Raw genomic sequence first — 57,671 nt, forward strand, 5'->3', positions numbered from 1 at the left:
ACCGAATAAGGTGGCTGCAGAAACACGCTGCGCGCCACCAGGTGCCCCGATGCCGAATGCTGGCGGATAAAATCTGCCACAATCGACTCCGGGCTGGCGGCTTCCTGAACCTGCGGCGCAGTCACCCGCTCGACCGGCGGGTGAAACGCCTGTAGCCAGTGTCTCTTTTGGCTATCAACCTCGTCAGGAAGCGCCTCAACGGGTGCCTGAACGTTGCTCACGTTAGTCATCTCGCGTTCCTTACGCTGGCAACAGATCCTGCGCAGCCAAATCGGCTGCCACGTCTTCAAGTCCGAGTCGATTCAGGGTTTCACGCGTTGGGCAACCCAACTCGGGATCCCAGCCCATTTCCTGATAGAACATCGTCAGTGACTGGCGCATATCCTCCCTGTCCATCTTGTCGGTGCCTTCGGTGAAGACCGGAATTTTCGGATCTTTATCAAACACCCAGGAGCAGATGAGATCGTGTTCATTACGCATATCTTTGGTTTGCATCAGTTTGACCGTATAGGCACGATGCAGGGTAAAGATGCGTTCAGCGGCCAGGTCCAGACTCGCCTGCGTGGTTTCATCACCGGTGACTGCCTGGAAGAATTTCGCTTCCAGATCCAAATCTCCGCGATAGTTGCGGCTCTTAAGGGGTGAAACCGTCATCGGCCAAACCCAGTTACACAGCGTAACCGCGTTATGCAGGCAGACTTTCAGCAGCGTCCATTTGGCATATTTGATCTTGGCGGCATTGATTGGGGTATAGTTTTTGGTTTCGTCGTAGGCGTCCTGCGACCCAAATAACTCACCCGCCACTTCGCGCTGTAATTTCAGCGGCAAACCGGAACCGATGAAGTTGATATGGGTGTGCGCCATACAGTCACGGTTAAACATACAGTTGGTGATCGCCCCCACCTGCGCCGAGGCTTCGTTTGCATGGTGGACCGGAAAACCAAACGGCGACCACAGTTTATTTTTGGCATAACCCCAGTACTCTTCGCCCAAATCCCAGCGTTCAGCAATGGCATACGAACCGTCCGCAAGATGACTGAGTTCCCCCACGCGATGCGCCAGTCGATAGTAGAAATCTTTGATAAAGTTAGGATCGCCCGCCTCCAGTTGATCCCAACGGATCTCCGCGTACTCTTCGGCTGGCAGCACGCGTTTAAAGACGCCTTTCGAATAACAGTAGGTAAAGTCACGGTGCAGCTGGCCGTAGTTACACCAGATACCGTAATCGTCAAACAGGTTCAGTCCGATCAGGTTCCCTACGACTCGCCCATCGTCTTTATCGTCAAAATCTTTCGGGCCATTGGGGAAAATGGTGGTGTGAACAAAGTTCGCCACGCAGGTGTTGCCGCCGGTACTCGGCACGCCAAAATCCTTCACCCGCGGGACATTGAGCTGCGACATACAACGAATAGGGCATGAATGGCAGCCGCTCATTTTGACCGTGTATTTTTCTGCGGCTGGCCCCAGATCGAACACCGATTTATAGGTACGGAAACCCACTGTATTTTGGTTGCCTGGCGGGATTTCACCGGTTTCGATTGGCCCCCCTTCTGCCGCGCCCCAGAAAAGTCCCTTACGGGCTGTCCAGCGCGAGTTTGGCGAAGAGTATTCTGCCCAGGCCTGCGGGGTGCTTGGCACAACGTGGTTGTTGTTGGCGCCGATAAGCTCGGTCATCATGTAGTCATTGAGACGCTTCATCTCTTTACGATCGGCAATGTTGACGCCTTTGGTCCCTTCTACCGCAATGGCCTTCAGGTTTTTAGAACCCATCACCGCACCCGTACCTGCACCGCCGCTGTGGTTGCGGCTGTTGATCATGCAGGACAGTGGCACCAGATTCTCACCCGCCTGCCCAATAGCGGCAACGCAGGTTTCCGGGCTGGTAATCCGACAAATCTCTTCGGTTGTGGCGCGAGTCCCCTTGCCCCACAAGAAATCGGCTTTTTCGATGCTGACTTTATCGTCTTTGATGTTGATCCAGACCGGTGATGCGGACTTGCCTTCAATAATAATGGCGTCGTAACCGGCGAATTTCATTTGTGCAGCAAAGAAACCGCCCATATGGGCATCTACGACTAAGTTACCTTTGGTAAACGTCGATAAGGAGGTGATATTGACGCGGGAGCTACAGGGAGCGCCTGACCCCGTCAATGGTCCGGTGGCAAAAACCAGTTTATTCCCTTCATCAAAAGGCATGGTGCCTGGCGGGACTTCGTCGTACATAATTTTATAACCAAAGCCCATCCCACCGACAAATTTTTTAAATTTACTGGAATCTTCAAGGGTGATATTACCCGTGGTGAGATTGACCCGTAAAATATTACCTGTCCAACCATTAGCCATCATGTTTTCCTTTGCAAGAAGGTTTAATAGATATACCCGCCATTCTTCAGGCAGCTTTTTGATCTAAAACTGCAGTATTTTTGGCAATTAATGGCGCGAATCAGGTATGCCTGTTATCTATCAAACAGTAATATCTTTCCACTCGATAATTTTTAATGCCCCAGTCGGACAAGCATTGGCGCATTCTCCGCATAACACACATTTTGAGGATTTTTTCGTTTCGGTATTTACGGTCGCCATCATCCACGGGCAGGCTGTGGTACACGCGCTACAGCCAATACAGCGTTTGTGGTCCACCGCAATACAACCGTCTTCTTGTTTCCAGGTAATTGCACCAATTGGGCAGACCTTCATGCACTGCGGATCTTTACATTGTCGGCAGGTATCAGCGGTATAGTTTAAATCGCCATACAGCCCACCACCGGACCCGACGCCATCATCGCCAAAGAAGAAATTGCGATGGATTTTTATCCGGGAAAAGAAGGTCCCTACGGCACCATCGTTATAATTGGTACAGGATATTTCACAGCGGTGACAGCCTGTACAGCGGGCTCGCTGGGTCACCAGAACCCCTTTCGGCGTATTGATAAGCCCCACGGTCCCACTATCGACATCTTCCTGCTTACAACCAAATAGGGATAACAGCGCGGGGGCAATCGTTAATCCCGCCAGTCCTTTCCCTGATATCCGCAGGAATTCTAGTCGCGTTAAACCACAATCTAAAAATGGACGATCAACCTGGTTCATTTATTTCGCATCCTCTTCGCAAATGCTGTGGTAGCAACACATCCAGGCTAATTTAAACCAGCGCAGCTCAAGCCATATCGGGCGGTTAATGTTGCCAACAACACGTAAATTTTTGCCCTAACCTGATCGCGTAAATGACGGTGGTTAAACTGAATGGATCTAATCCTTTAGGGTTAGGTGCAGAAATAATGTGGTTATTCAGCATACATAGTCTTGATCGTCATCAATTAAAAAACGGAAGGGATATAATTAATGCGGAGTGAGATTTATTATCATTAAGAAATGGAGTGAAATAGCAGCCCATTTAAATTACAAATATTTGTGAACCCTCTCCCAAATATAATATTGCACGGCCACCGATATATAAATAAATACATATCGATTTATAGTTCTCTACAACCAATTATTAACGGAGATAAATTATATAGATTGATAGATTAACGTATCGAGAATAAGAGGACGGCAAAAAATTTCTGCGGTCCTCTTTTTATGAATTAACCGGCCAATGCTTTAATTACGGTCTCAATAGCCTGTTTTTCTAACTCACTGCGCTTCACGCGCTGGTTAGCAAGGGTGGTTCTCAGTACTCCCGCAATGACGATATGCTTAGGTTCTTGTCCCAGATCGCGCATTTCCAGCACTACTTTACCGACTACTCTGCACATTTCACGGTACAACTCGTCGTCTTTCGTCTGATTTCCCATTTTTGCCCGCTCGTCATTAACTCAAACCAACAGCATATATCACTCTGAGGATTTAGACAAAATTCAATGAAAATCAAATAAATGTCATCATTCTACTGAACTCTCTGAAGTCGATTAACGAGCTCAGCAAGACTTCCTGCCTGCATTTTTTCCATCACCCGCGCCCGGTGCACTTCAACCGTACGCACGGCAATATTCATGGCATCAGCAATTTCCCGATTCATTAACCCTTTTGCTACCAGATGCGCCAGTTCCCGTTCTTTTGGCGTAAGTTGTTGGTAGCATGAGATGATCTCTTGTCGCGAGAACGCCGCTGCCGAGACCTGCAAGGCATGTTCTAATGCCGCCTGAAGCGGCACGGCTGACACGGGTTTTTGCAAAAAATCGACCGCGCCACGTTTCATTTGCTCAACCGCCATCGGCACGTCGCCGTGCCCGGTGAGAAAGACCACCGCCAGCGTACTTGCTTTCTGACGCATGATTTCATGCACAGCGTGCCCATCCAGTACCGGCATACGCATATCCAGCAGTAGTACGCCCACCTGGTGCAAATTTGCCTCGGCGAGGAATTTCTCGCCTTGCTCCCAGCAAGACACTTCATATCCCAGACTTTCCAATAAAAACGCACAGGCCTGGGTAACGGCAATGTCGTCATCCAGCAGATGAATTATCGCCACTACGGCCTCCTTCCTGATTTGGCTTAAAATACAATGTCACTCTCGCCCCCGCTTTACCGTCCGGGGCCTGCTGATTTTTGATCTCAATATCTCCGTTTGCGTAGCGCACCAGTCGCTGACAAATTGCCAGTCCTAGTCCCATACCTTCTTTACGGGTGGTCATAAACGGCTGAAACGCCTGATACAACTGAGCCTCGTCAATGCCTCCGGCATTATCCTGCACCTGAATACGCACGCCACCATCCTTGTGCAGGGCGCTAAACCATACCGTAGTAGCACCTGCCTGGGCGGCATTGAGTACCAGATTAGCCAGCACCTGCTCAAGAAGAACGCTTGGCAGCATCAACGTTAACGCCTTGCTAACCTGCGTGTGCAGCGTTACTGCCGGGAATTGCTGGGGCATGCGCAGTAATTGCCAGACGTGATGGATAGCATCGTGAACGTTGATGGCTTGCCAGTCATCGGAGAGTACCGGATTGCCCTGTGCCTGGCTGACCCACTGTCGGAGATTGCGCAGCGTATCGGCTCCTCGTTGTGCCTGGGCGTCTATGTGCTCAAGCGCGGGCAGCAACGGATGCTGCTCATCCTGACCACGCAGGCGAATTAGACAGCCTTGGGCATAATGACGGATAGCAGACAACGGCTGATTGAGTTCATGGGCAAAACCGGAGGTCATCTCCCCCAGCACGCTCATTTGGCGGGCAGTCTCCAGCGCCTGTTCCTGTTTGTGCAACAACACGTTGTTCCGCTCCAGCTGCCTGCCACGTCGGCGAACCAACAGCATCACCCAGATGTAATTGAGCGTAAGCAACAGCAATACGATGACCACGCCCCCCATCGCCAGTCGGTGTTGAATAAACCAGCTTTTGACATCCAGCCACAGCTGACGCTGCTGCGGATGCTGTCGGACGTCGCGCAGCAACGCTTCTACTTCACGGGTCGAGGCGGGCGCACCCCAGCGAAACGTCGCGTTTTGCGGTGCATTGAACAGTACCCGCGTGACGCGATCGGCCAGCTCGTCACTCACTGCAGGTAGTGCGGCAAATGACCAGTCCGGATAGAGCGGCGTACTGGTTAAACAGGGAATTGAAGTCGGATGATTCAACACGGTCATAAAATCGGTTTTACGGATGAGGCCTTCTTCATCCATTTTTTCCAGCAGGCACACCGGCACGATCACCGCCTGCACGGCTTTTTCACGTAATAAATAGAGTAAGGCATCGGCGGGAAATCCGGTAAACGTCAGACGTAAATCACGTTCAGGGCGCAGACCGGCATCACTGAGCGCTTTATATCCCAGCAAATAGCCGCCAAACGCCTGAGCATCAATGGCGCCAACCGTTTTGCCGATCAGATCGTGTGCGGAGGTTAACCCACTGTCGCGCCTGACGAGAATGGCGCTGCCAATCACGTTACTGGTGGCTTTCCCACCACGGGTGGATCGTAACGACGCCAGCCAGCGTAGCGCTGAGCGGCTGTTAAGCTGGACAAACTGCGCCGGATTGGTGACCACAAAGTGTACCGTTCCACGATTCACCGCCTCCTGCATCTGCCGCAGGTCCAGCGGTTGAATATGAAACTGCTCACCGGGGATTTGCTGATTCAACAAGGTTTCCAGCGGCTGCCAGTGATTACGTGTAGAAACCTCCCCGCGCATCGCCAAAACGCCAATGTTCCATGTCTGCGCCCTGACCGCGCCGCTTAGCATCCACAGCGACGCCAGTACCGTCAGACATCTTACTACGTTGCGTCCCACTCAATTATCCCTGTCAATTATGTTGTTTTAGATCAACAACAAGCCGGGTATGTGGTTAACCACAATAGAGTATACCCCGTCACGATTTTTACACTGTAAATCATTGAGATTCTTTATTCATCACACGCAAATCAACGGCGTGACCAATGTTTCGTTGTTGCATCGTGACGGGAGAAAATATGGACAGCAGTAAACGGCAGTTTCTCCAGCAACTGGGCGTCCTGACCGCTGGCGCATCACTGGTTCCGCTGGCTCAGGCGCAATTTCCCTTTTCGCCAGAACGCCACGAAGGCTCACAACAGCATCGCTATGCCATGCTGGTTGACCTGCGACGCTGTATCGGCTGCCAGGCCTGTACCGTCAGTTGCGCCATTGAAAACCAGACGCCACAGGGCGAATTTCGTACCCTCGTCAACCAGTATCAAGTACAGATTGAAGGCCAGCAAAGCGTTACCAACGTCCTGCTGCCGCGACTGTGCAACCATTGTGATAATCCCCCTTGCGTGCCCGTTTGCCCGGTACAAGCCACTTTCCAACGCGAAGACGGCATTGTGGTGGTCGACAACACACGCTGCGTGGGCTGCGCCTATTGCGTGCAGGCCTGCCCTTATGATGCGCGATTCATCAACCATGAAACGCAAACCGCCGATAAATGTACCTTTTGCGTTCACCGCCTCGAAGCGGGGCTGCTCCCGGCCTGTGTGGAATCCTGCGTCGGCGGCGCGCGCATCATTGGCGATATTAAAGATCCGCACAGCCGCATTTCACAAATGCTGCATGAACACCATGACGCCATCAAAGTCCTGAAGCCGGAAAGCGGTACGTCTCCTCACGTGTTCTATCTGGGACTGGATGAGGCGTTTGTCACCCCATTGATGGGACGAGCTCAACCCGCTCTCTGGCAGGAGGTTTAAATGAACCATTCACTGATTATCGACGAGGTTCTGGCCCATCCCCAGGACGTAAGCTGGTTACCCTGGGCCGTACAATATTTCTTTTTCATCGGCATTGCCGCCTGCGCCGCGCTGTTCGCATGCGTTCTCCACTGGCGCAAAAAAGAAACGGCAGACCTGGAGAATCTGACGCTGCTAATCGCCCTGACCTGCGCGATTACCGCGCCGCTGGCGCTGACCGCTGATCTACACCAAACCGCCCGCGTCTGGCACTTCTATGCGTATCCGACGCCATGGTCCTGGATGCCGTGGGGCGCGCTGTTTTTACCGCTGTTTACCGGTTTTTTAGGTCTGTGGTTTCTGGCGCAGCATGTGAAACGGCTAACGCTAAAAAGTTACAGCGTCACAAAATGGTTAGCACTTGGTAGCGCGCTGTCCGCCATCGGATTGCTGGTTTACACCGGCCGTGAAGTGTCGGTGGTACAGGCGCGTCCCATTTGGTTCAGTTACGCCTTTCCGGTTGCGATGTTCCTCAGCGCGCTGCAAACATTTCTTGCCCTGCTTATTGCCACGACAAATAGCAAGGACGCACTACCGCGTAAGCTAGCGTGGGGGCAAATGGTCACGTTGATCGCGCTGGCTATCGTGGTGGCGATCTGGGCGAGTGGGAATACGCTTTCCGGTTCGGCTATCCGTCAGTGGCTGGATGTTGCCTCTTCAGCACAACACTACGCTATCGGTTGGGTTGCGCTATGGCTTGTTTCGCTTGCTCTTTGCGGGTTGGTTGTACGTTACCCCTTATCGCTACCGCTGCGCATATTACTCGCTTTTAGCGCTATGGCGCTGTGCTGGCTAATGCGCTGGACGTTACTCATCCAGGTGCAGACCGTACCGAAATTTAACGCGCAGTTTAATCCCTATACCCTGCCCGGCGGCACCGATGGCTGGCTGGCTATTGTGGGTACCTTCGGCCTGTGGATAGCACTGATTATTATTGTTCGTGAAGCCCTGAACGCGATCGCAAGGAGAATGCAACATGGCTAATTTAACCCGTCGTCAGTGGCTTAAAGTCGGCCTTGCCGTAGGTGGCATGGTGACTTTTGGCCTGAGTTATCGGGATGTGGCAAAGCGCGCGATAGACGGTTTGTTGGACGGAACCTCGGGCAAAATTACCCGTGACCGCATTTTTGCCAACGCGCTCATCCCCGAAGCCAACGCCCGGCCTCACTGGCAGCAAAACCCGCAGCAGGTGATCTCGATGACGCAGTGCTTTGGTTGCTGGACGCAGTGTGGTGTACGGGTTCGCGTTGACACTGAGCAAGGCAAAGTGCTGCGCATTGCGGGCAACCCTTATCATCCGTTGTCGCACGAGCACCATATAGACGCCTCTGTCCCCTTTGCCACGGCAATGGAACAGTTGACCGGGGAGTCAGGTCTTGACGCACGTTCTACCGCCTGCGCCCGTGGCGCAACCTTACTCGAAGGTCTGTACAGCCCGCTACGTATTCTGGAGCCTATGAAGCGCGTCGGTAAACGCGGTGAAGGAAAATGGCAGCGCATCAGCTTCGAACAGCTGATCAAAGAGGTGGTGGAAGGTGGCGATTTGTTTGGTGAAGGCCACGTTGATGGTCTGAGAGCTATCCACGATCCCACTACACCGCTTGATGCGAAACATCCCGGCTTTGGCCCAAAATCCAATCAACTGCTGGTCACCAATACCAGCGATGAAGGACGTGATACCTTTTTACGTCGCTTCGCACTGAACAGTTTCGGCAGTAAAAACTTCGGCGCTCATGGCGCTTACTGCGGTCTGGCCTATCGGGCCGGTTCAGGTGCGTTAATGGGCGATCTGGATAAAAATACCCACGTAAAACCCGACTGGGATAACGTCGAATTCGCACTGTTTATGGGCACCTCTCCGGCGCAATCCGGCAACCCGTTTAAGCGCCAGGCCCGCCAGCTGGCCAGCGCCCGTTTACGTGACGACTTCCGCTATGTTGTGGTGGCGCCAGCCCTGCCATTAACCACGGTGCTGGCTGACGATCGCGGCCACTGGCAGCCCGTACGACCGGGAAGCGACTCCGCGCTGGCTATGGGGATGATAAGCTGGATTATCGATAAACAACGCTATAACGCTGATTATCTCGCCATTCCCGGCGTGCAGGCCATGCAGCAGGCAGGAGAAAAAAGCTGGACTAATGCAACGCATCTGGTGATTACCGATGAAATTCCAACGCTTGCCGGACAACACCTGACCCTCGCCCATCTGAGTGCAAACGCAGCCCAGGAGCCGGTGGTCGTCAACGAGGCCGGTGAGATTGTCGCCGCCAGCAGTTGCCCGCGCGCTCAGCTGTTTGTTACCCGTGAAGTGACGCTGGCCGACGGGCAGACAGTAACGGTAAAAAGCAGCTTCCAGTGTCTGCGTGAGTCCGCAGAGAAACTGTCGCTAACGCAGTACAGCCAGCAGTGTGGGGTGTCAGAAGCAGACATTGCCGTTCTGGCCGACGCATTCACCCGCCACGGGCGTAAAGCGGCGGTGATCACGCACGGCGGAATGATGGCAGGCAATGGATTTTATAACGCCTGGTCGGTGATGATGCTCAATGCGCTTATTGGTAACCTCAGCCTTGAAGGCGGCGTGTTCGTCGGCGGCGGCAAATTTAATGGTGCCACCGACGGTCCGCGCTACAACATGGACAGCTTCGCCGGGAAGGTAAAACCGAAAGGGTTAAGCATCGCGCGCAGTAAAACCGCTTATGAGTCTTCGGAAGAGTACCGCAATAAGGTGGCTGCCGGGCAATCGCCCTTCCCGGCTAAAGCGCCGTGGTATCCGTTTGTCGCCGGTCAGCTTACCGAACTCCTCGTCTCGGCGCTTGAAGGTTACCCTTATCCGCTGAAAGCCTGGATCTCCAACATGACCAACCCGTTTTACGGCATTGCGGGGTTACGCGGCGTGGCGGAAGAAAAGCTCAAGGATCCTGCTCGTCTGCCGCTGTTTATTGCCATTGACGCCTTTATGAACGAAACCACGGCGCTGGCAGATTACATCGTGCCGGATACCCACAACTTCGAAAGCTGGGGATTCAGCGCTCCGTGGGCGGGCGTGGCCAGCAAAGCCACCACCGCGCGTTGGCCAGTTGTCAGATCGGCGACCAGCCTCACGGCTGACGGTCAACCGGCCTCGATGGAGTCTTTCTGTATCGCAGTGGCAAAGCGCATCGGGCTACCTGGATTCGGCGACAATGCAATTACCGATCCGCAAGGTAATCACTATCCGTTGAACCGTGCGGAAGATTACTACCTGCGTCTCGCGGCCAATATTGCGTTTATGGGCAAAGCTCCGGTTGCTGAAGCACAGCCGGAAGACATAGCGCTGACCGGGGTCCAGCGGATCATGCCTGTGATGACCCAAACGTTGAAAACCGATGAAATCAGCCGAGTGGCGTTTATCTACTCCCGCGGCGGGCGCTTTGCGCCGGACAACAGCGGGCGAGTTGATAACCGCGTCGGCAATGCCTGGGAAAAACCGCTCCAAATCTGGAATGCGAACGTCGCCGCGCACCGCCATGCGATTACTGGCGAGCGCTACAGCGGCTGCCCGGCCTGGTATCCATCACGTCTGTCAGATGGACGTGCGGTCGAGGAGTTGTTCCCGGAACAAGAGTGGCCGTTGAAGCTGATTTCCTTCAAATCCAATACCATGTCCAGCGCCACGGCGGTGATCCCACGCCTTCATCATCTGAAGCCGGTTAATCTGGTGGCGCTCAATCCACAGGATGGTCAGCGGTATGGTTTAGCACACGGCGATATCGTGCGTATCACCACCCCTGGTGGTCAGGCGCAAGCGCAGATAAGCCTGCTGCATGGCGTCATGCCGGGTGTCATCGCCATTGAACATGGTTACGGACATAAAGAAATGGGCGCGGCACAGCATACCCTCGACGGTGAGCCGATGGCGTTTGATGAGCAGATTAAGTCGGGGATTAATCTCAACGAATTGGGTTTTGCGGACCCAACCCGACAGGTAGCCAATACCTGGCTTGACTGGGTGTCGGGTGCGTCGGTGCGTCAGGGGTTGCCAGCGAGAATTGAGCGAGTGTAGCTCTGGTGCCGCATGGCATCGCGAACGCGTTTTACCCGGCCTACAGGACATCGTAGGCCGGATAAAGCACTGCCGCCACCCGGCAAAAAGCAGATTAGTTGTTTACTGGGATCACCGCACCTTTATATTTAGTACGGATCCAGTCCTGGATCTCTTTTGAATGCAGGACATCAACCAACGCTACGATATCCTTTTTCTTCTCGTCGCCACGATGCACGGTAATGATGTTGGCATACGGGTTGTTTTCACCACTTTCAACGGCAATAGGATCTTTCACTGGATCCAGCCCGGCATCGATGGCGTAGTTGGCGTTAATCACCACCGCATCGCCTTCGTCGTTGTTATACATCTGCGGTAACAGCGCGGCTTCCACGTTTGGCAGGAACTTCAGCTTTTTCGGGTTTTCGACGATATCGCTAATGCGCGCGGTTACTTTATCCACGCCCGGCTTCAGCTTGATCACACCCTCTTTTTCGAAAATCGACAGAATACGACCTTCCTCAGATACCGCATCACGCATGATGACTTTGCCGCCTTCCGGCAGATCTTTAAGTGATTTCACTTTTTTCGAATAGATACCAATCGGCTCAATGTGAATCGCTCCGGCGCTAACGAAGTCATACGTTTTATCGCCTGCATGGTCTTTAATCACGCTGTTCAGGTACGGAATATGCTGGAAGTAGTTGGCATCAATCTCACGGCCAGCCAGCGCAGTGTTCGGCAGAATGTAATCCTGGAACGGTTTAATCTCCAGATCGATCCCCTGCTTCGCCAGAATCGGTTTGGCCTGTTCAAGGATCTCCGCATGCGGCACGTTAGACGCGCCAACGGTCAGAGTATCAGCCCAGGAGGCAAAGCTCAGGGCGCTTAAGGTTGCTGCGGCGAGTAACGTCAGTGATTTTTTCATGATAATGGTTTCCGTATTTTATTAGCGTTTATCTAACAGAGAGGTGATCACATCGCCGCAAAGCTGGATGATGAAGACAATGAGCAAAATCGTCACCGTCGCCACCAGCGTGACGTCGCTGTGGTTGCGCTGGAATCCTTCCAGATAGGCCAAATTCCCTAAACCACCGGCACCAATTACCCCTGCCATCGCGCTGTAGCTAACCAACGCAATTAGCGTCACGGTGATCCCGGACACCAGAGCAGGAGAGGATTCCGGCAGTAAAACTCGAAAAATAAGCGTGCTCAGCCGTGCGCCCATCGAACGCGTCGCTTCAATAACGCCTTTATCCACTTCACGCAGAGCGATTTCGACCAGACGCGCATAAAACGGCGCGGCCCCCACGATCAGCGCAGGCAACGCGGCATTGGCGCCGAGAATGGTGCCTACCATCGCTTTGGTAAACGGGATCAGCAGCACGATCAAAATGATGAATGGGATCGAACGAAAGATATTCACCACCAGTGAAATAGCACTATATACCGCACGATTAGGGAACAATCCGCCGCGCGCTGTCAGGAACAATGCCAGGCCAAGCGCGATGCCCAGAATAAAGGTCGCCGCCCCCGAAAGAGCTGTCATATACAGCGTTTCCTGGGTTGCCGCTAACAGTTGATCCCACTTCAGATGGGGAAACAGTTCTTCAGCCATGTTGAATCACCTCGCCTTCAATGTCGCTCTGGCGCAGGTCGGCCAAAATATTGTTCAATTGTTCCTCAGAGGCCACCACGTGCACCCAGAGTTGACCAAACACGCCGTGTGCGGTTTGCGTCATTTTGCCGTGCAAGATGTTGAACGGCAGGCCATAGCGCAGGGTCAATTCCCCAACCACAGGCCGATGGGTACGTTGCCCGGTAAAGGTTAATTTGATAACCACCCCACCCAACTCGCTTGCCAGCTGCGGATTAAACTCGTCTTCTTCGGTGTACTGGCTCACCTGACGAACAAACTGTCGGGTAATAGGCTGCTGAGGATGGGTAAAGACGCTGAGCACATCACCTTCCTCAACGACCTTGCCGTTTTCCATTACCGCGACGCGATCGCAGATTTTGCGTACCACGTGCATTTCATGAGTGATCAGCACAATGGTCAATTTGAAGCGACGGTTTATATCGAGGAGTAAATCGAGGATCTGATCGGTAGTTTGCGGATCCAGCGCCGAGGTGGCTTCGTCACACAGCAGGACATCTGGATTGTTCGCCAGCGCACGAGCAATTCCTACACGCTGTTTTTGCCCACCGCTGAGCTGGGAAGGATACGCATTTTCACGACCACTCAGCCCAACCAGCGTAATCAGTTCAGCAACCCGCGTTTTGATGGACGCTTTGGACGCACCGGCGATTTGCATAGAGAACGCAATGTTTTCGCTAACGGTCCGCGACCACAACAAATTGAAGTGTTGAAACACCATGCTGATTTTCAGTCGCGCCTGGCGTAACGATTCCCCACTGGCGGCCGAGATATCGTGGCCGTTAATCGTCACGCTGCCGGAAGTTGGTTTTTCGAGACCATTGAGCAAACGAATTAAGGTGCTTTTACCTGCCCCGCTGTAACCAATAATGCCGTAAATCTGCCCCTGTTCAACCGTCAGGTTGACGTTATCGACAGCGGTGATGGCAAGCCTGCCTGGCGTAAACACTTTCGAAATATTTTTCAGGACAATCATGTCGTTTAGGTATCCGCTGCTACTTATTGTTCTTCTGCTAGCGCTTTTAGCTGTTTAGCAGTATGGATGTCCAAACGAGTGTAATCAGTGGAATTGGCTTTTAAAATGAATTAAAACGCATTTGATATAACTTTTAGAAATATAGTGCTGCATCGACGTCAACAGCATAAAACGTAGTCATCGAGATGTTAAATGCTGTTTGTTGCGCAACAAATCGCAACGCCGGATAACCTCTTTATCCATACCGATGAACAAATTAATGAATAATTTTTGTAAAACTTCACAGAAGTGTTTTGAAACGCTGTTTCCATTTTCCTTTTTGATAATTTTCAGCGTATAATGCGCGCCAATTGTCTCTTGAATGGTTTCAGCACATTGACCTGTAAAACTCAACGACTACAGAACTCACCATCCCGTTGGGCTGAAACACAAGCACACATTCCTCTGCACGCTTTTTCGATGTCACCTATCCTTAGAGCGAGGCATCACAACTTTCGTAACTCAGGTTTAGCTTCCCATCCGTGCGCGATGGGAGCCAGATTTCCATATCCTTCTCAACTTAAAGACTAAGACTGTCATGAAAAAGACGAAAATTGTTTGCACCATCGGTCCGAAAACCGAATCCGAAGAGATGTTAACCAAAATGCTGGACGCGGGCATGAACGTCATGCGTCTGAACTTCTCCCACGGCGACTACGCAGAACACGGTCAGCGCATCAAGAATTTGCGCAACGTTATGAGCAAAACCGGCAAGAAAGCCGCAATCCTGCTCGACACCAAAGGTCCGGAAATCCGTACCATCAAACTGGAAGGCGGTAACGACGTTTCCCTGAAAGCGGGCCAGACCTTCACCTTCACCACCGACAAATCTGTCGTAGGCAACAACGAAATCGTTGCTGTAACTTACGAAGGCTTCACTAAAGATCTGTCTGTCGGCAACACCGTTCTGGTTGACGATGGTCTGATCGGCATGGAAGTTACCGCCATCGAAGGTAACAAAGTTATCTGTAAAGTGCTGAACAACGGCGACCTGGGCGAAAACAAAGGCGTTAACCTGCCGGGCGTTTCCATCGCGCTGCCAGCACTGGCTGAAAAAGACAAACAAGACCTGATCTTCGGTTGCGAGCAAGGCGTTGACTTCGTTGCAGCGTCCTTTATCCGTAAGCGTTCTGACGTCGTTGAAATCCGTGAGCACCTGAAAGCGCACGGCGGCGAAAACATCCAGATCATCTCCAAAATCGAAAACCAGGAAGGCCTGAACAACTTCGACGAAATCCTCGAAGCGTCTGACGGCATCATGGTTGCGCGTGGCGATATGGGCGTTGAGATCCCGGTTGAAGAAGTTATCTTCGCGCAGAAGATGATCATCGAAAAATGTATCCGTGCACGTAAAGTCGTTATCACTGCGACCCAGATGCTGGACTCCATGATCAAAAACCCGCGTCCGACCCGCGCTGAAGCCGGTGACGTAGCGAACGCCATCCTCGACGGTACCGACGCAGTAATGCTGTCTGGCGAGTCTGCAAAAGGTAAATACCCTCTGGAAGCCGTTACCATCATGGCGACCATCTGTGAGCGTACTGACCGTGTGATGACCAGCCGTCTGGACTTCAACAACGACAGCCGCAAACTGCGCATCACCGAAGCCGTTTGCCGTGGCGCGGTTGAAACTGCTGAAAAACTGGACGCGCCGCTGATCGTCGTCGCAACCCAGGGTGGTAAATCCGCTCGCGCAGTACGTAAATACTTCCCGGATGCCACCATCCTGGCGCTGACCACCAACGAAACTACCGCGCGTCAGCTGGTGCTGAGCAAAGGCGTTGTTGCACAGGTGGTTAAAGAAATCAGCTCTACCGATGATTTCTATCGTCTGGGTAAAGAAGTCGCTCTGGAAAGCGGTCTGGCTCAGAAAGGTGACGTTGTGGTTATGGTTTCTGGTGCACTGGTTCCGAGCGGCACCACCAACACCGCATCCGTTCACGTGCTGTAATAATTCCATCGCGAATTAATTTGCTTAAAAAAGCGCCCTGGTGGCGCTTTTTTTATTTTATCGATAGCCACAATTAATAAAAAATCAAATCGGATTTCACTATCTAATCCGTGATTATCTAAGATGAATCCGATGGAAGCTTTCTGTTTTCACTCGGGTTTTTAGCCGTTTTTGCACAATTCGATGCTTCTTTGAGCGAACGATCAAAAATAAGTGCATTCCCATCAAAAAAATATTCTCAACATAAAAAAGTTTGTGTAATACTTGTAACGCTACATGGAGATTAACTCAATCTAGAGGGTATTAATAATGAATCGTACTAAACTGGTACTGGGCGCGGTAATCCTGGGTTCTACTCTGCTGGCAGGTTGCTCCAGCAACGCTAAAATCGATCAGCTGTCTTCTGACGTTCAGACTCTGAACGCTAAAGTTGACCAGCTGAGCAACGACGTGAACGCAATGCGTTCCGACGTTCAGGCTGCTAAAGATGACGCAGCTCGCGCTAACCAGCGTCTGGACAACGCAGCTACTAAATACCGCAAGTAATAGTATCTGTGTAATAAAAATGGCGCACATTGTGCGCCATTTTTTTTGCTCTGAATTCCCCTTCCCTGTTATTGCGTAGCGCGCACCTCAGCATCTCCTCCCGGCACGCCATTTTGCGCAGACTTCACTTCTGGCCCATTGCTCGCGACCGATGCTTGCCCGGCAGTGACGGTGACCGGATAACCTGCGCGACGATACAACGCCCTTTCCACCAGACTGTTATCCACCGCTTTATTGTCTTTAAACTGGGTAAAACCGGCTGGCAGCACATACGGCATGGTCTGGACGTTTTGTTCCTCTTCCGGCGACAGCGGTCGATGCACTTCGACATACCTCATGCCGTTCGGCTCAATCGAATATTTTATCGGCTCATTAATCACCCTCACCGGCGTGCCTGTGCGGACCTGAGCAAACAGTGCTTTAATGTCCGGCGCGTTCATGCGAATACAACCAGAACTCACACGCAGGCCCACGCTGTCCGGCGCGCTGGTGCCATGGATCAGATACTCACCGTTTCCATGCGCCAGACGCAGTGCAAAGCGTCCTAACGGGTTATTTGGCCCGGCAGGTACAACAGGCGGTAATGTGATGCCGCGCTCCAGAGAGCGTTTACGGATGCCTGGTGTAGGGGTCCAGGTAGGATTCGGGATTTTCTGCCCAACCCGGGTTTCCATTACCGGCGTTTCCAGCCCCTGCAAACCGATACCAATTGGGAATACCTGAACAATATTCTCTCCTGGCGGGAAGTAATACAGACGCAGTTCCGCCAGATTCACAATAATGCCTTCGCGTGGTGCATCCGGCAGCAGTAATTGTGAGGGAATAGTAATCAGGGTTCCGGGTTTAGGTACGGGGGCAATAGTGTTGTTGGCTTCAAGGATCAGCATGGCAGCGGTATCAAACTTACGGGCTATCGCCTGTAGGTTTTTATCGCCTTCCTGCACGGTGTAGGTTTGGTTTTGCCCAACAAGGCGGCTGTTCGCCTGGGGCAAAGGATAATCGACCGCCCATGCGGCCTGAATAGCGCTGTAAGCGCCGATTAGCATTAACGTAATAACAGACGCGCGTTTCATACTCACTCACCCCCCTGGCGTTCTTGCCGGACGGCGGCGAGCGCCCAATCCGGCTTACGAGTCACTGCGTTGCCTTACACGAACGCTTTCAAGTCGGTCTGAAAGTTAACGTGTTTTATCAGTTTAGCTAAGAGTTGCGGCTTTGGCGCGAATAGCCCGAATCATCGCCTCCAGCCCTTGTGAACGAGACGGCGTGAGGTGCTGTGCGAGCGCCATTTTTTCAAACCACGGACGCACATCAAAATTCACAATATCCTGGGCCGTCATGCGATCATACAAAATGAACACCACGGCAATAAGTCCTTTCACAATTGCCGCATCACTGTCGCCCTGTAATTCAATAATCCCTTCGCCATTCTGGTTCATAACAATCCATACCTGACTTTGACATCCCTGGATGCTATTTTCCGGGCAGCGTAAGTCGTCGTTTAATTCCGGCAAACGCTGACCCAGCTCAATAATGTACAGGTATTTCTCTTCCCAATTAGCGCAACGCAGAAAATTACGCAACAACTTTTCTTTATCCGGTAGCGCAGCCATAACGCCTCCCTGTTAGCCCAGTAAGTGATGAATACGCTTGAGGCCCGTTACCAGGCGATCCACTTCTTCATGGGTGTTGTACATTGCAATCGACGCCCGGCACATAGCAGGAACGTTATAGTAGGCCATCAGCGGCATAGCGCAGTGATGCCCCGTCCGCACGGCTATTCCATAGTTATCAAGAAAACTGCCGACGTCAAAGGCGTGATGTTTACCAAGGTTAAATGCAATCACACCCAGGCGGTTATCCGGTCCGTAGAGTGTCAAATCCGGCACATCCGCCAGTTGCTCCAACGCATAGCGCATCATGAACTGTTCATATTCGCTGATTTCAGTAAGCCCCAGTGCTGAAACATACTCAATAGCCGCGCCGAGTCCGATAATACCTCCGGTATTTGGCGTTCCGGCTTCAAAACGCCAGGGGGCTTTAGCCCACGTTGTTCCCTGACTCAAACTCACCGTCGCAATCATTGAACCACCGCCTTCCCAGGGTGGCATCTCCTGCAACAGCGACTCTCTGGCATACAGAACGCCAATACCGGTTGGTCCATAAAGTTTATGCCCGGAGAAAACATAAAAATCGCAATCCAGTGCCTGGACATCCACCTGATGATGCATCACCGCCTGTGCGCCATCCACCAACACTTTTGCGCCGTATTGATGCGCCAGCTCAATCATTTCCGATAACGGGTTCTCGGTACCCAACACGTTAGAAACGTGGGTAATCGCCAGCAGTTGCGTACGATCGTCAAACAGCGTCGGCAGCGTCTCCAGCTGCAACGTACCATCGGCATTGAGCGGAATAACGCGCAGCTCTGCCCCTACGCGGGCACACAGCATCTGCCAGGGCACAATATTGGCGTGGTGCTCCATTTCGCTGATGATAATGTTATCGCCCGCTCGCACATTGCTGCTGCCCCAGCTGTTCGCCACCAGATTGATGCCTTCCGTCGTACCACGAACAAACACCAGCTCTTCCGCTGAGCGGGCGTTAATAAACAACGAGGCAAGCTTGCGCACATTTTCCATTTTTTCCGTGGCCTGGGCGCTCAGCGTATGAATACCTCGGTGGACCGCCGCATAGCCGTGACGATAAAACTCGGCCTCGGCATCAATCACCTGATTGGGTTTTTGCGCGCTGGCAGCGCTGTCCAGATACGCCAACGGTAAACCGTTCACTTCACGCGTCAGGACCGGAAAGTCTGCCCGTACTTTTTCAATGGGAAATGTCATGCTGCGCCTCCCGGCAAGCGTTGGGCGATCCGCGCCAGTACCTGTTGTTTCAGCGTTTCATCGCCCAGGGCTTCTGTCAGCTCAGCGGCAAACGCATAGAGAATCATGTGTTGAGCATCCTGCTGGCCGATCCCTCGCGAACGCAGATAGAACATCTGTTCGTCGTCGATCCGTCCTACCGTCGCCCCGTGGCTGCATTTCACATCGTCGGCGTAAATTTCGAGCTGTGGCTTGGTATCAACCTCCGCCAGCTTTCCGAGCAACAAATTATTGTTGGTCATCTGACCGTCGGTTTTGATGGCGTGCTGGGCGACGTTGATCAGACCATTGAAGACCGCTCGTCCCTTATCGCTGACAATCGTTTTATGCAGCTGGCGACTGTTGCAATACCCTTTGTTGTGCTCAAGCCAGGTCCGTGTATCACAGACTTCATTTTTCACCGGCATCGCCAGACTGTTCAGCCGAAGCGTGGTGTTTTCACCGTTAAGCTGCGTACTGGTGTTATGGCGCAATACCGCATCACCAAGCAAGAAACTGTGGCTAACGGCAGTAGCATCCGCGCCCAATTGAATGTCATTATGCGCGAAGTGGTGACTAAACGGATTTTCGAACGCCAGTTTGATATGGCGCAAATGGGCGTTTGCCGCGACGTTCATCGTTAAGCGTGCGCCGGTGAAATGGCGACGCTCGCTGAGGCTGGCATAGTGTTCAATGACGGTGGCTTCTGCGCCTTCCGCTAGCTCCAGATGGTGGCGATAGTGCGCCGTATTCACCTCATCGCCCGCCAGCCCCTGGGTTATGTGCAGCAGCAGCAGCGGTTTCGCGGGGCGCTGGTTACGCTTCACCTGAATGTGCGTTACGCTACGGGACAGGCTTTCGGTAAGGTGCAAAAACACTTCCGGTTGGATAGCCGCTGGCAGCACCTGGCGCGCATCGTCAATGGTAATGTCAAAACCGCTACCGTCTGTACTGTCGCTGAGCGTCGGAGAGAATTGCCCGTCAACAAACACCAGTCGTACAGCATCAATTGTCGGCGACAACGCTGCACATTGGGCTGACGTTATCTCAGCGACATGACTGACAAACTGGCTGTTGGTTAATCCCTCCAGCGGCGTGTATTTCCAGTCCTCATGTTTACGCGTTGGCAGCCCCAGACGCAGCATCTGTTGCAAGTGCTGCTGCGCATGGTGTGAGCGTGTCTCCCCTTGCGTCTCAAACAGATGATGCCACTGTTGCAGCACGTTACTGCTGTTCGCTAAGCCAGCCATAACCTTGCTCCTCCAGTTGTTTGACCAGCGTAAAATCACCGGACTTCACAATTCGCCCCTGGTAGAGAACGTGAACAAAATCGGGTTTGATATAGTCCAGGATGCGCTGATAGTGAGTGACGATAATGAATGAGCGTTTCCCGTCACGCAGCGAGTTCACGCCATCCGCAACGATTTTCAGCGCATCAATATCCAGCCCGGAGTCTGACTCATCAAGAATGCACAACTGAGGCTCCAGCACGGCCATTTGCAGAATGTCATTACGTTTTTTCTCACCGCCGGAGAAACCGACGTTTACCGAGCGCGTGAGCAAATCCTCCGGCATCTTCAGCAGCGCTATTTTCTCTTCCATCAGATCCTGGAAGTCGAATCGATCCAGCGACTCTTCGCCACGGTAACTCCGCACCGCATTCAGCGCCGTTTGCAGGAAAAACTGGTTACTGACGCCAGGGATTTCCACCGGATACTGGAATGCCATAAAGATCCCTTCACCGGCCCGGTCTTCCGGCGACAGTTCCAGTAAATCCTTGCCGTTGAACTCTACCGTTCCGCCAGTGACGTCGTAGTCTTCCCGTCCAGCGAGAGTTGCGGAAAGCGTACTTTTCCCCGAACCGTTTGGTCCCATAATGGCGTGAACTTCTCCGGGTCGAACCTCAAGGCTCAACCCACGCAGGATCGCCTTATCTTCCACACTGACCTGTAAATCTTTGATGCTTAACATGTGCTTTCCTTAAAATTTAACCGACGCTGTGCTCAAGACTTATGGCGAGAAGTTTTTGCGCTTCCACAGCAAACTCCAGCGGCAGTTCAGAGAACACGTCTTTACAGAAACCATTCACGATCATCGAAATGGCATCCTCTTCACTGATGCCGCGCTGCAGGCAGTAAAACAACTGGTCTTCACCAATACGCGACGTGGTGGCTTCATGTTCAAGCTGGGCGCTATTGTTACGACACTCCACATACGGGAAGGTGTGTGCCCCACAATCCGCACCGATCAACATCGAGTCGCATTGGGTATAGTTGCGGGCGTTAGTAGCGGTCGGCATGATTTTCACTAAGCCGCGATAACTGTTCTGGCTGTGTCCGGCGGAGATCCCTTTCGAGATAATGGTCGATTTGGTGTTTTTGCCAATGTGGATCATTTTGGTGCCGGTATCGGCCTGCTGATGTCCACTGGTCAGCGCGACGGAGTAGAATTCGCCGATCGAGTTGTCGCCACGCAAAATGCAGCTTGGGTATTTCCAGGTAATGGCCGAGCCGGTTTCCGACTGCGTCCACGACATTTTGCTGTTTTCGCCTTCGCAGAGTGCGCGCTTGGTGACGAAATTCAAAATACCGCCCGTATTGCCATCGCCGGGAAACCAGTTTTGCACCGTGGAGTATTTCACTTCGGCATCTTTGTGAATGATGACTTCCACCACCGCCGCGTGTAGTTGGTAACTGTCGCGCACCGGGGCTGAACAGCCTTCGATATAGCTGACGTAGCTGCCCTCATCCGCAACCAGAATGGTGCGTTCAAACTGCCCGGTTTTTTCCGCATTGATACGGAAATAGGTCGACAGCTCCATTGGGCAACGTACGCCTTTCGGTACATAAATAAACGTGCCGTCAGATGCCACCGCCGCATTCAGCGCGGCAAAGAAATTGTCATTGCCGGGGACAACCGTGCCCAGGTACTGTTTTACCAGCTCAGGATGATCGTGAATGGCCTCACCGAACGAACAGAAAATAATGCCCTGCTCCGCCAGTTTGTCGCGATAGGTGGTCGCTACCGATACCGAGTCGAAAATAGCATCAACCGCCACTTCTTTGCCTTCACGTACCGGCACGCCAAGCTGTTCGAATGCGTCCTCAACCTCTTTGCTTAAAAATGCATTCGCGCCCGTTTGCTGTACCGCTCCCGGTTCGGACGCACAGGTTTCATCGCAGTTACCGCAGGAAGGTGCGGAGTAATAGCTATACTCCTGATAATTCAGTTTGTCGTAATGCGCTTTAAGCCAGTGTGGTTCTTCCATGGTCAGCCACGCTTTAAAGGCATTCAGGCGAAATTCCAGCATCCAGTCGGGTTCATTTCGTTTTGCCGAAATCGCGCGCACGACATCTTCATTGATCCCTTTTGCCAGCTCATCAGTTTGCAGTTGGGTGAAGAAGCCCTCTTTGTAATTAAGGTGCCCGCCAGCCCAGGTGTTGACATCGTCAGTTGCTTCAGTATTACGAGACATAGTACCGCCTATACCCCAAAACTTTCGCCACAGCCGCATTCGTTCTGGGCTTTCGGGTTATGAAATTTAAATAACTGGTTTAATCCTTCGCGAACGAAATCGACTTCTGTACCGTCAATGAACGGCATCGCCTGCAACGGCACATAAAGTCTGGCGCCCTCCGTTTCAAACAGCAGATCGTCTTTTTCGGGTTGGCGGACGGTATCCAGCACGTAGCCGAATCCCGCGCACCCTGTTTGCTTCACACCTAGACGCACACCCAACATGTCAGGTTGCTTTGCCACCAGTTCACGGATATGCGCCGCAGCCGCTGGCGTTAACGTCAGCCCACGCCAGGCAAAATCGTCCGGGTTAAATGTTCCTGAATGCAATTCCATAGAGTTACCTCGAGTCACTAGCTTTTAAGCTATAACACCATGTTAGTGATAATGATTATCACTTCAACCCCTCAACAGCAGGGGCATTCGGGTTAATCGCCCTTTCTGACTACTTTTACTAAGCATAGACCCTGCAGCGAGGGTTTACAGGGATGGATTATTTTGTTCAATGCATTGATTAATAATGGATTATGAAAATCCAATCGTTCAGTCAGGTCAAATGACAAAAGATGTATAGAAAATGTCTATTTAAAGGATAGGTGGGGATGAAGGTAGGGAAAAACAATTCAAATAATAAACAAACAACAAAAAACCCTTAAGTCTGCTTGCTGGCAGGCTTAAGGGTTCCGGCCCCATCCGGCGCTTATCTCCGGCACTCATATTGGCTTAGCTCTTGAAGGGGCGATAAGAAGAATCTCATACACCGATTAGTTTTTTTTAACACTAATTGCGGTTTGACTATTTTATAAACGCGTTCAATCACATATTTAACGCTGTGCCTCACTGAGCGTGTCCAGCAGCAGGCGTAGCCCTGCGGGTTGATGTTCACGTGAAAGGTATAAACCATAAATCGGCAGGCATTTAGGTTGAAGTTCTGGCAGTAATCGAATTAGCTTTCCCTGCTCCAGCCCTTCCTGCGCCTCCAGCTCTGGCACCAACGCGATCCCCATTCCGGCCACCGCCGACTCGCAGAGCAGCGAAGAGATCCCTGCACTCAAATTCCCTTTAATTGCAACGGAGACAGACTGCCCCTGAGGATCCAAAAAGTGCCAGGATTGTCCGGCAAAACCGCTGTAGTACAGGCAATTGTGCCGTGTGAGATCGTCGATTGTCTCAGGTGTGCCATGTTGATGCAGATAATCTGCAGACGCGCAAAGCACCGATTTACAGTCGCCCAACCGACGGGCAATAGTCCCTGGCTCTGGATTATCTGTTATGCGGATCGCCACATCGATGCGTTCCCCCACAAGGCTTACCGGTTGATTATTGATCTCCACCTCAATACGTAATTGCGGATATTGCGCCATAAACGTCGGCAGAACCGGAGCAAGAATATGCATCGCGGTAAAATGGGCGCAGGCTACACGTAGCGTGCCGGAGGGAATTTGCGCGGCACTGGCGGCACCAATATCCAGCGAAAGTTGCGCCAGAGAACGTGTTTTCACTAATGCCTCTTCACCCGCTGGCGTGATCGTCAAGCGACGCGATGAGCGATGGATAAGCCTTGCGCCTGCCCATTTTTCCATCTCGTCGAGATAACGACTGACCATCGGACGGGAAAGCCCCAACGCACGCGCGGCTGCGCTCAGGCTACCCAAATCACAGATATGGTTGAATACCGTTGCCGCCATCACTCTGTCCATTGTTCCCATCCGATCGTTTTATGAAACTCAGCATGTCCTAATGAGGGAATTCTAACAGATCCGAATATCCTTAAAATACGGGAACTATCAAAAGACAATTTCCTGCACAAGGTTACCTGGTATGAAAGTTAAAACTCTGGCTCTGCTGTTACCTCTGTTTGCGTCTTCAGCTTTCGCCGCGCCGCTACAGCTGGACGTCTATAATCCACAGGATAAGGCTATTTTCCCGGTTTCTTCGACGCTGGTGTCTGGCCCAAAAGAGGCGATTTTGTTTGACGCCCAGTTCAGTACCAAAGATGGCGAACAACTGGTGCAAATGATTCGAGCCAGCGGTAAAACGCTGAAGGCTATTGTGATCACCTCCGGTGATCCGGATTTCTATTTTGGTTTGCAGCCCATCGTTGAGGCCTTCCCACAGGTAAAAGTCCTGGCAACGCCGCAGGTGGTAGACCATATCCGCGCCACCAAAGAGGCCAAGCTGCAGTTCTGGGGCCCGCAAATGAAGGACGGCGCACCAACATCGCTCACCGTTCCGCAGGCGACTACGCAAACGCAGTTCACGGTTGATGACGAAACGCTGGAACTGCGTCACGCCAACGATTATGCAGCGTATATCTGGATCCCGGCGAATCGAGCCATTATTGGCGGCACAGGCGTGGCTTCAGGTATTCACGTCTGGACGGCGGATACACAGTCTGAACAACAACGTAGTGCATGGCGTAGCGTACTGAGCGAAATGCAGAGCTTACAGCCCACTCAGGTGGTACCGGGTCATTACATTGGCGACCGCCCAACCGGTGATAAAGCTATTCGCTTCACCCAGGACTATTTGCAGTCGTTTGAGCAGGCGCTAGGGGCGAAAAAAGGATCGGGTTATGTGATTAAAACCATGACGGCAGCATGGCCAGGCCTTGCAGACGTAAGCTCGCTGGAACTAAGTGCAAAAGTTAACAGCGGCGAGATGAAGTGGTAATGAAGATTTAAAGCAAAAAATAACCCCGAACGCGTGTCGGGGTTTCGTTACGATAAGCATACCGGAATCAATGAACGCCCATGCGCCAGGCAAAATAGATCTCTTCTTTCAGTTCAGTGGAAGAGAGCGCCAACAGATCTGCAAACTCCAGCTCAAGCTGTTTCAGCCTTTTCAGGTACTGAGCCGGTGAAAGATCGGTTTTATCACGACGTAAAAATTCTATTGCCAGTTGGGCAGGGTCTAATTGGGTAGACATATCATCCTCGCTTGTGTTCAAAACCTGCACAGTATAACACCATTCCCTGTGCAGATAATGACCAAAAGCAATATGCATCACAAAATTGCGGTCGTCAGACGCGACGTGCAGCACAATCGACCCTGCTCATCGAAGATTTCTATTTGCCACACCTGGTGACGAGAACCTGTATGTAACGCGCGACATACGCCCCTGACGAGCCCTTCCCGTGCAGAACGGATATGGTTGGCGTTGATCTCCAGGCCCACCACTTTCTGCTCACCCTGAGTACACAAGTAGCCAGCTACCGAACCAATGCTTTCCGCCAGCACCACGGATGCGCCGCCGTGTAACAACCCAAAGGGTTGTTTGGTGCGATGGTCCACCGGCATCGTAGCTTCCAGCGTATCGTCGCCAATGTGCACAAAACGAATATCGAGCAACCCAACCATATTTCCTTCACCCATGGCATTGAGCGCCTCGAGTGTGACTTCACGTTTCCAGATCATCCTATAATCTCCAGCAGTGCCTGTAATGGGTGGCGAACGCCCGTACCTTCAACGCGTTTAACCTGGCTGCGACAGGAGTACCCTGTAGCCAGACAACGGTTACGTGGCAATCGTTGCATTGCCTGGTGCCATGATAACTCATAGATACCCAATGAGTTTTGGTGATTCTTCACTTCGTGACCGTAAGTGCCAGCCATACCACAGCACCCCACGCTGACGTTCTCCAACTTTGCGCCAAAGCGAGCAAAAATAGTCGCCCACTGTGCAGACGCGCCCGGCAAAGCCGTCACTTCGGTACAGTGGCCAAAGAAGTACCACGGTTCACCGCCAACAGCGACTGACTGCTGTGTTTCCACAGCTTTAGATAACCATTCGTTGGCCAGCAGCACATGGAAATCACCCCGCTGTTCTCCCAGCACCAGCTTGTATTCATCGCGATAACAAAGCACCAGCGCCGGATCAACACCCACCATCGGAATATTCAGCTTCGCTACCCGGTTAAGAAACTCGGATGTCTTTTTCGCCGTTTTGGCAAAACGGTTTAAAAAGCCTTTAATGTGCTGCGCCTTGCCGTTTGGCGAAAACGGCAGCAGTACCGGCTGCATACCCAGTTTTTCTACCAGACGTATAAAATCAGCCACCACCTGCGCATCGTAATAGCTGGTGAACGGATCCTGTACCACCAGCACCGTGCGGGCTTTTTGCTCGAGGCTGAGTAATTCGAGCTGTTCAAGCGTCATGTTGGCAGAACGATGCCCCACCAGTTGGCGTTGCAGCGACGGCGCAGACAATAGCGGTAAATCAACCATTCCAATGTGCTTTTTAGCCAGATTTCGCACCAGCGGCTGATTGATGAAGAAGTTAAACGTTTTAGGCGCCCGCGCCATTAGCGGTGCATAGCTCTCAACGGTCGCCACCATATGATCGCGCAACGGGCGCAGATAACGCGTGTGGTACAGTTGCAGGAAGCGTGAGCGGAACTCCGGCACATCAATTTTAATCGGACACTGTGTGGAACAGGCTTTACACGCCAGGCAACCTGACATCGCCTCTTTTACTTCGTGCGAGAAATCGTATTCACCCTTGCGTGCATGCCAGCTGTTGCGGGTACGGGTAATCAGCGTGCGTAAACTGGCGCGTTTTTCCGGTAGTTCTTTTTCCAGTTGCACAGGATCGATCCCGCGATCGGCCAACAGACGCAGCCATTCACGTACCAGCGTAGCTCGCCCTTTCGGAGAATGGATACGGTTAAGGCTGATTTTCATCGACGGACACATGGGGCTTTTCGCATCGAAGTTAAAGCATAACCCGTTGCCATTACACTCCATTGCCCCACGCCACTCCTGGCGTACGGCCAGCGGGATTTGACGGTCATACGTTCCGCGTTTCACCGCGTCCACTTTCATCATCGGCGCATCAACGTCTTCCGGTGGACAGATTTTGCCGGGGTTGAGCCGGTTTTGCGGATCAAACACCGATTTCACTTTGCGCAGTTCACGATACAGTTCATCACCGAAAAACGCCGGACTGTATTCCGCACGAAAACCTTTCCCGTGCTCACCCCACAACAAACCGCCATATTTTGCCGTCAGCGCGACGACATCATCAGAAATGCGTTTCATCAGCACTTCCTGCTGCGGGTCGCACATATCTAAAGCCGGCCTGACGTGCAGCACGCCAGCATCCACGTGGCCGAACATGCCGTAACTCAGACCATGGCTGTCGAGCAGCGCGCGAAACTCGGCAATATAGTCAGCCAGATGCTCCGGAGGAACGCAGGTATCCTCGGCGAACGGAATTGGCTTCGCAGAACCTTTTGCATTGCCCAGGAGACCGACAGCCTTTTTGCGCATGGCGTAAATTCGTTCGACGCCCGCCAGTTCAGTACATAGCTGCCAGCCAATAACGCCCGCTTCCTGACGAGCGATTAACCCATCCAGGCGTTCGCAGAGTGCGCTGATCTGCGAATTAATCAAGGTTTCATCGTCACCGGCAAACTCGACAATATTCAGGCCCAGCATCTCTTTATCCGCTACATCGGTAATCAGTTCGCTTACCGAGTGCCAGACGATGTCTTCACGCGCCAGATTGAGTACTTTGGAGTCGACGGTTTCTACCGACAATGCGCGCGCTTCCACCATCACCGGCGCGTTACGCAACGCCGAATCAAACGAATCGTACTTAACGTTAACCAACTGTCTGACTTTGGGCAGTGGCGTGATATCAAGGCGGGCTTCGGTGATAAACGCCAGCGTACCTTCAGAGCCGGTAAGAATGCGGGTTAAATCAAATTCGGTCATCTCATCGTTAAAGACGTGCCGCAGATCGTAACCCGTCAGGAAGCGATTAAGTTTCGGGAATTTATCCATGATCAGCTGTCGGTTATCACGACAACGCTCATAAACGGTCTTATAGATACGGCCAATCGTGGTATTGCTTTTACCCAGCATTTCGGCAAGCTCGACCGGCATGGGCTGGGTATCCAGAATATCACCGCCCATCAGCACCGCACGGATGCCCAACACATGATCGGAAGTTTTACCGTAAACCAACGATCCTTGCCCGGACGCATCGGTGTTGATCATCCCGCCGAGCGTTGCCCGGTTACTGGTGGATAATTCCGGGGCAAAGAAATAGCCATATGGCTTCAGAAACTGGTTGAGCTGGTCTTTTATCACCCCGGCTTCTACCCGCACCCAACCTTCTTGCGGGTTGATTTCAATAATCCGGCTCATATAGCGGGACATATCAACAATAATGCCCTGGTTCAGCGCCTGACCGTTGGTCCCGGTGCCGCCGCCGCGCGGGGTAAAAATCAACGACGAGAATAGCGGTTCTGCCGCCAGACGGGCGATTAGCGCCACATCTGCGGTTGAACGAGGGAAAACGACAGCATCAGGAAGCAGCTGATAAATACTGTTATCCGTCGACATTGTCAGACGATCGGCATAGCTCGTTGCCGTATCACCCGTGAATCCTTGCTGCTCCAGCGCCTGCAAAAAATTGAGCACCAGCTGAACGACACCTGGCGCCTGAGAAATTTGTGGAATCATTATAGTGACCCTTTCCTGCGGTCTGTGTTGTGAATTTAATCGTTTGCGTGTTGCTTTGTTTGTTGTATCACATTTTTTTCTAATACGCTCAGCAGATTTACAGGCAGAATCCGCCTGTTCAAAACCGCTGAAATTGCTCATCATTATAGAGTGTGATTAACGTGTTCACGTCGCGTCAACGTTCTGGCGCAAAGACAAAGGTGAAAAGTATTTATGGTAAATTTCCGTCAGCCCAGGGATATTGCACAAGTGCTGCTATCGGTGCTGTTTTTAGCCATCCTGATTGTGGCCTGTCTCTGGATTGTTCAGCCCTTTATCCTCGGTTTTGCCTGGGCAGGCACGATTGTCATTGCGACATGGCCTATCCTGCTACGCTTACAAAAATTGCTCTGGGGACGTCGTTCACTTGCCGTACTGGTGATGACACTGTTGTTAGTGCTGTTGTTCATCATCCCTATCGCGCTGCTGGTTAACAGTATCGTCGATGGCAGCGGGCCGCTGATCCATGCCGTAACCGCAGGTGATATGACACTACCGGATCTGGCATGGTTGAACAGCATTCCACTGGTGGGTGCCAAGATGTATGGCGCATGGCACAGTTTACTGGATATGGGCGGTTCGGCCATTATGGCCAAAGTTCGTCCTTATATCGGTACCACCACCACCTGGTTTGTCGGTCAGGCCGCGCATATCGGCCGCTTTATGATGCACTGTGGTCTGATGCTGCTGTTCAGCGCCCTGTTGTACTGGCGCGGTGAACAGGTCGCATTAGGTATTCGTCACTTCGCTTGCCGTCTTGCCTCAAAACGTGGCGATGCTGCCATTCTGCTGGCCGCGCAAGCCATTCGCGCCGTCGCATTGGGCGTTGTGGTCACCGCTCTGGTGCAGGCAGTGCTCGGGGGAATTGGTCTTGCGGTAACAGGCGTGCCTTACGCCACGCTGCTGGCGGTATTGATGATCCTGTCTTGTCTGGTGCAACTGGGGCCGTTGCCGGTGCTGATTCCGGCCATTATATGGCTGTACTGGACGGGTGATTCAACCTGGGGCACGGTTCTGCTGGTCTGGAGCGGCGTAGTCGGAACGCTGGATAACGTAATTCGACCAATGCTGATTCGTATGGGTGCCGATTTGCCACTGATCCTGATTCTCTCCGGGGTCATCGGCGGACTGATTGCCTTCGGCATGATTGGTCTGTTTATCGGTCCAGTAGTGCTGGCCGTTTCCTGGCGTCTGTTCTCCGCCTGGGTAAACGAAGCCCCTGCGCCAGGTACCAATCCGGATGAAATCCTCGAAGAAATTGCTGAAATCGAACGCAATAAGTAATCCAACACCAGGCGGCAGCGCCGCCTGATTGTTTAACAATACTAATCAATCCCTCCCTCTTACGGGATTAGACCCAATCTCGTCTTTCTTAAAATAATCATTTGTGTCGCAAATTCTTTACAGTTTTTAAACTATTGAGATGAATCTGATCGACGTAAAAAATCACTATGCCTACTATTAGCCCATGGCTTTAGATCAACACATTGATTTATAAGCATGGAAATCCCCTGAGTGAAACAACGAATTGCTGTGTGTAGTCTTTGCCCAACTCCCACGTTGGGCTTTTTTTTGTCCTTCGCGCGCCACTCCACCAACCTTAACGCACCAACACATTATCTTCCCCGTCAAGGAACAAATAATATTGCACAAAATACTGTGACTCTCTTCAAGCAGAAATATCCACAGCAATGTTATTACTATTCCACCGTCTTTTATGAAGTGACCAAATAATGAACGCATTAGAACTACAGGCGATCCGCCATATTTTTGCTATGACGGTGGAAGAAAGCGCCAGGTATATCGCGCGCGATAACAATGTTGCCGCCTGGCAGCAATGGGAAAAGGGTGAAAGAGAAATTCCAGAAGACATCATCCACATTTGTTCAGAAATGAAAGCAAGGAGGAAGTTAAGAATTAATGCAATTATCGACAAAATAAATAATCGTATCGGTAATAACACCATGCGTTTTTTCCCCGATCTGAACGCTTTTCAGGCGGTTTATCACCACGATGGTTTTCTCGACTGGAAAATCTATCAGTCGGCTGCTGTTGAACTCTATGCTCACGATCTCGAGCGTATGTGTTAAGAGATTGCAACGCCATACCTATTTAGCCTCTTCGCTGAGTAACACATTATGAAAAACACCTATTTCTCCACTGCGATAGGGCTGTACCTAAATTACCTGGTGCACGGCATGGGGGTCATTCTGATGAGCCTCAATATGTCTTCGCTGGAACAACAGTGGCAAACCAATGCTGCGGGCGTCTCGATTGTTATTTCCTCACTCGGTATCGGCCGCTTAAGCGTTTTATTAGTGGCAGGGATGCTTTCCGATCGCTACGGTCGCAGACCATTTATTATCCTTGGTATGACCTGCTACATGATTTTCTTTATTGGCATCATCAATACTCACAGTATTTTTCTTGCCTATGCTTTTGGTTTTTTAGCAGGAATGGCAAACAGTTTTCTCGATGCCGGAACCTATCCCAGCCTGATGGAGGCATTCCCCCGTTCCCCCAGCACAGCCAATATTTTGATAAAAGCCTTCGTCTCCAGCGGTCAGTTCCTGCTGCCGATGATCATCAGCCTGCTGGTGTGGAGCGAACTTTGGTTTGGCTGGTCCTTCCTGCTGGCGGCTGCCGTTATGATACTCAACGGCGTGTTTTTGTTTCGCTGTCGGTTTCCGCCACATCCCGGGCCTCATACCGTCATCCGGTCACAACCTGCTGAACGAGAAACCGCACAACCTGAACATCGTTGCTCCCTGCTCGACCTTGCCAGTTACACCCTATACGGCTACATCGCAATGGCAACATTTTACCTGGTAAGCCAGTGGCTGGCGCAATACGGACAGTTTGTCGCAGGAATGTCCTATACGTTATCTATCAAACTGTTAAGCATTTATACCTGCGGCTCTCTACTGTGCGTGCTGATCACCGCCCCGCTGGCGCGAAAAGCAGAACGCGCGACATCGATGCTGATGCTGTATACGTTTATCTCATTTGCCGCACTGTTGATGGTTTGTCTGCATCCGACACCCTACGTGGTCATTATCTTTGCGTTTGTCATCGGTTTTTCTTCCGCTGGGGGCGTTGTGCAAATCGGTTTAACGCTCATGGCCGCACGCTTTCCGCATGCGAAGGGCAAAGCGACCGGGATTTACTACAGCGCGGGCAGCATTGCGACCTTCACCATTCCATTGATAACAGCAAAACTCTCAGAAACCAGTATTGCTCACATCATGTGGTTTGATACTGGTATAGCCGCTGTTGGGTTCCTGTTGGCGTTGTTTATTGGTTATCGCAGCTACATCGCGTCAAAGCATCAGCTAAAAATGATACAAGCCGTAGAATAGCGTGGATGCAATATTGTTCCCCCCTTCTGCAAAATAATTGGCATATGTTTTAAAACATCAACAAAACACCGGCTGGCAGAGTTCAATTTCACAGTGTGTTATGCAATATACCTGGTAACTTAAACGCCATGCTATGTAGGCTCTGTGGCTGCTGCCCGGTATATTAATTACAAGGTCGCCGCAATTTAAACAATATCGACGAGCACAGAACAATTTTAAAATCCGCAAGGAGTTGTGAAAATGTCTCAAAGCAAGACCTTTAATACGCCATTTCTTTTGGCGATAACCTGTATTTATTTAAGTTATTTCCTACACGGCATTAGCGTCATTACACTGGCGCAAAATATGACCTCTCTTGCAGAAAAGTTTTCCACCGACAATGCAGGAATTGCCTATTTAATTTCAGGCATTGGTCTGGGGCGACTAGTGAGCATCTTATTCTTTGGCGTGCTCTCAGATAAATTTGGTCGTCGGGCTATCATTCTGTTAGGGGCTATTCTTTATATACTGTTCTTCTTCGGTATTCCCGCCAGTCCTAATCTGATGATTGCCTTTATTCTGGCCGTTTGCGTTGGCGTGGCAAACTCGGCACTGGATACCGGTGGGTACCCGGCGTTAATGGAATGCTTCCCTAAAGCCTCTGGCTCAGCCGTTATCTTGGTGAAAGCTATGGTCTCGTTTGGGCAGATGATCTACCCCATCGTCGTCAGCACCATGCTGCTCAACCATATCTGGTACGGTTATGCGGTCATTATCCCGGGAGCGTTGTTTGTAGTCATTACCCTGATGCTGCTAAAAAGTCGTTTCCCCAGCCAGATGGTGGATGCCGGCATCGCGAAAGATCTGCCACAGATGAACAGTAAACCATTGGTCTGGCTGGAAGGTGTGGCATCCGTCATGTTTGGTGTTGCTGCCTTTTCGACTTTTTACGTCATCGTGGTCTGGATGCCGAAATATGCGATGGCCTTTGCTGGCATGGCAGAATCCGACGCTCTGAAAACAATCTCTTACTACAGTATGGGTTCGTTGGTCTGCGTATTTATCTTTGCCGCACTGTTGAAAAAATGGGTACGACCTATTTGGGCAAACGTATTTAACGCCGGACTGGCAACCATCACCGCAGCCGTCATTTATTTATACCCATCTCCGCTGGTATGTAACGCCGGTTCATTTCTCATTGGATTCTCTGCCGCTGGCGGTATTTTACAGCTCGGTGTCTCGGTGATGTCAGAGTTCTTTCCCAAGAGCAAAGCCAAAGTCACCAGTATTTATATGATGATGGGTGGCGTAGCCAACTTTATTATCCCATTAATCACCGGATACCTCTCTAACATTGGTCTGCAATACATTATTTTGCTGGACCTTGCATTTGCTCTGTTGGCTTTTATCACCGCCATCATCGTCTTTATTCGTTACTACCGCGTATTTGATATCCCCAAAAATGATGTGCGGTTGGGCGAGCGTTATTTTCAATAAATTGTTTAGAAGGAGTATTAAATGGACGTAACTGCAAAATATGAACTGATTGGTTTGATGGCCTACCCTATCAGACACAGTCTGTCGCCTGAAATGCAAAATAAGGCATTAGAAAAAGCGGGATTGCCATTCACTTACATGGCATTTGAAGTTGATAACTCAACGTTTGCTAATGCCATTGCCGGTCTGAAGGCCTTAAAGATGCGGGGTACCGGGGTCTCAATGCCCAACAAGCAGCTGGCATGTGAGTATGTTGATGAATTAACGCCTGCAGCCAAGCTGGTCGGCGCAATTAACACTATCGTCAATGATGATGGTTACCTGCGTGGTTACAATACCGATGGCACGGGCCATATTCGTGCAATTAAGGAAAGTGGTTTCGATATCAAAGGTAAAACCATGGTACTGTTGGGCGCAGGCGGTGCGTCGACGGCCATTGGTGCACAGGCAGCGATTGAAGGCATCAAAGAAATTAAACTCTTTAACCGCCAGGATGAGTTTTTTGCCAAAGCGCAGGAGTTTGCCAAACGCGTCAATGAAAACACCGACTGCGTGGTCACCGTTATCGATCTCGCCGATCGCCAGGCTTTTGCTGACGCACTTGCCAGCGCAGATATTTTGACCAACGGCACTAAAGTCGGCATGAAGCCGCTGGAAAATGAATCTCTCGTGACCGACGCTTCCCTGCTGCGTCCGGAACTGCTGGTAACCGAATGCGTCTACAACCCGCATATGACCAAATTATTGCAGCAGGCACAAAGTGCTGGTTGCAAAACAATTGATGGTTACGGCATGTTGTTGTGGCAAGGGGCTGAACAGTTCAAGCTCTGGACCGGGAAAGATTTCCCACTGGAGTATGTGAAACAGGTTATGGGTTTTGCCGCCTGACAGGCAAGCATTTGTACAATAGTTAAAGGGTAATCAATGAAAACCGTAACCGTAAAAAACCTCGTTATTGGCGAGGGTGCGCCGAAGATCATTGTCTCGCTGATGGGTAAAGACATCGCAACGGTAAAAAGCGAAGCGCTGGCCTATCGCAAAGCGGATTTCGACATTCTGGAATGGCGCGTAGACCATTTCACTGATGTCTCTTCCATTGAGGCTGTGTTGGAAGCTGCGCGCACCATCCGCGATGTGATGGCTGACAAACCACTGCTTTTCACCTTCCGTAGCGCCAAAGAAGGCGGTGAACAGGCTCTGTCTGTCGAGCACTATATTGCACTTAACCGCGCGGCGGTAGACAGCGGCCTGGTGGATATGATCGATCTGGAACTGTTTACCGGTGACGAACTGGTCAAAGCGACCGTCGAGCATGCGCACGCGAAAAATGTCTTTGTGATTATGTCTAATCACGATTTTCATAAGACACCAGCCGCGGAAGAGATTGTCCAGCGCCTGCGTAAAATGCAGGAACTTGGTGCAGATATCCCGAAGATTGCCTTGATGCCGCAAAATAAAACGGATGTTCTGACGCTGCTTAGTGCCACGCTGGAAATGCAAGAACGCTATGCCGATCGCCCGATAATCACCATGTCGATGGCTAAAACAGGGGTGATTTCACGTCTGTCTGGTGAGGTTTTCGGTTCAGCGGCAACCTTTGGGGCAGTAAAAAAAGCCTCCGCACCAGGACAAATTTCGGTCACCGACCTGCGTACTGTATTGACAATATTGCATCAGGCTTAATTACAGATATATCCATATAAATATCAGTAATGCCCTACCCCAGATATTCGTCTAACCACGGATATCTGGCCGGTAATTAAGCGTTATTATATAACTCACAATATTATTGTCGAATATAGCGACAGGTAGTCGCACGCATATAATCTGGAGTTCACATGAAATTTTCAAGGCCAAATCGTATAGATGGTCGGGTACCCGTATTATCCGCTGCAGATGCAGTCAATTATATTCCTGATGAAGCAACTCTTTGTGTATTAGGTGCAGGCGGGGGTATTCTCGAAGCAACAACATTAATTAACGCACTGGCTGAAAAATATAAAAATTCTCAGTCACCACGAAATTTAGCGTTGATTAGTCCTACAGGTCTTGGTGACCGGGCCGACCGGGGAATTAGTCCACTGGCACAGGAAGGTTTAGTCAAATGGGCATTATGCGGCCACTGGGGACAATCACCGCGAATCTCCGATCTGGCTGAACAAAATAAAATTTCCGCCTATAACTATCCTCAGGGCGTATTAACCCAAACCCTGCGTGCATCGGCGGCTCACCAGCCAGGGATCCTTAGTGATATCGGCATCGGTACATTTGTTGACCCTCGCCAACAGGGCGGTAAGCTGAATGAAGTGACCACCGAAGATCTGATCAAATTGGTGGAAATTGATAACAAAGAGTACCTGTATTACAAAGCCATTGCGCCAAACATCGCCTTTATTCGCGCCACCACTTGCGACAGTGAAGGCTACGCCACCTTTGAAGATGAAGTGATGTATCTTGATGCACTGGTGATTGCCCAGGCCGTACACAATAACGGTGGCATCGTTATGATGCAGGTGCAAAAGATGGTGAAGAAAGCCACGTTGCATCCGAAATCGGTGCGTATTCCCGGCTATCTGGTCGATATTGTGGTCATCGACCCCGACCAAACGCAACTGTATGGTGGCGCTCCGGTTAACCGCTTTATCTCTGGCGATTTTGTTCTCGATGACAGCCAACAGACTGCCCTGCCGCTCAATCAGCGTAAACTGGTGGCCAGACGCGCCCTGTTTGAAATGCGCAAAGGTGCGGTCGGCAACGTTGGCGTAGGCATTGCCGATGGCATTGGTCTCGTCGCTCGCGAAGAAGGCTGTGCTGATGATTTTATTCTGACAGTCGAAACGGGTCCGATTGGCGGCATCACCTCTCAAGGTATTGCTTTCGGCGCCAACGTCAACACCCGCGCCATTCTGGATATGACCTCCCAGTTTGACTTCTATCACGGTGGTGGGCTGGATGTGTGCTATTTAAGTTTTGCCGAAGTCGATCGCCACGGCAACGTTGGCGTACACAAATTCAATGGCAAGATCATGGGTACCGGCGGTTTTATCGATATTAGCGCCACCTCCAAAAAAATTATTTTCTGCGGCACGTTAACTGCCGGAAGTCTGAAAACGGAAGTTGCCGATGGCAAGTTAAATATCGTGCAGGAAGGTCGGGTGAAAAAATTCGTCAACGAATTACCTGAAGTGACTTTCAGTGGAAAAATTGCTCTCGAACGTGGACTTGATGTGCGTTACATCACTGAGCGCGCTGTATTTACGTTAAAAGCAGATGGTCTTCATTTAATCGAAATTGCACCGGGAGTCTCTTTACAGGAAGACATCCTGGACAAGATGGATTTCACGCCAATCATTTCGCCAAATCTGAAGCTGATGGACGAAAGATTATTTATCGATGCCTCGATGGGTTTTGTGTTACCCGACGCCGCCAATTAAAAGGAGTACCATGATGGACTTTTCTTTAACTGAAGAACAAGAACTGCTACTTGCCAGTATTCGAGAACTGATTACCAGCAATTTCCCGGAAGAATATTTCCGTACCTGCGATCAAACGGCGACCTACCCGAAAGAGTTTATGCGTGCCCTGGCGGACAACGGTATTTCGATGCTGGGCGTTCCGGAAGAGTTTGGTGGCATCCCGGCGGATTACGTCACACAGATGCTGGCGCTGATGGAAGTTTCAAAATGCGGCGCACCCGCTTTTTTGATCACTAACGGTCAGTGTATTCACAGTATGCGACGTTTTGGATCCGCCGAACAGCTGCGTAAGACCGCAGAAAGCACCATGGAAACGGGCGATCCAGCGTATGCGCTGGCATTAACCGAACCGGGAGCTGGCTCCGACAACAACAGCGCGACCACCAGCTACACTCGCAAAAATGGTAAGGTCTATCTCAACGGGCAAAAAACCTTTATCACCGGCGCGAAAGAGTATCCATATATGCTGGTACTGGCCCGCGATCCGGAGCCAAAAGATCCGAAAAAAGCTTTTACGCTATGGTGGGTCGATTCGAAGAAACCCGGCATTAAGGTTAATCCGCTGCATAAAATCGGCTGGCATATGCTCAGCACCTGCGAAGTCTATCTTGATGACGTCGAAGTGGACGAAAGCGATATGGTCGGAGAGGAAGGCATGGGTTTCCTCAACGTCATGTACAACTTCGAAATGGAACGTTTGATCAACGCTGCACGCAGTAGCGGTTTTGCTGAATGCGCCTTCGAAGATGCCGCCCGTTACGCCAACCAGCGCATCGCATTCGGTAAGCCAATTGGTCACAATCAGATGATCCAGGAAAAACTGGCGCTGATGGCGATTAAAATCGATAACATGCGCAATATGGTGTTAAAAGTCGCCTGGCAGGCCGATCAGGAACAGTCTCTGCGCACCAGTGCAGCGCTGGCAAAACTGTATTGTGCACGTACTGCAATGGAAGTGATTGATGACGCCATTCAGATTATGGGTGGACTGGGTTACACCGACGAAGCACGCGTTTCCCGCTTCTGGCGTGATGTCCGCTGTGAACGCATTGGCGGTGGTACAGATGAAATCATGATTTACGTCGCGGGTCGCCAAATCCTGAAAGATTATCAGAATAAGTAAGCAGTAATGCTTGCCGGATAGCGCAAATGCGTTATCCGGCACGTGCCAGGTGAATCATATTTCTGGCATCAAACATTCTTGTTCTACAAGGTTATTTTTAAACTGCTTACGATAATCGCTGGGAGTACAACCCACATGCCGCTGAAAGAGTTTGGCAAAGTGATCGACATTTTCATACCCTACCCGCCATGAAATTTCTGCCAACGAGGACTCCGTATTCGTCAGGGCAAATTTTGCCTCTGTCATTCGCCGCTGAATCACATAATTAATCGGCGAAATACGATATTCCTTAGTAAACTCGTGACAGATATAGCTCACGCTGGCTCGAAATTTCTTAGACAACTGTTCCAGCGTAATTTTCTCTCGGAAGTTGTTATTTAAATAAACCAACACATCTTTAATTAAGATATCTTTTTTAATATATCCCTGCTCAGAACGATAAGCATTTTTAAAGTTTTCGTAATATAAAACGGTTAATGCATAAGCAAAGGCGTCATAAGCGGAAGACGTCAGGTTATTCTTGCTCTGCGGGATCATAACACTCAGTTCATTAAAGATACTTTTAATAACCTCTTTGCCCTGGCTAACGCTAATAACCGGACACGAGTGCATCTGCAAGAGTTGGTTCTCCTGCCAGTCGTTAAAACGAAAGCCGTAGAGCGCACAGGTGTAAGTGGTTGCAGGTGCGCTGCTATCGGAAGCAACCGCATGTAACCGCCCTTGTTCTATCACTACGATGTCACCCGCATGTGCGACATACAGCGAAGAGTCGATAATTAGCCTTGCGACACCCTTTTTTACATAGATAAGCTCTGTTTCATTGTCATGAACATGATGGCCCGACTCCCAGTTAGGATCATCACTGATGACGAATCGCGAAAATCTCGGGGTTTTTCCCTGTTCAAAAAGGGTCTCCATGGCATTATCAAAACAGCGTTGATACATGACAACCTCCACCGAAAGGCAGTAATTTTGCGGATAGTTAATATTGAAAAGTAAAAACGATGATGATGTTATACAACGTTATTCTATCCAGGCGAAACAAAATTATTTGCGTCGTCTGCAAGATGACACCTCCAACTTCAGCACGCTGCTCGCGCAAATTTTTTTTATTTTAAAATAACAGGAAAGTATAAATGTTATTAAGTCAGCAATAATAATTTACACACCAGAAACAAAGTGCGTGCAGAAACGGATAAAAATATGATCCATTTCTCAAAAAAACGTCTCGATTTTATTTCCATATTTATCACTTTAACACCCGACGTCGTCTTTACGTTCATAAATTCAGCATTCCTAAAGTCCTTTTTTTTGCAAGATTGTTGGGAATGAAAACAGATTGCCCCGTCGAAAACAGTCCCCCTCTGCCGCACACTATTTTCAGTCAATTTTCCCTACTGTTGATGATGTCACTCCCCGTCATCATCCACACGAGAATCACTGGAGATGCCATGAAACTAATAACCTGCTTTAAGTTGGTGCCTGAAGAACAGGACATTGTTGTTACCCCAGAACGTTCGCTTAACTTTGACCGGGCCGATGCCAAAATCAGTCAGTTTGATTTGAATGCAATAGAGGCCGCGACGCAACTTAGTGCGGAAGGTGATGAAATTGTCGCCTTAACGGTTGGCGGCTCGCTACTGCAAAACTCCAAAGTGCGTAAAGACGTACTGTCCCGCGGGCCGGACAGTTTGTTTATGGTGCAGGATCCCCAACTGGAGCATTCATTACCGCGAGACACGGCTCAGGCGCTGGCCTGCGCGGCCAAAAACATTGAATTCGACCTGATGCTGTTCGGCGAAGGGTCTGGAGACATCTACGCCCAGCAGGTTGGCTTACTGGTTGGCGAACTCTTACAACTTCCAGTGATTAACGCCGTCAGCAACATCCAACGTAACGGCGATCGCATTGTGGTTGAACGTACGCTGGAAGACGAAGTTGAAGTGATTGAACTGTCGCTCCCCGCCGTGCTGTGCGTAACCTCGGATATCAATACGCCGCGTATCCCCTCGATGAAAGCCATTCTGGGCGCAGGTAAAAAACCAGTCACACCGTGGCAAGCCAGCAATATTGGCTGGACACCTGCCTCACCGTTAGCAGAACTGGTGAGCCTCACCGTTCCGCCACAAACAGAACGTAAGCACATCATTCTGGAAAATGACTCAGCAGAAGCCATCGCCGAGCTGGCTGAGCATCTGAAAAAAGCCCTGAACTAAGCCCAACGGAGAGAAATTATTATGAGTAAATTAGCTAACGTATGGGTGTTCAGCGATAACGTAGAACGCTATGCAGAATTAATGGCCGGCGCACGCCTGTGGGGTGAACAGGTGCACCTTATTGTACAAGGCAACGAGCAGGCCAATCAGGTTAAACCTCTGGGTGCCGATGAGATTGTCGTGCTTGAAACAACGTCTGGTTTACAGCGTGTTGAAAATTTTGCCGAGACCATCGCCGCCCTGATACAAGAACATACCGGGCTATTGCTGATGCCAGCGACTAAACGCGCTAAATCCCTTGGTGCGCGGTTAAGTATTCAGCTCAATGCAGCGATGGTAAATGACGCCACGTCGGTAACACTTGATGATGGCTCACTGTTCGCAGAACACCGTATGTACGGTGGCCTGGCATTCGGCAAAGAAAAAATCAAAACAACTCAGGCAATTATCACCCTTGCCACAGGCGTACTTGAACCGGTAGAGGCTAATGCTTCACATACCTGCCCTGTAGTCTCTGCACCTTACATCGCACCACACCATGAAATTATGTGCCAGGAACGTCGCGCCAAATCCGTGAGCAGCGTGGATCTCAGCAAAGCCAAACGTGTGGTGGGTGTGGGCCGCGGCCTGGTTGCGCAAAACGATCTGGAGATGGTGCACCAGTTGGCATCTGTACTGGGTGCAGAAGTGGGTTGTTCACGACCGATTGCCGAAGGCGAAAACTGGATGGAACGCGAACGCTACATCGGCGTTTCTGGCGTGTTACTGAAATCGGACCTTTACCTCACCCTCGGCATTTCAGGACAAATTCAGCATATGGTCGGCGGTAACGGCGCGAAAGTCATTGTCGCCATCAACAAAGATAAGAAAGCCCCTATTTTCAATTACGCCGATTACGGACTGGTCGGCGACATCTACAAAGTCGTTCCGGCTCTTATCGAGCATCTCAGCCGCTAACCCCCACATTTAACGCACATATCCCGCTGCCCTCGCAGCGGGAAGGGAGCATAAAGCATGTCAGATGAAAAATTTGATGCCATTGTGGTCGGTGCTGGCGTGGCGGGTACGGTTGCAGGCTACGTGATGGCTCAGGCCGGACTGGACGTACTGGTCATCGAGCGCGGAAACAGTGCAGGTAGTAAAAATATGACCGGCGGAAGACTCTATGCACATAGTCTTGAGCGCATCATGCCGGGTTTCGCGCAGGAAGCGCCGCTCGAGCGTAAAGTCACCCGCGAAAAAATCTCTTTTCTGACCGAAGAAAGCGCCGTCACTCTCGACTTTCATCGTGAAAAAGCTGACGCGCCAACGCAGGATTCGTATACCGTTTTGCGCAACAGACTTGACCCATGGCTAATGGAAAAAGCGGAACAAGCTGGCGTGCAGTTCATCCCCGGCGTGCGCGTCGATGCCCTGATCCGCGAAGGTAATAAGGTTACCGGAGTTCAGGCCGGTGACGATATCCTGGAAGCCAATATTGTCATCCTTGCCGATGGCGTCAACTCTATGCTGGGGCGTTCCCTGGGGATGGTTCCGCCCTCTTCTGCACATCACTATGCCGTTGGCGTAAAAGAGCTGATCGGCTTACCTCCAGCGGTCATTGCAGATCGCTTCAATCTTTCAGGTAATGAAGGCGCGGCCTGGCTGTTTGCAGGCTCACCGTCTGATGGGTTGATGGGAGGCGGATTTTTGTATACCAACCAGGACTCCATCTCTCTGGGTCTGGTGTGTGGTCTGGGGGATATTGCCCATGCCACAAAAAGCATTCCACAAATGCTGGAAGACTTTAAGCAACATCCAACTATTCGGCCATTGATTGCCGGTGGAGAACTACTGGAATACTCCGCGCATATGGTGCCGGAAGGCGGTCTGGCAATGGTTCCAAAGTTGGTCGATGACGGTGTGATGATCGTGGGCGATGCCGCCGGTTTCTGTCTGAACCTGGGTTTCACGGTGCGAGGTATGGATTTGGCCATCGCTTCCGCAGAAGCCGCTGCCCAAACAGCTATTGCAGCAAAAGAACGCCAGGATTTCTCTGCCAGCAGCCTGATGGGCTACAAGCGCGCGCTCGAACAGGGCTGTGTGATGCGTGATTTACAGCATTTTCGCAAGATCCCGGCGTTAATGGAAAACCCACGGCTGTTCACCCAGTATCCGCGTATGGTGGCCGACATCATGAGCGATATGTTCACCGTTGACGGACGTCCAAATCAACCGGTTCGCAAGATGATTATGTCCCACGCAAAACAAATCGGGCTGATGAACTTACTGAAAGACGGTATCAAGGGGGCAACTGCACTATGAATCAGGACAATACCGTTAACGTTGACGTCAAACTGGGCGTCAATAAATTCAATGTCGATGAAGGCCACCCGCACATCATCCTGGCCGAACATCCAGACCTTAATGAATTTCGCAAGCTGCTGAAAGCCTGCCCCGCCGGGCTGTATAAGCAGGACGAGAGTGGAAACATTCATTTTGATTCTGCTGGTTGCCTGGAGTGCGGAACGTGTCGAGTACTGTGCGGCGACACAATCCTCGACCAATGGGAATATCCGGTCGGAACATTTGGCGTTGATTTTCGCTACGGCTAATGGATTTTGCCTGTAGTACACCGGATCGGCCACGCCGGCCATCCGGTCAGATGTATGCCGAAATCATCCTGGGAATAACTTCATGAGTATCACACTAACGTTTAACGCCGAACGCCGCGAAGTCTGGCGGCAACAGGGTTTATGGGGAGATGCTTCGCTTGGCGATTACTGGAACCAAACTGCCAGAGCCATGCCAGATAAAATCGCCGTGGTTGATAACCATGGCGCTTCATACACCTATGCTGCACTCGACAGCGCGGCCAGCAGTCTGGCAACCTGGTTTTTAGCCTGCGGTATTCAACCCGGCGATCGCATTGCCTTCCAGTTACCGGGCTGGTGCGAGTTTACGATTATCTACCTGGCCTGCCTGAAAACCGGGGCCGTTTCCGTACCTCTGCTGCCAGCGTGGCGTGAAGCAGAGCTGGTATGGGTGCTGAATAAGTGCAAAGCGAAGATTTTTTTCGCACCGACGCTGTTTAAACAGACCCGACCGGTCGATCTGATCCTCCCCTTACAAAACCAGTTGCCGCATCTGCAACAGATCGTTGCCGTGGATAAACTGGCTCCGGCAACTACCTCGCTGGCGCTCAGTCAACTGCTTTTAGCTCCGCCTTTAACCCAGACGATTAATGTTCACGCCGATGAACTGGCGGCGGTGTTGTTTACCTCCGGTACCGAGGGAATGCCAAAAGGCGTAATGCTGACCCACAACAACATCCTTGCCAGCGAGCGCGCCTACTGTGCCCGCCTCAATCTCACCTGGCAGGATGTGTTTTTGATGCCCGCACCACTGGGACACGCTACCGGTTTTCTGCATGGCGTTACCGCACCGTTTTTAATCGGCGCACGCAGCGTATTGTTAGATATTTTCACCCCAATCGCCTGTCTTGAACTGCTGGAGCAACAACACTGTACCTGTGTGCTCGGCGCAACGCCCTTCGTCTACGACATGTTGTGTAGCATGGAAAAACGACCACGCGATCTCTCATCGCTACGCTTTTTCTTATGTGGGGGCACAACCATTCCACAAAAGATTGCCCGTGACTGCCAGCAGCTTGGCATAAAATTATTAAGCATTTATGGCTCGACAGAGAGTTCACCGCATGCGCTGGTCAATCTCGATGATTCGCTTTCTCGCATGATGAATACCGACGGGTATGCCGCTGCAGGCGTCGAAATTAAAATGGTCGACGAAGCACGCAATACGTTGCCCGCGGGGGTAGAAGGTGAAGAAGCTTCGCGTGGTCCCAATGTGTTTATGGGCTACCTCGATGAACCCGAACTCACCGCCCGCGCGCTGGATCAAGACGGCTGGTATTACAGCGGCGACTTATGCCGAATGGACGATGCGGGGTACATCAAAATCACCGGACGGAAAAAAGATATCATTGTCCGCGGTGGAGAAAACATCAGCAGCCGCGAAGTTGAGGATATTTTATTGCAGCATCCTCGCATTCACGATGCCTGTGTTGTCGCGATGCCGGACGAACGCTTAGGTGAAAGGTCGTGTGCTTACGTGGTCCTAAAACCCCCGCATCATTCGTTGTCGCTGGAATCAGTGGTGGCCTTTTTTAGCCGCAAGCGGGTGGCAAAGTATAAATACCCTGAGCACATTGTGATCGTGGAAAAATTACCGCGCACGGCGTCCGGTAAAGTACAAAAATACCAGCTTCGTCAGGATATTATTCAGCGTTTGAGCGTGGAGAGTATTACAGGATAAAGCGCCGGATGGCGATGCTCACGCATCTTATCCGGCCTACGTTGAATAGGCCGGATAAGGCATGATATTACTTGTTCAGTTCAGCCAGACTCAGCCAGGTTTGTACGACGGTGTCCGGGTTCAGCGACAGGCTGTCGATCCCCTCTTCCATCAGCCAGGCCGCGAAGTCTTCGTGGTCAGAAGGTCCCTGACCGCAAATACCCACGTATTTGCCCTGTTTCTTGGCTGCGCGAATCGCCATCGACAGCAGCGCTTTCACCGCGTCGTTACGCTCATCAAACAGTTCAGAAACCACACCAGAGTCACGATCCAGACCCAGCGCCAACTGCGTCATGTCGTTTGAGCCGATGGAGAAACCGTCGAAGTATTCGAGGAACTGCTCGGCCAGCAAGGCGTTAGACGGGATCTCACACATCATGATGATCTTCAGTCCGTTCTCGCCGCGTTTCAGCCCCTGGCGTGCCAGCTCTTCCACCACCGCTTTCGCCTGGGCAACGGTACGTACAAACGGTACCATCACTTCAACGTTAGTCAGGCCCATGTCGTTACGGACACGTTTTACTGCGTCGCATTCCAGCGCGAAGCAGTCGCGGAAGCTGTCGGCAACATAACGGCCCGCCCCACGGAAGCCCAGCATCGGGTTCTCTTCATGCGGTTCATAACGCTCACCGCCGACCAGGTTGGCATATTCGTTGGACTTAAAGTCCGACATACGCACGATGACGCGTTTTGGATAAAACGCCGCACCCAGCGTCGCGATCCCTTCCGTCAGACGACCGACATAGAATTCACGCGGAGAATCGAAACCTTTCATCATGGCGCGGATTTCATTTTGCAGCTCAGGCGTCTGGTCATCGAACTCCAGCAGCGCACGCGGGTGTACGCCAATCATGCGGTTGATGATAAATTCCAGACGCGCCAGGCCGACGCCTTCGTTTGGCAGACAGGCGAAGTCGAAAGCCCGGTCCGGGTTACCGACGTTCATCATCACCTTCAACGGCAGATCCGGCATGGTCTCCACGCTGGAACTCTTCACGCTAAAGTCGAGCATGTCAGCGTAAACATAACCGGTGTCACCTTCGGCACAGGAGACGGTTACCTTCTCACCATCTTTCATGCGCTCGGTCGCATCGCCACAGCCCACCACGGCCGGGATCCCCAGTTCACGCGCAATGATTGCCGCGTGACAGGTACGACCGCCACGGTTAGTGACAATTGCTGCCGCTTTCTTCATGATCGGTTCCCAGTCCGGGTCGGTCATGTCGGTAACCAGTACGTCGCCTGGTTCGATGCGGTTCATTTCGCTGATGTCATGAATGACTTTGACCGGACCCGCGCCAATGCGGTGGCCGATGGCGCGACCTTCAGCAATAATTTTACCCTGAGCATGCAGAGTATACCGCTCCATCACCTGACCGCGAGAACGCACGGTTTCCGGACGCGCCTGAACAATGAACAGCTTGCCGGTATGACCGTCTTTCGCCCATTCGATGTCCATTGGACGACCGTAGTGCTTCTCGATTTGTACCGCCTGCTTAGCCAGTTCCTGCACTTCTTCGTTAGTCAGGGAGAAAATGTCGCGTTGTTCCTGCGGGACATCTTCAATGGTCACCTGCTTACCGTGTTCCTGGGTCGGCGCGTAAATCATGCGGATTTTTTTCGATCCCATTGTGCGACGAACGATCGCCGGACGGTTAGCCGCCAGGGTCGGTTTGTGCACGTAGAATTCATCCGGGTTAACGGCGCCCTGCACGACCATTTCGCCCAGGCCCCAGGCGGACGTGATAAAGACAACCTGGTCGAAACCGGATTCGGTATCGATGGAGAACATTACGCCTGAGGACGCGAGGTCAGAACGTACCATCCGCTGAACGCCAGCAGAGAGCGCGACGCCACGGTGGTCATAGCCCTGGTGAACACGATAAGAGATCGCGCGGTCGTTAAACAGCGAGGCAAATACGTGTTTGATGGCAACCAGTACGGCATCAAATCCCTGGACGTTGAGGAAGGTTTCCTGCTGACCGGCAAATGACGCATCTGGCATATCTTCTGCGGTAGCGGAAGAACGCACGGCAAAAGAGGCATTGGCATCGTCCGCTGACAACTGCGCGTAGGCATCGCGGACGGCATTTTCCAGTTCGGGCTGGAAAGGAGTGTCGATAATCCACTGGCGGATCTGTGCCCCGGCTTTCGCAAGCTCAGTGACATCGTCGATATCCGTTTTATCCAGCAGCTCATAAATGCGCTGGTTTACACCGCTCTGGTCCAGAAACTGGTTAAACGCATCGGCGGTCGTTGCAAAACCATTCGGTACGGAAACACCCATACCTGAAAGGTTAGTAATCATTTCACCCAGGGAGGCATTTTTGCCTCCAACTCTGTCTACATCATTCATGCCGAGTTGGTTATACCAAAGCACCAGCGGTGACGAGCCATTGTTGGACATCGAACAATCCTTATATATGAACGAGGTTAGGAAACTCAATTTTGCGTAATTATCTTGGCATATTTACTCCGGCGAAAAAAACGGTGAATCGTTCAAGCAACTTTATTTTTTATTTTTTCAGATTGTTTCCGCATTTGCGCAAACCCGCGAGCCACACGGGATCACCACAAAAACGATCGGTATAAACATTTGTTCCGAAAAATGAAATCCACTTTTCATTAAATATAAAAATACCGTTTCATTTTATAAAATAGATGCGGAAATATTCGCTTCTGGCGAATTTTAATTTATGCTTTCAGAGAATTATATCTGCCCCAGGATGAGCAAAATGGATAATGCTGTTGATCGTCACGTATTTTATATTTCTGATGGTACGGCCATCACCGCCGAGGTATTGGGTCACGCGGTGATGTCGCAATTTCCTGTCACGATCAGCAGTATTACGCTGCCGTTTGTGGAAAATGAGAGTCGTGCGCGCGCGGTTAAAGACCAGATTGACGCTATCTACCAACAAACTGGCGTACGCCCTTTGGTGTTTTACTCCATCGTCCTGCCGGAAATTCGCTCGATCATTCTGCAAAGCGAAGGATTTTGTCAGGATATCGTGCAGGCGTTGGTTGCCCCACTGCAACACGAGATGAAACTCGACCCTACGCCTATCGCCCATCGCACTCACGGTCTGAATCCCGGTAACCTCAACAAGTACGACGCGCGCATTGCTGCCATTGACTACACCCTCGCCCACGACGACGGTATTTCGTTGCGCAACCTCGATCAGGCGCAGGTGATCCTGCTCGGCGTTTCCCGTTGCGGCAAAACCCCGACCAGTTTGTATCTGGCCATGCAGTTTGGTATCCGCGCGGCCAACTACCCCTTTATTGCCGATGATATGGATAATCTGGTACTGCCCACTTCCCTCAAGCCGTTGCAGCATAAGCTGTTCGGTCTGACTATCGACCCTGAGCGCCTGGCGGCCATCCGCGAAGAACGCCGTGAGAACAGCCGTTACGCCTCGCTGCGTCAGTGCCGTATGGAAGTCGCTGAGGTAGAAGCGCTGTACCGGAAAAACCAGATCCCCTGGCTGAACAGTACCAATTATTCGGTAGAAGAGATTGCTACCAAGATCCTCGATATCATGGGACTGAATCGTCGCATGTACTAGAATGCTAGTGCATTGGTTCGATTTTTTGTTATTATGCTCGCCACCAGGCAGGATGAGTGTGATATTGTGATGTACATCACTTCCCGGTAGTCCTGCCGTTGAAGCAACAAATTTCTGAGACAAGTAATGAACAGAACCGATGAACTCCGTACTGCGCGTATTGACAACCTGGTCACTCCAGCAGAGCTTGCGCAACGGCATCCTGTTTCATCCTCCGTCGCCCGTCATGTTACGGACTCCCGACGTCGGATAGAAAAAATTTTAAATGGTGAAGACCCCCGTTTACTGGTGATCGTAGGTCCCTGCTCGATTCACGATCTTGATGCCGCGATGGAATACGCGACACGATTACAGGCGCTGCGCACTAAGCACCAGGCGCGTCTGGAAATCGTGATGCGTACCTATTTTGAAAAACCACGCACCGTCGTAGGCTGGAAAGGCCTGATTTCCGACCCGGATTTGAACGGCAGTTATCGTGTAAACCACGGTATTGAACTGGCGCGAAAACTGCTGTTGCAGGTCAACGAACTGGGCGTCCCCACGGCGACTGAATTCCTCGACATGGTGACCGGCCAGTTTATTGCCGATTTAATCAGTTGGGGAGCTATTGGCGCGCGCACCACCGAAAGTCAGATCCATCGTGAAATGGCCTCCGCGCTCTCCTGCCCGGTCGGCTTTAAGAACGGAACGGATGGCAACACGCGCATCGCCGTCGATGCGATTCGCGCCTCCCGCGCCAGTCACATGTTCCTCTCGCCGGATAAAACCGGCCAGATGACCATTTACCAGACCAGCGGTAACCCTTACGGGCATATCATCATGCGTGGCGGTAAAAAGCCGAATTATTATGCTGAAGATATTGCTGCCGCCTGCGATACCCTGCACGAATTTTCCCTGCCTGAGCATCTGGTGGTCGATTTTAGCCACGGCAATTGCCAGAAGCAGCATCGCCGTCAGTTGGACGTTTGTGATGATGTATGCCAGCAAATTCGCAATGGTTCGACGGCGATTGCCGGGATTATGGCGGAGAGTTTCCTGCGTGAAGGTACGCAAAAAATCGTTAGCGGCCAGCCGCTGGTTTACGGTCAGTCCATTACCGACCCGTGCCTGAACTGGGAAGATACCGAACTGTTGGTTGAAAAACTCGCCTCTGCGGTTGATAGCCGTTTTTAATGCTGTTCGCCGGGCAATATCAGCTTGCCCGGCGCTAATCCCTTGTTTTTCCCTTTCTTATTGCGCAAAAAACGTTCTCGTCACAATTATTTCACAAAAACGCTTGCCGCAAATTTGCAGTTTGATGATAATGATTATCATTGTTACATTGATTGTTATTTTTAAACACTATGTCACGTATGGATAACACAACGGCAACGCCCGCAAAAGACAAAACACCGCCTTCCGTCGCGCCAAACGACCGACGAATTGACAGTAAAACCCTGCTTGGTAACGAAGGACGCGTGATCATAGAACATGATGGTCAGCACTACCTGCTGCGCCAGACACAAGCCGGAAAACTCATTCTGACTAAATAAACAACACATTTCGCCAGCCACCCAGGTCATACCCAGGCAGCCAGCGCTTTTCGATTTCCGAATGGAGAGTTGCTATGCCTTACCTGCACACCGCTTCCCTGCGCCCATCGCTGTTGGCGCTGGCGATTATCGGTAACCTGCCCGCCGTCGCCTGGGCGGCGGTCGAGGATATGACCGTTACCGCCACCGGCAATGCCCGTAGCGCCTTTGAAGCACCGATGATGGTCAGCGTCATTGACGCCACTGCACCAGAAAACCAAACCGCCAGCTCAGCTGCCGACCTGTTACGTAAGGTTCCGGGCCTGACCCTTGATGGTACGGGCCGTACCAACGGCCAGGACGTGAATCTGCGCGGGTATGATCGACGCGGCGTTCTGGTGCTGGTTGACGGCGTTCGCCAGGGAACCGACACCGGACACCTGAACAGTACCTTCCTCGACCCGGCGCTTATCAAACGCATCGAAGTCGTGCGTGGCCCTTCCGCACTACTGTACGGTAGCGGCGCGCTAGGCGGCGTGATCGCCTATGACACTGCAGATGCCAAAGATCTACTGGAAGTCGGGCAAAACAGTGGTTATCGCGTGTTCGGTACCGCGGCGACCGGCGATCACAGTCTCGGCATGGGCGCCAGCACGTATGGCCGTACCGATACGCTGGACGGACTGCTTGCCTGGTCCAGCCGCGATCGCGGTGATTTACGCCAGAGTGACGGTACTACTGCGCCGAATGACGAAGCAATTAATAATATGCTGGCGAAAGGTAGCTGGAAAATTGACAGCGCCCAGACGCTGGCCGGTTCGCTGCGTTACTACAATAATGACGCCCGGGAACCTAAAAACCCGCAGACCAGCGCGGCGGATGCCAGCAATCCGATGACCAACCGTTCAACGATCCAGCGTGATGCGCAACTGACCTACTCGCTCGCTCCGGCGGACAATGACTGGCTGAACGCTGACGCCCGCATCTACTGGTCCGAAGCGCGCATTAATGCTCAGAACGCAGATAACACTGGCGAATTTCGCAAGCAAACCACCAAAGGCGGGAAGATCGACAACCGCAGTCGCCTGTTTACCGACTCTTTTGCATCTCACCTGTTGACCTACGGCGGTGAATACTATCGTCAGGAGCAACAACCGGGAGGAGCAACAACTGGTTTCCCGGAGGCTAAGATCGATTTCAGCTCCGGCTGGCTACAGGATGAAATCACCCTGCGCGACCTGCCGGTTACGCTGCTGGGCGGTACCCGTTATGACTCTTATCGTGGCAGCAGCGACGGCTATGAAGATGTCGATGCCGATAAATGGTCGTCCCGCGCCGGATTAACGGTTGCGCCAACTGACTGGCTGATGCTGTTCGGTTCATACGCTCAGGCTTTCCGTGCCCCGACTATGGGCGAGATGTATAACGATGCGAAACACTTTTCGATTGGTCGTTTTTACACCAACTACTGGGTGCCGAACCCTAACCTGCGCCCGGAAACCAACGAAACACAGGAATACGGATTTGGCCTGCGCTTTGACGATCTTCTGATGGCGAGCGACGCGCTCGAATTTAAAGCCAGCTATTTCGACACCAAAGCGAAAGATTACATCTCCACCAGCGTCGATTTCGCCGCTGCGACAACCACGTCCTATAACGTACCCAACGCCAAAATCTGGGGCTGGGACGTGATGGCGAAATATTCCACCGACCTGTTCAGCCTCGACATGGCCTATAACCGCACACGCGGAAAAGATACTGACACCGGCGAATACATTTCCAGCATTAACCCTGACACCGTCACCAGCAAACTGAATGTGCCGGTTGCGCACAGCGGTTTCTCTGTCGGCTGGATAGGGACATTTGCTGACCGTTCAACGCATATCAGCAGCACCTACGCTAAACAGCCCGGCTATGCGGTAAACGATTTCTACGTGAGCTATCAGGGCCAACAAGCGCTGAAAGGCATGACCACCACGCTGGTACTGGGCAACGCCTTCGACAAAGAGTACTGGTCGCCGCAAGGCATTCCGCAGGATGGTCGTAATGGCAAAATTTTCGTGAGTTATCAGTGGTAATCACTTTTCCCCGGTTCGCCGGGGCCGCAATCTGGAAGGAAGAGACAATGAATCATTACACACGCTGGCTGGAACTGAAGAAAGAAAATCCTGGCAAATACGCACGTGATATTGCGGGGTTGATGAATATTAGCGAAGCCGAACTGACCTTTGCACGCGTCGGTCACGATGCCTGGCGCTTACGTGGCGAAGTGCGTGAAATTCTCAGCGCACTGGAAGCAGTTGGCGAAACCAAATGTATTTGCCGCAATGAATACGCAGTACATGAGCAGGTGGGTGCTTTTACCAATCAGCACCTCAACGGTCATGCCGGACTGGTTCTCAATCCGCGCGCCCTCGATCTGCGTCTTTTCCTGAATCAGTGGGCCAGCACCTTTCATATCAGCGAAACAACCGCCCATGGTGAGCGTCAGAGCATTCAGTTCTTCGACCATCAGGGAGATGCGCTGCTGAAGGTCTATACCACGCAAAATACCCTCGTTGAGGAATGGGCAGCGTTGCTGACCCGTTTCATCTTTGCAGAAAACCCGCCGCTGGCACTGCAACCCGCCAACAATTCTGCGCCTGCCGCCGTCACGGTCGATGCGCAGACCGTCGATCAAGAGTGGCGAGCGATGACCGATGTCCACCAGTTCTTCGGTCTGCTGAAACGCCATGAACTCACCCGCCAACAGGCATTTAATCTGGTGGGCGACGATCTGGCCTGTAAGGTTTCTAATAGTGCACTGGCGCAGTTACTCGACACCGCGCGTCAGGATGGCAACGAAATTATGGTTTTTGTGGGTAATCGCGGCTGTGTACAGATTTTTACCGGCGTGATTGAAAAACTGGTACCGATGAAAGGCTGGCTAAACATCTTCAACCCAACCTTTACCCTGCATCTGCTGGAAGAGAGCGTGGCCGAAACGTGGGTGACGCGCAAACCGACCGCCGATGGTCACGTCACCAGTCTGGAACTGTTTGCTGCCGACGGTACGCAAATCGCACAACTGTATGGTCAACGTACGGAAGGCGAGCCGGAGCAGACGCAATGGCGCGCACAGATTGACGCACTGACGCCGAAAGGACTGGCCGCATGAAAAAACTGCTGGCCCTGATCGCGCTGCTGCCCTTCGCCACACTGGCTGCGCCCGAGGAACGAGTTGTTGCCCTCGGTGGCGATGTCACCGAGATCGTATACGCACTGGGAGCACAACCCTCCCTTGTGGCGAGAGACAGTACCAGCCAATGGCCTGCTGCGGCAACCGCGTTACCTGATGTTGGTTATTTGCGCCAGCTCAACGCCGAAGGGATCCTTGCCACACGCCCTACGCTGGTCCTTGCCAGCGCGCAGGCGCAGCCTTCTCTGGTGTTAAAACAGCTCGAGCAGAGCAACGTCAGGGTTGTCACGATCCCAGCAAGCAACGATCTTAACGCGATTGATGAAAAAGTTCGGGTTATCGCCGAGGCTACTCATCGGGATGCCGACGGCGAAACGCTGCGCGCAACGTTACGTCAGGAACTGGCGACGCTCCCGTCATCTGAACTTAATAAACGTGTGCTGTTTATTCTCAATCATGGCGGGATGACCGCGATGGCGGCGGGCCAGCAAACCGGAGCCGATGCGGCGATTCGTGCCGCAGGTCTACGCAACGCGATGCAGGGCGTTAATCGCTATCAGCCGCTGTCACAAGAAGGCGTCATTGCCAGCCAGCCCGATCTGGTAGTGATTTCACAAGAAGGTGTTAAGGCGATGGGTGGCGAGGCAAACCTGTGGACGCTACCTGGACTTGCGCAAACACCTGCCGGAAGGAATAAGCAGGTATTGCAGGTTGACGATATGGCGCTGTTGGGCTTCAGCGTTCGCACGCCACAGGCTATTTTGCAGCTTCGTGCTAAAGCGGAGCAATTGCCCTGATGTCCCGGCGGATCACCTGTTCGTTGTGGATGTTGGCATTGATGCTGGTTGTAATGACGGTTCTGGCTACCGGTTTTGGCGCGTTGCGCCTGCCGGTAAGTCTGCTCTGGCGTGATGGCGATGAGGCACTGCGTCAAATCTGGCTCACAATTCGTCTGCCCCGCGTCCTGCTGGCGCTGGTGATTGGCGGCTCTCTGGCGCTCGCGGGCTGCGTGATGCAGGGGCTGTTTCGCAATCCACTTGCAGACCCTGGATTACTGGGAATAAGCAGCGGCGCCGCCTGCGCTGTGGCCCTGTGGGTGGTGCTGCCTGTCTCCTTGCCCGCGCTGCTGATGTTGTATGCTCCAATGCTGGCCGCTTTTTTCGGCGCGCTGGCGGCAACCATAGTGATTTTTATCCTCAGCCAACAGCGCGACGGTTCACTCTCACGCCTGCTGCTGGTCGGCATTGCCATTAACGCGCTCTGTGGGGCGGCGGTTGGCGTTTTGTCGTGGGTCAGTAATGATGCGCAACTGCGCCAGCTGTCGCTATGGGGAATGGGAAGTCTGGGGGCCGCGCAGTGGTCCACACTGTTGGCTGTCACTTCACTGACAATCCCGACAGTGCTGATCATCTGGCGACTTGCTCCGGCGCTGAATCTTCTACAACTGGGTGAGGAAGAGGCGCATTATCTCGGCGTTGATGTGCGTACAATCCAGCGTATTTTGCTGCTTTGTAGCGCACTACTGGTTGCCTCAGCCGTGGCGGTAAGCGGCGTGATTGGCTTTATCGGGTTGGTCATCCCACATTTAATACGTATGTGGCTCGGCTCAGACCATCGGGCCGTTATTCCGGGTTCCGTGCTGGCGGGCGCATTTTTATTGCTGATTGCCGACACACTGGCCCGTACGGCGGTTGCGCCTGCGGAGATGCCGGTCGGTCTGTTGACCAGTCTTCTCGGCGCACCGTGGTTTTTATGGCTTATTTTTCGTCAGCGAGGACCGCATGGCTGAACATTTCATCGCTGAAGGGCTTCACTATCACGTAGCTGGCAGAGCGGTGATCGACGACGTATCACTCGCCCTTACAAAAGGTGAACTGGTGGCGCTCATCGGCCCAAACGGTGCGGGGAAATCCACTCTGCTACGCTTGCTGACCGGTTTTCTGAAACCGGCTACCGGGCGCTGCGTGCTGGCGGGCAAACCGCTGGAGGAGTGGCCTACCCAAATGCTGTCGCGACACCGGGCGGTAATGCGTCAGCAAACGCAACTGGGATTTGACTGGCCGGTAGAGGCCGTCATCGCGATGGGTCGCGCGCCCTGGACCCAACGACCGGAACCTGGGCTTATTGCACAGGTAATGGAGATGACCGGATGTACGCCTCTGGCAGGCCGGCAATACGCCGCGCTTTCCGGCGGCGAGCAACAGCGAGTGCAGTTAGCCCGTGCGCTGGCGCAACTCTGGTACGACGGTGCGCCTCGCGGTTGGTTATTCCTTGATGAACCGACCTCCGCGCTGGATCTTTACCACCAGCAGCATCTGTTGCGCATGCTAAAAACGCTAACCGCTTCGGGTGAGCTGCATGTGTGCATTGTGCTTCACGATCTGAACCTCGCCGCACTGTGGGCAGACAGAATAGTGCTGCTGCACAACGGCAGGCTGGTGTCGCAGGGAACACCGGAAACTGTGTTACAGGCCGATGATCTGAAGCGCTGGTACGGTGCTCAGGTACACGTTGGCCAGCATCCGGCCAACGCCTCCCCGCAGGTATTTCTGGCCCCTTAGCTTGAACAACTCACTTCCAGCCGTTTGCCCCAGTCAGGTGGACGGCTGGCATAGTCATCATCGCGATCGGCAAACGGGGTACGCAACGCCTGGTGCAACCGGTGCAGTTCGGCGTAATCCCCCTGCTCTGCCTGGCTAATCGCCCGTTGCGCCAGCCAGTTACGTAATACCATCGCCGGATTAGCCGCCTTCATCTGCGTTTGTCTGACTGCGTCAGCAATGTTGTCTTGCTGCAGACGCGAGCGATACCGCGTGAACCAGTCGTCAAATGCTGCGCGGTCGATAAACTCATCGCGCAACGGAGATTGCGCACTGTGCTGCTCCGTTTCGCTGAGCATGCGAAACGTTCGCGTATAGTCGCTTCTTTCTCGCGCCATCAGGCTAAACAGTTCGCTAAGCAGTTCGTTATCGTCTTTCTGCTCGCTAAAGAAGCCGAGCTTTTGCCGCATCCGTTGACCGTAACGCGTTAACAGCGTCAACTGGTAATTGTCCAGCGCATCATTGAGCGCCTCGACCGGGATAAACGGCGACAGGGTTTGCGCCAGACGTTGCAGGTTCCACAACGCGGCGGCCGGTTGATTATCGAAACTGTATCGCCCCTGGTTGTCAGAGTGGTTGCAGATATAATCGGGCACGTAATCATCAAGAAAACCGAATGGACCGTAATCCATTGTCAGACCCAGAATCGACATGTTGTCCGTGTTCATAACACCATGCGCAAATCCTACCGCCTGCCAGTCAGCGATTAACGTCGCAGTACGCGTGACAACATCGTTAAACCACAGCTGATACTTATCGGCTTCTTCCTGCCATTGCGGCCAGTAATGGCGAATCGCAAAGTCAGCCAACTCGCGCACTTTTTCCGGCTCTCGGCGATAGTAAAAATGCTCAAAATGGCCAAATCGCATATGGCTTTGTGCCACGCGAATGAGCATCGCCCCTGCTTCGACCGTTTCGCGATAAACCGGCGTGTCGCTGGTGACAATCGACAATGCCCGCGTGGTCGGTATTCCCAGGTAGTACATCGCTTCACTGGCCAGGCTTTCACGAATGGTCGAGCGCAGCACGGCACGCCCATCACCCATGCGGGAATACGGCGTGAGTCCGGCGCCTTTCAGGTGCCAGTCAAACGTTGAACCATCCGCGAGCTGTTGTTCGCCCAGCAGGATCCCACGTCCGTCGCCAAGCTGACCAGCCCAGACACCGAACTGATGCCCACTATAAACCTGGGCTAAAGGCGACATCCCGGAAAGCAACGATTCGCCGCCCCAAACGCCTGCACCAGTCGGAATATCAAATAGCGCCGCAGGAATTGCTAATTGCTCCGCCAGCGCATCGTTATGCCAGATAAGGCGCGCGTTTTTCAGAGGGGTGGGTGAAAGCGCGGTATAGGTTGCTGGTAGTTCATCACGCCAGCGAGTGGTAAAAGACAGGGTCATAGGGCCTCCTGCCTGTAGTGTAGACTGTTAATAGGCTGTTAAACACCAGCAAATAAAAGGGTTATATCTTAGCGAGCGAAATTATCTGCGCAGGAGGCACCGCAGGCCACAATCCTCCCTGCATGGCACTGAATCCCACAGGCAAGACGCG

Annotated in this window: 52 protein-coding genes and 1 other RNA gene (2 of these 53 only partly in view); 29 read left to right on the plus strand and 24 right to left on the minus strand. The window is 52.0% G+C overall.

Going from position 1 to position 57,671, the window contains the following annotated elements; all coding sequences use genetic code 11:
• From SK35_RS13735 to ttrS, 6 genes are all read right to left on the minus strand, one after another.
• A protein-coding gene (locus tag SK35_RS13735; RefSeq protein ID WP_048214306.1) for a YdhW family putative oxidoreductase system protein crosses the window boundary here: on the minus strand, positions 1-230 show its 5' portion. 436 nt of this gene lie to the left of the window's left edge; 230 of the gene's 666 nt are visible here — the first part of the coding sequence; its start codon is at positions 228-230; the stop codon falls past the left edge of the window.
• 10 nt (positions 231-240) lie between these two features.
• Complete coding sequence (locus tag SK35_RS13740) at positions 241-2,343, minus strand: aldehyde ferredoxin oxidoreductase (RefSeq protein ID WP_003832676.1); 2,103 nt, start codon at positions 2,341-2,343, stop codon at positions 241-243.
• Positions 2,344-2,463: 120 nt separating this feature from the next.
• Positions 2,464-3,090, minus strand: a complete 627-nt coding sequence (locus SK35_RS13745; protein ID WP_003029338.1) for a ferredoxin-like protein — start codon at positions 3,088-3,090, stop codon at positions 2,464-2,466.
• A gap of 494 nt (positions 3,091-3,584) precedes the next feature.
• On the minus strand, positions 3,585-3,794 hold the full coding sequence (gene fumD, locus SK35_RS13750) for a fumarate hydratase FumD (RefSeq protein ID WP_003029345.1): 210 nt from the start codon (positions 3,792-3,794) through the stop codon (positions 3,585-3,587).
• A gap of 92 nt (positions 3,795-3,886) precedes the next feature.
• On the minus strand, positions 3,887-4,471 hold the full coding sequence (gene ttrR, locus SK35_RS13755) for a tetrathionate respiration response regulator TtrR (protein ID WP_008784617.1): 585 nt from the start codon (positions 4,469-4,471) through the stop codon (positions 3,887-3,889).
• The gene (gene ttrS, locus SK35_RS13760; RefSeq protein WP_103014617.1) at positions 4,446-6,179 is read right to left on the minus strand and encodes a tetrathionate respiration histidine kinase TtrS; all 1,734 of its coding nucleotides are present in this window, start codon (positions 6,177-6,179) and stop codon (positions 4,446-4,448) included. Before ttrS ends, ttrR begins: the two co-directional genes overlap by 26 nt.
• Before the next feature lie 227 nt (positions 6,180-6,406).
• Here ttrS and ttrB point away from each other — a divergent pair, with 227 nt between their 5' ends.
• From ttrB to ttrA, 3 genes are read left to right on the plus strand one after another with little or no spacing between them, the layout of a single operon-like run.
• On the plus strand, positions 6,407-7,141 hold the full coding sequence (ttrB, locus tag SK35_RS13765) for a tetrathionate reductase subunit TtrB (protein ID WP_020996438.1): 735 nt from the start codon (positions 6,407-6,409) through the stop codon (positions 7,139-7,141).
• Complete coding sequence (ttrC, locus tag SK35_RS13770; RefSeq protein ID WP_001016644.1) at positions 7,142-8,164, plus strand: tetrathionate reductase subunit TtrC; 1,023 nt, start codon at positions 7,142-7,144, stop codon at positions 8,162-8,164.
• The gene (gene ttrA, locus SK35_RS13775) at positions 8,157-11,222 is read left to right on the plus strand and encodes a tetrathionate reductase subunit TtrA (protein WP_000002334.1); all 3,066 of its coding nucleotides are present in this window, start codon (positions 8,157-8,159) and stop codon (positions 11,220-11,222) included. The genes ttrC and ttrA overlap by 8 nt, the downstream gene beginning before the upstream one ends.
• Positions 11,223-11,316: 94 nt before the next feature.
• On the opposite strand, the gene SK35_RS13780 is transcribed toward ttrA, so the two are convergent.
• The 3 genes from SK35_RS13780 to SK35_RS13790 are packed head-to-tail and all read right to left on the minus strand — an operon-like array spanning position 11,317 to position 13,834.
• Positions 11,317-12,129 carry a MetQ/NlpA family ABC transporter substrate-binding protein gene (locus SK35_RS13780; protein WP_003029358.1) on the minus strand — a complete coding sequence of 271 codons (813 nt, stop codon included), beginning with the start codon at positions 12,127-12,129 and terminating at the stop codon, positions 11,317-11,319.
• 21 nt (positions 12,130-12,150) lie between these two features.
• Positions 12,151-12,819 carry a methionine ABC transporter permease gene (locus tag SK35_RS13785; RefSeq protein ID WP_048214308.1) on the minus strand — a complete coding sequence of 223 codons (669 nt, stop codon included), beginning with the start codon at positions 12,817-12,819 and terminating at the stop codon, positions 12,151-12,153.
• Entirely contained in the window at positions 12,812-13,834 is a 1,023-nt protein-coding gene (locus tag SK35_RS13790) for a methionine ABC transporter ATP-binding protein (RefSeq protein ID WP_032943213.1), read from the minus strand. Before SK35_RS13790 ends, SK35_RS13785 begins: the two co-directional genes overlap by 8 nt.
• Positions 13,835-14,209: 375 nt before the next feature.
• Here SK35_RS13790 and ynhH point away from each other — a divergent pair, with 375 nt between their 5' ends.
• From ynhH to lpp, 3 genes are all read left to right on the plus strand, one after another.
• A complete protein-coding gene (gene ynhH, locus SK35_RS26875) occupies positions 14,210-14,404 on the plus strand; it encodes a protein YnhH (protein WP_244293978.1) in 195 nt (64 codons plus the stop codon).
• 7 nt (positions 14,405-14,411) lie between these two features.
• Positions 14,412-15,824, plus strand: coding sequence for a pyruvate kinase PykF (gene pykF / locus SK35_RS13795; RefSeq protein WP_003029366.1), 1,413 nt, complete (start codon positions 14,412-14,414; stop codon positions 15,822-15,824).
• A 309-nt stretch (positions 15,825-16,133) separates the two neighbouring features.
• Positions 16,134-16,370: a murein lipoprotein Lpp gene (gene lpp, locus SK35_RS13800; protein WP_003029373.1), complete on the plus strand. Its 237-nt coding sequence runs from the start codon at positions 16,134-16,136 to the stop codon at positions 16,368-16,370.
• A 68-nt stretch (positions 16,371-16,438) separates the two neighbouring features.
• Here the strand turns inward: lpp and ldtE are convergent, their stop codons facing one another.
• The 8 genes from ldtE to SK35_RS13840 all read right to left on the minus strand — a co-directional run bounded on the left by ldtE (position 16,439) and on the right by SK35_RS13840 (position 24,450).
• On the minus strand, positions 16,439-17,443 hold the full coding sequence (ldtE, locus tag SK35_RS13805) for a L,D-transpeptidase LdtE (protein WP_032943210.1): 1,005 nt from the start codon (positions 17,441-17,443) through the stop codon (positions 16,439-16,441).
• A 123-nt stretch (positions 17,444-17,566) separates the two neighbouring features.
• On the minus strand, positions 17,567-17,983 hold the full coding sequence (gene sufE, locus SK35_RS13810) for a cysteine desulfuration protein SufE (protein WP_003832654.1): 417 nt from the start codon (positions 17,981-17,983) through the stop codon (positions 17,567-17,569).
• Positions 17,984-17,995: 12 nt separating this feature from the next.
• Positions 17,996-19,216 carry a cysteine desulfurase SufS gene (gene sufS, locus SK35_RS13815; protein WP_008784609.1) on the minus strand — a complete coding sequence of 407 codons (1,221 nt, stop codon included), beginning with the start codon at positions 19,214-19,216 and terminating at the stop codon, positions 17,996-17,998.
• Entirely contained in the window at positions 19,213-20,484 is a 1,272-nt protein-coding gene (gene sufD / locus SK35_RS13820; protein WP_048214310.1) for a Fe-S cluster assembly protein SufD, read from the minus strand. The genes sufS and sufD overlap by 4 nt, the downstream gene beginning before the upstream one ends.
• Positions 20,459-21,205 carry a Fe-S cluster assembly ATPase SufC gene (gene sufC, locus SK35_RS13825; RefSeq protein WP_003832649.1) on the minus strand — a complete coding sequence of 249 codons (747 nt, stop codon included), beginning with the start codon at positions 21,203-21,205 and terminating at the stop codon, positions 20,459-20,461. Before sufC ends, sufD begins: the two co-directional genes overlap by 26 nt.
• 16 nt (positions 21,206-21,221) lie before the next feature.
• Positions 21,222-22,709: a Fe-S cluster assembly protein SufB gene (sufB, locus tag SK35_RS13830; RefSeq protein WP_020996440.1), complete on the minus strand. Its 1,488-nt coding sequence runs from the start codon at positions 22,707-22,709 to the stop codon at positions 21,222-21,224.
• An 8-nt stretch (positions 22,710-22,717) separates the two neighbouring features.
• Complete coding sequence (gene sufA / locus SK35_RS13835; RefSeq protein ID WP_003832645.1) at positions 22,718-23,086, minus strand: Fe-S cluster assembly scaffold SufA; 369 nt, start codon at positions 23,084-23,086, stop codon at positions 22,718-22,720.
• A gap of 488 nt (positions 23,087-23,574) precedes the next feature.
• Positions 23,575-24,450 (minus strand): LysR family transcriptional regulator, encoded by an 876-nt coding sequence (locus tag SK35_RS13840; protein ID WP_048214311.1) that lies wholly within the window; start codon positions 24,448-24,450, stop codon positions 23,575-23,577.
• A 121-nt stretch (positions 24,451-24,571) separates the two neighbouring features.
• On the opposite strand from SK35_RS13840, the gene SK35_RS13845 reads away from it, so the two are divergent.
• Entirely contained in the window at positions 24,572-25,423 is an 852-nt protein-coding gene (locus SK35_RS13845; RefSeq protein ID WP_032943195.1) for a Vmh family MBL fold metallo-hydrolase, read from the plus strand.
• A gap of 67 nt (positions 25,424-25,490) precedes the next feature.
• On the opposite strand, the gene SK35_RS13850 is transcribed toward SK35_RS13845, so the two are convergent.
• The 3 genes from SK35_RS13850 to ydiJ all read right to left on the minus strand — a co-directional run bounded on the left by SK35_RS13850 (position 25,491) and on the right by ydiJ (position 29,220).
• Positions 25,491-25,679, minus strand: coding sequence for a YdiH family protein (locus SK35_RS13850; protein WP_003030540.1), 189 nt, complete (start codon positions 25,677-25,679; stop codon positions 25,491-25,493).
• A 77-nt stretch (positions 25,680-25,756) separates the two neighbouring features.
• Positions 25,757-26,167: a 1,4-dihydroxy-2-naphthoyl-CoA hydrolase gene (menI, locus tag SK35_RS13855; protein ID WP_008784603.1), complete on the minus strand. Its 411-nt coding sequence runs from the start codon at positions 26,165-26,167 to the stop codon at positions 25,757-25,759.
• Positions 26,164-29,220: a D-2-hydroxyglutarate dehydrogenase YdiJ gene (ydiJ, locus tag SK35_RS13860; RefSeq protein ID WP_048214312.1), complete on the minus strand. Its 3,057-nt coding sequence runs from the start codon at positions 29,218-29,220 to the stop codon at positions 26,164-26,166. The genes menI and ydiJ overlap by 4 nt, the downstream gene beginning before the upstream one ends.
• A gap of 213 nt (positions 29,221-29,433) precedes the next feature.
• Between ydiJ and ydiK the strand changes: the two genes are divergently transcribed.
• From ydiK to SK35_RS13905, 9 genes are all read left to right on the plus strand, one after another.
• Entirely contained in the window at positions 29,434-30,543 is a 1,110-nt protein-coding gene (gene ydiK / locus SK35_RS13865; RefSeq protein ID WP_003832632.1) for an AI-2E family transporter YdiK, read from the plus strand.
• A 184-nt stretch (positions 30,544-30,727) separates the two neighbouring features.
• Positions 30,728-30,835, plus strand: an RNA gene (gene rprA / locus SK35_RS13870) — antisense sRNA RprA.
• A gap of 157 nt (positions 30,836-30,992) precedes the next feature.
• Positions 30,993-31,349: a YdiL family protein gene (locus tag SK35_RS13875; protein WP_048214313.1), complete on the plus strand. Its 357-nt coding sequence runs from the start codon at positions 30,993-30,995 to the stop codon at positions 31,347-31,349.
• A 48-nt stretch (positions 31,350-31,397) separates the two neighbouring features.
• Positions 31,398-32,618: an MFS transporter gene (locus SK35_RS13880; RefSeq protein WP_048214314.1), complete on the plus strand. Its 1,221-nt coding sequence runs from the start codon at positions 31,398-31,400 to the stop codon at positions 32,616-32,618.
• Positions 32,619-32,858: 240 nt separating this feature from the next.
• Positions 32,859-34,094: an MFS transporter gene (locus SK35_RS13885; protein WP_048214315.1), complete on the plus strand. Its 1,236-nt coding sequence runs from the start codon at positions 32,859-32,861 to the stop codon at positions 34,092-34,094.
• Positions 34,095-34,115: 21 nt separating this feature from the next.
• Positions 34,116-34,982: a quinate/shikimate dehydrogenase gene (ydiB, locus tag SK35_RS13890; RefSeq protein WP_003836604.1), complete on the plus strand. Its 867-nt coding sequence runs from the start codon at positions 34,116-34,118 to the stop codon at positions 34,980-34,982.
• Positions 34,983-35,018: 36 nt separating this feature from the next.
• The gene (aroD, locus tag SK35_RS13895) at positions 35,019-35,777 is read left to right on the plus strand and encodes a type I 3-dehydroquinate dehydratase (protein WP_048214316.1); all 759 of its coding nucleotides are present in this window, start codon (positions 35,019-35,021) and stop codon (positions 35,775-35,777) included.
• Between the two features lie 155 nt (positions 35,778-35,932).
• The gene (locus SK35_RS13900; RefSeq protein WP_048214317.1) at positions 35,933-37,528 is read left to right on the plus strand and encodes an acyl CoA:acetate/3-ketoacid CoA transferase; all 1,596 of its coding nucleotides are present in this window, start codon (positions 35,933-35,935) and stop codon (positions 37,526-37,528) included.
• Positions 37,529-37,541: 13 nt separating this feature from the next.
• A complete protein-coding gene (locus tag SK35_RS13905) occupies positions 37,542-38,693 on the plus strand; it encodes an acyl-CoA dehydrogenase (RefSeq protein ID WP_048214318.1) in 1,152 nt (383 codons plus the stop codon).
• Between the two features lie 54 nt (positions 38,694-38,747).
• Here SK35_RS13905 and SK35_RS13910 read toward each other — a convergent pair whose 3' ends face one another.
• Positions 38,748-39,638, minus strand: coding sequence for an AraC family transcriptional regulator (locus SK35_RS13910; RefSeq protein ID WP_032943176.1), 891 nt, complete (start codon positions 39,636-39,638; stop codon positions 38,748-38,750).
• A gap of 506 nt (positions 39,639-40,144) precedes the next feature.
• Here SK35_RS13910 and SK35_RS13915 point away from each other — a divergent pair.
• The 5 genes from SK35_RS13915 (at position 40,145) to fadK (ending at position 45,223) form a co-directional block, all read left to right on the plus strand.
• Positions 40,145-40,909, plus strand: a complete 765-nt coding sequence (locus tag SK35_RS13915) for an electron transfer flavoprotein (protein WP_048214319.1) — start codon at positions 40,145-40,147, stop codon at positions 40,907-40,909.
• Positions 40,910-40,930: 21 nt separating this feature from the next.
• Complete coding sequence (locus SK35_RS13920) at positions 40,931-41,866, plus strand: electron transfer flavoprotein subunit alpha (RefSeq protein ID WP_048214320.1); 936 nt, start codon at positions 40,931-40,933, stop codon at positions 41,864-41,866.
• 57 nt (positions 41,867-41,923) lie between these two features.
• Positions 41,924-43,213, plus strand: a complete 1,290-nt coding sequence (locus tag SK35_RS13925) for an FAD-dependent oxidoreductase (protein ID WP_048214321.1) — start codon at positions 41,924-41,926, stop codon at positions 43,211-43,213.
• Positions 43,210-43,503, plus strand: coding sequence for a ferredoxin ydiT (locus SK35_RS13930; RefSeq protein WP_003832609.1), 294 nt, complete (start codon positions 43,210-43,212; stop codon positions 43,501-43,503). The genes SK35_RS13925 and SK35_RS13930 overlap by 4 nt, the downstream gene beginning before the upstream one ends.
• 82 nt (positions 43,504-43,585) lie before the next feature.
• Entirely contained in the window at positions 43,586-45,223 is a 1,638-nt protein-coding gene (fadK, locus tag SK35_RS13935) for a medium-chain fatty-acid--CoA ligase (RefSeq protein ID WP_048214322.1), read from the plus strand.
• Positions 45,224-45,290: 67 nt separating this feature from the next.
• Here fadK and ppsA read toward each other — a convergent pair whose 3' ends face one another.
• Positions 45,291-47,669: a phosphoenolpyruvate synthase gene (ppsA, locus tag SK35_RS13940; RefSeq protein ID WP_003832604.1), complete on the minus strand. Its 2,379-nt coding sequence runs from the start codon at positions 47,667-47,669 to the stop codon at positions 45,291-45,293.
• Positions 47,670-47,997: 328 nt separating this feature from the next.
• Here ppsA and ppsR point away from each other — a divergent pair, with 328 nt between their 5' ends.
• The 8 genes from ppsR to SK35_RS13980 all read left to right on the plus strand — a co-directional run bounded on the left by ppsR (position 47,998) and on the right by SK35_RS13980 (position 56,081).
• Complete coding sequence (gene ppsR / locus SK35_RS13945; protein ID WP_003832602.1) at positions 47,998-48,831, plus strand: posphoenolpyruvate synthetase regulatory kinase/phosphorylase PpsR; 834 nt, start codon at positions 47,998-48,000, stop codon at positions 48,829-48,831.
• A 126-nt stretch (positions 48,832-48,957) separates the two neighbouring features.
• Positions 48,958-50,004: a 3-deoxy-7-phosphoheptulonate synthase AroH gene (gene aroH / locus SK35_RS13950; protein ID WP_003030555.1), complete on the plus strand. Its 1,047-nt coding sequence runs from the start codon at positions 48,958-48,960 to the stop codon at positions 50,002-50,004.
• A 170-nt stretch (positions 50,005-50,174) separates the two neighbouring features.
• Positions 50,175-50,363 carry a hemin uptake protein HemP gene (hemP, locus tag SK35_RS13955; RefSeq protein WP_003832599.1) on the plus strand — a complete coding sequence of 63 codons (189 nt, stop codon included), beginning with the start codon at positions 50,175-50,177 and terminating at the stop codon, positions 50,361-50,363.
• Between the two features lie 74 nt (positions 50,364-50,437).
• Positions 50,438-52,420: a TonB-dependent hemoglobin/transferrin/lactoferrin family receptor gene (locus SK35_RS13960; protein WP_048214323.1), complete on the plus strand. Its 1,983-nt coding sequence runs from the start codon at positions 50,438-50,440 to the stop codon at positions 52,418-52,420.
• A gap of 47 nt (positions 52,421-52,467) precedes the next feature.
• Complete coding sequence (chuS, locus tag SK35_RS13965; protein WP_048214324.1) at positions 52,468-53,499, plus strand: hematinate-forming heme oxygenase ChuS; 1,032 nt, start codon at positions 52,468-52,470, stop codon at positions 53,497-53,499.
• Positions 53,496-54,317: a heme/hemin ABC transporter substrate-binding protein gene (locus SK35_RS13970; RefSeq protein ID WP_048214325.1), complete on the plus strand. Its 822-nt coding sequence runs from the start codon at positions 53,496-53,498 to the stop codon at positions 54,315-54,317. Before chuS ends, SK35_RS13970 begins: the two co-directional genes overlap by 4 nt.
• A complete protein-coding gene (locus tag SK35_RS13975) occupies positions 54,317-55,309 on the plus strand; it encodes a FecCD family ABC transporter permease (protein WP_008784583.1) in 993 nt (330 codons plus the stop codon). The genes SK35_RS13970 and SK35_RS13975 overlap by 1 nt, the downstream gene beginning before the upstream one ends.
• Complete coding sequence (locus SK35_RS13980; RefSeq protein WP_008784582.1) at positions 55,302-56,081, plus strand: heme ABC transporter ATP-binding protein; 780 nt, start codon at positions 55,302-55,304, stop codon at positions 56,079-56,081. Before SK35_RS13975 ends, SK35_RS13980 begins: the two co-directional genes overlap by 8 nt.
• On the opposite strand, the gene selO is transcribed toward SK35_RS13980, so the two are convergent.
• Positions 56,078-57,520 (minus strand): protein adenylyltransferase SelO, encoded by a 1,443-nt coding sequence (gene selO / locus SK35_RS13985; RefSeq protein ID WP_048214326.1) that lies wholly within the window; start codon positions 57,518-57,520, stop codon positions 56,078-56,080. The two genes, SK35_RS13980 and selO, sit on opposite strands and share 4 nt — an antisense overlap.
• 61 nt (positions 57,521-57,581) lie before the next feature.
• A protein-coding gene (locus SK35_RS13990; protein WP_048214327.1) for an EAL domain-containing protein crosses the window boundary here: on the minus strand, positions 57,582-57,671 show its 3' end. 624 nt of this gene lie beyond the right edge of the window; 90 of the gene's 714 nt are visible here — the last part of the coding sequence; the start codon falls outside the window, past its right edge — the gene reads right to left on this strand; it ends in the stop codon at positions 57,582-57,584.

The organism is Citrobacter sp. MGH105 (genome assembly GCF_001037485.2).
GTDB classification, from domain to species: domain Bacteria; phylum Pseudomonadota; class Gammaproteobacteria; order Enterobacterales; family Enterobacteriaceae; genus Citrobacter; species Citrobacter portucalensis.

Bases quoted from the DNA above. Each gene is read 5' to 3' on its own strand.
- SK35_RS13875 (WP_048214313.1), top strand. From the start codon at position 30,993: ATGAACGCATTAGAACTACAGGCGATCCGCCATATTTTTGCTATGACG.
- sufD (WP_048214310.1), bottom strand. From the start codon at position 20,484: ATGGCTGGCTTAGCGAACAGCAGTAACGTGCTGCAACAGTGGCATCAT.
- SK35_RS13910 (WP_032943176.1), bottom strand. From the start codon at position 39,638: ATGTATCAACGCTGTTTTGATAATGCCATGGAGACCCTTTTTGAACAG.
- sufB (WP_020996440.1), bottom strand. From the start codon at position 22,709: ATGTCTCGTAATACTGAAGCAACTGACGATGTCAACACCTGGGCTGGC.
- SK35_RS13885 (WP_048214315.1), top strand. From the start codon at position 32,859: ATGTCTCAAAGCAAGACCTTTAATACGCCATTTCTTTTGGCGATAACC.
- aroD (WP_048214316.1), top strand. From the start codon at position 35,019: ATGAAAACCGTAACCGTAAAAAACCTCGTTATTGGCGAGGGTGCGCCG.
- lpp (WP_003029373.1), top strand. From the start codon at position 16,134: ATGAATCGTACTAAACTGGTACTGGGCGCGGTAATCCTGGGTTCTACT.
- sufS (WP_008784609.1), bottom strand. From the start codon at position 19,216: ATGACATTTCCCATTGAAAAAGTACGGGCAGACTTTCCGGTCCTGACG.
- sufC (WP_003832649.1), bottom strand. From the start codon at position 21,205: ATGTTAAGCATCAAAGATTTACAGGTCAGTGTGGAAGATAAGGCGATC.
- ttrC (WP_001016644.1), top strand. From the start codon at position 7,142: ATGAACCATTCACTGATTATCGACGAGGTTCTGGCCCATCCCCAGGAC.
- ydiK (WP_003832632.1), top strand. From the start codon at position 29,434: ATGGTAAATTTCCGTCAGCCCAGGGATATTGCACAAGTGCTGCTATCG.
- ttrS (WP_103014617.1), bottom strand. From the start codon at position 6,179: ATGCTAAGCGGCGCGGTCAGGGCGCAGACATGGAACATTGGCGTTTTG.
- SK35_RS13740 (WP_003832676.1), bottom strand. From the start codon at position 2,343: ATGGCTAATGGTTGGACAGGTAATATTTTACGGGTCAATCTCACCACG.
- SK35_RS13745 (WP_003029338.1), bottom strand. From the start codon at position 3,090: ATGAACCAGGTTGATCGTCCATTTTTAGATTGTGGTTTAACGCGACTA.
- ppsA (WP_003832604.1), bottom strand. From the start codon at position 47,669: ATGTCCAACAATGGCTCGTCACCGCTGGTGCTTTGGTATAACCAACTC.
- hemP (WP_003832599.1), top strand. From the start codon at position 50,175: ATGTCACGTATGGATAACACAACGGCAACGCCCGCAAAAGACAAAACA.
- SK35_RS13980 (WP_008784582.1), top strand. From the start codon at position 55,302: ATGGCTGAACATTTCATCGCTGAAGGGCTTCACTATCACGTAGCTGGC.
- ydiJ (WP_048214312.1), bottom strand. From the start codon at position 29,220: ATGATTCCACAAATTTCTCAGGCGCCAGGTGTCGTTCAGCTGGTGCTC.
- SK35_RS13960 (WP_048214323.1), top strand. From the start codon at position 50,438: ATGCCTTACCTGCACACCGCTTCCCTGCGCCCATCGCTGTTGGCGCTG.
- sufA (WP_003832645.1), bottom strand. From the start codon at position 23,086: ATGGAATTGCATTCAGGAACATTTAACCCGGACGATTTTGCCTGGCGT.
- SK35_RS13840 (WP_048214311.1), bottom strand. From the start codon at position 24,450: ATGGACAGAGTGATGGCGGCAACGGTATTCAACCATATCTGTGATTTG.
- SK35_RS13785 (WP_048214308.1), bottom strand. From the start codon at position 12,819: ATGGCTGAAGAACTGTTTCCCCATCTGAAGTGGGATCAACTGTTAGCG.
- SK35_RS13905 (WP_048214318.1), top strand. From the start codon at position 37,542: ATGGACTTTTCTTTAACTGAAGAACAAGAACTGCTACTTGCCAGTATT.
- ttrA (WP_000002334.1), top strand. From the start codon at position 8,157: ATGGCTAATTTAACCCGTCGTCAGTGGCTTAAAGTCGGCCTTGCCGTA.
- fadK (WP_048214322.1), top strand. From the start codon at position 43,586: ATGAGTATCACACTAACGTTTAACGCCGAACGCCGCGAAGTCTGGCGG.
- SK35_RS13790 (WP_032943213.1), bottom strand. From the start codon at position 13,834: ATGATTGTCCTGAAAAATATTTCGAAAGTGTTTACGCCAGGCAGGCTT.
- SK35_RS13920 (WP_048214320.1), top strand. From the start codon at position 40,931: ATGAGTAAATTAGCTAACGTATGGGTGTTCAGCGATAACGTAGAACGC.
- menI (WP_008784603.1), bottom strand. From the start codon at position 26,167: ATGATCTGGAAACGTGAAGTCACACTCGAGGCGCTCAATGCCATGGGT.
- aroH (WP_003030555.1), top strand. From the start codon at position 48,958: ATGAACAGAACCGATGAACTCCGTACTGCGCGTATTGACAACCTGGTC.
- chuS (WP_048214324.1), top strand. From the start codon at position 52,468: ATGAATCATTACACACGCTGGCTGGAACTGAAGAAAGAAAATCCTGGC.
- SK35_RS13780 (WP_003029358.1), bottom strand. From the start codon at position 12,129: ATGAAAAAATCACTGACGTTACTCGCCGCAGCAACCTTAAGCGCCCTG.
- selO (WP_048214326.1), bottom strand. From the start codon at position 57,520: ATGACCCTGTCTTTTACCACTCGCTGGCGTGATGAACTACCAGCAACC.
- pykF (WP_003029366.1), top strand. From the start codon at position 14,412: ATGAAAAAGACGAAAATTGTTTGCACCATCGGTCCGAAAACCGAATCC.
- SK35_RS13915 (WP_048214319.1), top strand. From the start codon at position 40,145: ATGAAACTAATAACCTGCTTTAAGTTGGTGCCTGAAGAACAGGACATT.
- SK35_RS13975 (WP_008784583.1), top strand. From the start codon at position 54,317: ATGTCCCGGCGGATCACCTGTTCGTTGTGGATGTTGGCATTGATGCTG.
- SK35_RS13970 (WP_048214325.1), top strand. From the start codon at position 53,496: ATGAAAAAACTGCTGGCCCTGATCGCGCTGCTGCCCTTCGCCACACTG.
- SK35_RS13925 (WP_048214321.1), top strand. From the start codon at position 41,924: ATGTCAGATGAAAAATTTGATGCCATTGTGGTCGGTGCTGGCGTGGCG.
- fumD (WP_003029345.1), bottom strand. From the start codon at position 3,794: ATGGGAAATCAGACGAAAGACGACGAGTTGTACCGTGAAATGTGCAGA.
- SK35_RS13930 (WP_003832609.1), top strand. From the start codon at position 43,210: ATGAATCAGGACAATACCGTTAACGTTGACGTCAAACTGGGCGTCAAT.
- ydiB (WP_003836604.1), top strand. From the start codon at position 34,116: ATGGACGTAACTGCAAAATATGAACTGATTGGTTTGATGGCCTACCCT.
- SK35_RS13845 (WP_032943195.1), top strand. From the start codon at position 24,572: ATGAAAGTTAAAACTCTGGCTCTGCTGTTACCTCTGTTTGCGTCTTCA.
- ttrB (WP_020996438.1), top strand. From the start codon at position 6,407: ATGGACAGCAGTAAACGGCAGTTTCTCCAGCAACTGGGCGTCCTGACC.
- ldtE (WP_032943210.1), bottom strand. From the start codon at position 17,443: ATGAAACGCGCGTCTGTTATTACGTTAATGCTAATCGGCGCTTACAGC.
- SK35_RS13900 (WP_048214317.1), top strand. From the start codon at position 35,933: ATGAAATTTTCAAGGCCAAATCGTATAGATGGTCGGGTACCCGTATTA.
- ppsR (WP_003832602.1), top strand. From the start codon at position 47,998: ATGGATAATGCTGTTGATCGTCACGTATTTTATATTTCTGATGGTACG.
- SK35_RS13880 (WP_048214314.1), top strand. From the start codon at position 31,398: ATGAAAAACACCTATTTCTCCACTGCGATAGGGCTGTACCTAAATTAC.
- sufE (WP_003832654.1), bottom strand. From the start codon at position 17,983: ATGGCTGCGCTACCGGATAAAGAAAAGTTGTTGCGTAATTTTCTGCGT.
- SK35_RS13850 (WP_003030540.1), bottom strand. From the start codon at position 25,679: ATGTCTACCCAATTAGACCCTGCCCAACTGGCAATAGAATTTTTACGT.